Below are 45,700 nucleotides of genomic sequence, written 5' to 3'. Positions count from 1 at the left end.
CATGTTCTCCTTATTGTTTATATTATTTGAAATTTTGAATGAATTATATAAATTTTAGAAGAGCTTGTCTATTGTACCATGTGAAATATTTGTGTGACTATCTTTTATCGTAGCTCTAAAATTTAGCCTTTGCTTTTAAAATTCTTAGCATTAGTTTTAGTAGAGATTGATTTTATTTAAAAATTTAAAGACCTACTAAAATAGAAAGTAAGTCTTTAAATATGATCTTATAAAGCCTTTATATCTCCACCAATAACTCTTAACCCTCTACTATCAAATATCGCCTTTACGCCAGCTACTTCTATCACGACACTTGATCCCTCTATCGTTACTTTTGTGCTACCTACTTGATGGATTATCTTATCTTTGGCATTTACCTCATAAGTCGTCTCTATATTGCTAAATTTTGAATCAGCAATCTCTGTGTGCTGGGCAGCTGTTTTTGTTGTGAAATTTGACTTAGCATTTACATCAATGTAACTATTTGCCTGAAGCACAATATGCTCGTTACTAAATTCATTTATGCCTTTTTGTGAATTTAGCTTATAGCCACCATCTATATTTTGCTCTTTTGTGCCTTTTACCTCTCTCATCTCATCATTATGTATGGTCGTATTAAGATTTGATTTTACTTCTACAAATTTATCATGTCCTACAAATTCATGACTATCTTGACCTACTCTTGTATTGTTATCAACAGCTACGTTTAGCGTATTTGAGACGCCCACTACTGTATCTTTTGAAAGCCCGACTGTTGTTAGATATTCAGCTCCCACATTTACATTTTTTGCTAGATCTATCGTCTGAATGTGAGCTTTTTTTACTCGTTCGGTGTAACTTCCATGCACTTGTGAGCTTTTGTCATTTAGTATTGTTTGAGAAAAGTCGTTATTTACAAGCTCGTCATAGTCCTTTTCTGCTTTTACATAAATTTGCTCTTTATTTTTTAAATTTGATAAAGTGATCTCGTTTATACCGGTCTCATTTGCACCAATTGTTTTTGAGCTAAGAGATGTTTGGTGATAGTTACTATCCACATTTACAAGTGGCGTATTTGAAGCATTATATAGGCTACCACTTACTACTGGGTTGTCTATATCATTTTGTAAAAACGAGATGATAACCTCATCGCCGATCCTTGGTATGGCAAAAAAGCCTGAGCTATTGCTAGCAATAGGCGTTATCACTCTTAGATAAGCACTCTTGTGATAGCTTGCGTTGATGGCATCGTCTTTATCGATTATCTCTTGCGTACTAAAAGCATTTAACCTCACCTTTACTCTACCATAGCTATCAGTATGGATCGTATTATTTTGGCTGTTTAGTCCATCTTGACCAACTACAAGACCTAGCGTGATATCTGGTGCTTTTGGCTTTTGCTTGTAGCTTGGGACAAATTTCACACTACTTGGAATGATGCTTATCTCGTTTGTGTATGAGCTTATAAATTTTTTATCTTTAAATGGGACATTATCGCCCAAATTTAAGGTATTTTCTAAAACGCTCTCATCAATATAAGTATGCTTTAAAGCTATTATTTTAAACTCATATTCACCTTTGCTAGCATCAATAGCTACCGAGATATTGTCATTTAAATTTAGCGCAAATACATTTGAGCTAGCGGTAAATTCTTTTAAAAGCATATCGCTTCTTAGTTTCTTAAGGTAGGTGCTAACTTCAAGCAAGCTAGTATCACTAAATGAATACTCATCTAAATTTATATGCTTGTCATAGATATTTACCTGCTCGTCAAATATCTTTTCATTTTTACTCTCTAACACATTTGGATAAGCTGTATTTTGAAAAGAGTGCGTAAAGCTATTTGCTTTTAGCGTCTCGCTCTTTGTTATTTTATTTATATGCTCGGTTGCTAGATTATTATTCAAATTTACATTAAAGCTTACTTTTCTAGCTTCCTTGCCACTGCTTGTATCACTTGAAGTAAAATTTTCATTTTGATTGCTATAAGCTAGTATAAATGTATCATGAAAATAAATTTTTTCATTGTCTTCATAAAAATATATACCGCTATCATGGCAAAGTCTTGTTATAAAGGCTAGGTCGCTCTCATTGTACTGGGCTATAAATTCTCTTTTGTTGTAGTTATTTTTGATATTTGAGAAGTCCAGCTCTTTGGTTAGCCTTTGCTTATTAAAAGCTAAAATATCTTTTACTATTTCTAAAATGCTCTGGTCTGTATAAATTCTATTTGCTCTATTTATGCTTAGCCTATATAGTGGTGAAGTTAGTTTGAATTTAAAGAAGTATTTTTTATCTATATTTGTACTAGTCTCATCATCTACGCCAAGATACTCTACATCGCTTACTATTCCACTAAAGTGCATATCGTTTGAGCTACCATCTGGAACGATATTTTTATTTGTTGAAGACGGTCTTTTTATGCTTAGCTTTATACTTTTATCAAGATATTTATATATGCTTGAGTAACTTTTATCGTTATTGTAGATGGTGTCTAAATTTTCATAAAGCGGGTTTTTCACCAAATTTATATAAGCAAAGCACTCTATGCTAAATATACTTTCTAAATTTTCATAAATATCTGCACGTGTAACGATAAATTTATCGTTTGACTCGTTTGCTATCTGAAGAGTCGAGAAAGTATCGTTAGATACGCCGTAGTCCACAAAGCCGTCTGTTGCCACTGAATTGCTAGATGCTAGCATGACAGGCTTAGTCAGTGATGATGTTGGTGATGTTAAATTTTTGTCCATTTGTTGCTCTTTCAATCTTTTTTCGTTTTCTTCTTCTTGCAATCTTTTTTCAAATTCTCTAATATCAGCATCAGTAATTTTGTATACCGATTTTGTTTCCTCTAATATTCCTTTATCTTTAATTTCCTTGTAAATTCTAAATTTTCTTTCTTCATCAGTATCAACCCCAGTTTTGGCTACTTCTGTTACTGTATCAAAAATCTTCCCTACTATTGGAGGTTTAGGATAAAAACTATTAAAATCATCCATGGCTTTTTTAGCCTTTTTTGCCGTAGTTTCATCGCCTATTTCTATCGGCTCAGAAATTTTATCTTTTATATCTAGTTTCTTCTTGCTTATATTAAATAAATCCATTATTTATTCTCTTTTTTTAACAATTTCAATAAGTCTTTTTCATCATTTATAAGCGTTAGTACTTTCTGTAAAAGAATATAGCCTCTTGGGTCTTGTCCATGTTCTAAGAGTTTTTTAATTAGCTTAAATTTCTCTTCTTTAAATTCTTTATATTTTTGAGTTTTAATAAATTCAAACAACTGAGGACTTGGAGACTGTCCTTCTAGCTTAACACCATTTTCTTCGAAAAAAAGCAAAAAGTCTAATCCTATTGAACCAGCCAACCATACATTAGGTACTGCACCTTTTTCTAAAATCTCGTCAATACTTTTAGGCTTATTTGCGCTATATGCAAATTCTAATAAACTGGCCTTCATTGTGAAATTCGGTAAATTTATACTAGCATTAGCATTACATCCAAGATCATCTATATAGTATTTTATATACTTAGTAGTTTCAGCATCACTTAAATTTTTATTAAAAATGAGCCCAAACATATCCGTACAATTTGTTTCGTGTGAATATAAAGATGTTATGAGAAATATGATTATTGCCAATTGCTTCATTGCGCTAATTCCTTTTGAGTTCTATTCTTTAATAAATTATCTAAATCTTTTTCATCATTTATAATTTTCAAAATAACCTTTAAAACCTCATAGTCTTTTGGGTTTTGTCCGTGCAATAAAAGCTTTTTAATTAGTCTAAATTTATCGTCTTTAAATTCTTTATATTTTTGAGTTTTTATAAATTTAAGTAGCTCAGGGCTAGCTTTTTTATTGTCTATACCGACACCATTTTCCCTAAAGAAAAATGCAAAGCTCATGCCTATGGACGTTGCTAAACTAGCATTAGCTGATGTTCCTTTTAACAAAAGAGTATCAAAAGTTTTTGTTTTCAATAAATTCGATCTAATCGTTAAATTATTTAATTTTACGCTAGCATTAGCATCGCATCCGAGATCATCTATGTAGTATTTTATATACTTAGCCGTTTCAATGTCACTTAAATTTTTATTAAAAATGAGCCCAAACATATCCGTACAATTTGCTTCGTGTGAATATAAAGATGTTATGAGAAATATGATTATAACTAGGTGTTTCATATCGCATTTCACATATCATATTAATTTAAAAGATAAAGATAAAAAGGGCTCATCTGTGTCCTTCTAGCTAGAAGATGATTTTATTAACCCTAGGGGTAAACCCTAGGTTGGTTTTAAGCTTTTTTAGTAGCTTCTCTCCAGTCGTCGCTTCCGCTTGTGCCTGCAGCTACGTGTTCCCAAACTATCTTTCTATAATTCATTGAAACTTTGAAAAGCTCTGTTTTGTCGCTGTTTAGCTTATCTTGAGCATTTGGACTTACTAGAGTAATATCTGTTATAGTTGCATCTTCTAGTTTTGTAGTAAAGAAATGCTCCGCACCACCACTAGTTGATGTTCTATACCAATAGATCTCAACCTCTGGAAGCCTTTCACCTTGTGTTAAAGCATTGTAAAGAAGTGGAACAGCTTTATTTAGTGATGTAGTAAAACTAAATGGCTTATGGACTCTTTGGCCTGATGGTTGGCCACTTTGTGGATCAGTTGGAACTGTTACTATATGAGAAACCTCTTGAGCCATGATCTCATCTTCGTGACCTGACTGATAGCGATTACCTATACTAGCTTCTGTTGAAGCACCACTTGAAATAAGTCCTTGTGTAGAACCTTTCACTTTAATATACACTGGTTGTGACATATTTACTCCTATTAAAAAGTTTGGATTATTCTATCTTTTATTTACTTTCTGTTTTATTAAAAACATTACTTTTTTAACATATAGCTTTGAAGAGCTTTATGCAATAGATAATTAAACGCTTCCTTATCTTCCTTAGTGCTTTTTAGTACGGCTCCTGAAAGATATTTAAAAAATGAGTTATTCTCGACTATATCATACATTTGGCTATATAGCTCTTTGCATATAAGCTTAACCAAAACAGTATTTATTAGTTCTGTTGAGTCACTAAGAGGAAGAGTTTTCATGATTGTTTCCATATCTTTTGTGTTTAAAGTCCTAGTCTGCTCACTTATAGGACTCATATTTGGCTGTAACTTTATACTCTCAACTATCTTTGCTAAAAGCTCATCCATGCTTTTAGCAGTCAGCATATTTTGCTTATTTGCATTTTCTTCTTCGTCAAAATTTTGAGCCATTTCATTTAAATTTAAAACTGCATCGTGTGCATTTTCATTTAAAGTGATATCTTTTTTATCATTTATCAATGAGTTTATCTTTGGCTCTTCTTTAAAATCAACATTTGAAATTTTACCAACTGGTTCAAAACGTTTATCATCGAGTTTGTCAAAATTTTTTGTATTTTCTATTATCTTATGAGCTTTCCCTATATATTCATCAATTCTAGAAGGGTCTATAAATATAAATTTTAACTCCCCTATCCTAAAGACATCGCCCAAATTTATGACACTCTCATAGTCATCTGGAAGCTTTGAATATGAATCACTATAAAAAATTTCACAATCTTTATAGCCACAAATTGTGAAAACCCCCTCTTCAAATCCAACATGAGCGTGTTTGGGTGCGATTGAATCGCTCATATCATTACAAGAAAATTTTGTAGTGTCTAATGAGCCTATATCACCGCCATTTTCATCAAAAATGATAAATTGAGCTGAAAAGCTTGACGCTTTATCGTAATTTTGTATAACTGCTGCTATTTGTTGCATATTTTATCCTTAATAAAGCATCTTCTTTGGTAAATTTATCGTTGGTATGATATCCATAAGCTCTAAAAGCTCTCCTCCATTTGGTGTTACTTCAAAGCCAAAATACGAATCTCTTCTACCATCAAAATTAAGCGTACTAACGCCAACGCTACTAAAATTTGAAGCCTTTAATATCTTATACCAGCCCCATTCTCCATCAAAACTTAGCTCTTTTCTCTCACTTCCAGTGCTTGAAACTGCATTGAATTTAAACTGTGTTGATATATCAAAATTTTTACTTGAAACTATCAAATTTGAGGCAATTGTATGATCATAAGTCAAAGAGTTATTAGAATAGCTAATATTTATATGGCTAAAATTTGCCGATAAATCGACAGCTTTTAAATTATAATTTAATTTTAGCTCATCATTTGAATCAAGCATTAAATTTGAAATTCTGTCTATATAGGCGATATTTTTAAGGAAATCCCTACTAAACCTTAGCTCTTTTGCATATTTTGGTCTTATTTTATAACCATCAGCGGTTTTACTTAAGATTTGTTTTAGATATCTATCATAAAAGCTATTCCAAGTTCCGTTTTTGCCAAAGAATCTTTTAAATTCTTCTGTGCTAACAGCCTTTGGAGATTGTTCATTAAATGGATAAAATGGCTTGATAAGACTTTCAAAATCATCAAAAACATCATCTCTATATGCTGTTGATAAAAGCACCGAAGCACCATTTTCTACTTGTTTCCATGCAAGTGTCGATAACTTTTGATAATATTCATTTAACTCATCTGGAAGCTTCTTGGCATCATTATTTAAGACAACAAATGGATCGTTTTCGTTTTTTATGCCATTTATTGCATAAACTATTTTATCATCGTTGCTTTGAAGCATTTCAAAGTTATAGTCACTAACTTTTTTATAAACGCTTGTTACATCGTTGCTTATAATATCCAGCAAGTCATTAGAATTTAACGTATGATAATTAGTAAATTTAGCACTAAAATCACTGAAAACACGCTTTATCTCACTTGAAGCAAATCCTAGAGAGTAGATATATTTTAGTAAATTCTCATCATTTAAATTTGTATTTTGATTAGTTAATTTTATTAAAGAATTTAAAGGATTTTCTCTCTTTGACAAGATATCAAGCTCTTCTATGACCTCTTTTTTTGTGCTAAATTCATTTGGCTCTATTTCTCTTAAAATTTGGCTCCACTTATCAGCATAATTTTGCAAATAAAGCTCTATTACAGCAATACTTAACTCTTTCTTATCATTTGAGCTAATATCTTTTAAAGAAGAATTTGTCTCCATTAGCCAAGACTCTATTCCAGCTGTTTGATCTATGTTTGAGCTAAGCTTTGATAAGAAATCTCTTAAATTTTCTTTTGTATAAATTTTATTAAATGGCCTAAATGCTTCTTTTTCTTGGACTACTGCATATAAATTTTCAACATCTTTTTTAATATCATAAAAAGATTTATCGTCCTTAAACGAAATGAACTCAAGTATGTAGTAGAGCCTTTGTGCTCTTTGAACAGGTGATAGTCTCGTATTTGCTATACTTTGAGCAACTGTATCTGCAGTTATGTTTAAATTTTCTGCTTTTAAAATAGCCTCAATATGGGCTAAGAATTCATCTTTTGCAACGCCATATTTTTCAAATTTATCCCAGTTCGTGCTAATCCAAATTTTAAATAAATCCACATTTGTGTAATCTTTATCAAAGAGCGAATCATACATATAAAATGCTTTTATTAGCTTATCTGGATCAATTTCATTTTTTAGTATATTTTCCATTTCAGTTAAAACTGTATTTTTAAAAAAATCAGCATTTAAATCATAGTAAAGCGCTTTAACTGGAGTAAAGCCTTTATACGAAGTATCTAGTGTTATATACTCAAATTTAGTATCGCCGCTAAAGATTCTTGGATAGTCATTTAGACTTTGTTTTAGTAAATTTAGAAGCTCAATCTTTTGTGTCGGAGAGAGATCCTTGTATTTTTTGCCATCAAGGTATGAAGAAATTTTATTTGCATTATTTATAGCATTTTGCTCTTTTATATTTTTGGTATCTAGAATAAAACTAGAACCCAAATATACTCCAGCGCAAAGTATGGCTGCTAAAACAAAATTTGCAAATTTTGTAAATCTATTTTGAGCACCAAATTTATTTAAGTTAGCTTTAAAAGCTATCTCTTTTAAAAATGATTTTACAAAATAGCTTTGTTTACTATAGTTATTTACCGCTCTTAAAAGTGGTTTTTTGATGTTATATCTATCGCAAATAGTGTTTGTAAGGTAGTTTATAGGTATATTTTCTTGATAAGCACTGACGAAATAAATTCCATTTATGGTTGAGCTATTTTTAAGTGCATTTTGAGAGCTTAGCTTTGTTACAAAATCTTTCACTAAAGCAAAAAAATTATCAAGTTGTTTTAAAAATAGATATGAACGTTTTTTATCTTCCAATAAATGCGAAATCGAGTTCTTACTCATGAGATGTTTAAATAGTGACTCGATTAGGTTTTTTAGTTCAGTTTCTAGTGATTGTTTTGAGAAATTTGGATCTAAGTTTATTCCTAGAGCCTTATTTGCCACATCTTCATTGAAAAGTCTAAAATAATCCCCCATGCCATCTATTAAGTCAAGTTTGCTAAAAACAATATAAATAGGGAATTTAATATTTAGATGTTTCTCACAGTCATTAACCCTTTTTATCATATATCTAATTAATTCATCAAAATATTCTTGCGTGCCTTCAAGGAATTTTTTAGTATCTATGATTAAAACCGCACCACTTAATCTAGCGTTAAAATCATTTCGTTTTAAAAAGTGTAAAAATTCACTCCAGATACTTTTTTTAAGCAAGTAATCCCTATTTTTATCCACATCATCTTCAGGAAGCTCTTCAGTAGCTGTTGGCTGGTACAAGCTCTCTTGTGCAAAATGTATACCCTCAGTATCTAAAAGTGCACCAAATTTTGATATGTAAAGATTAAAGTTTGTTGTACTTTTGTGTATTTTTTTATAAGTATCTAAACTATCAGATAGTGGAAATTCAATATTTGAGTAGTTTATAAACGCGCTCTTTCCAGCACCTTCGTTACCCATTATCATTATTAAAGGTAATTTTTTAAAATTTATATCTTTTTTCCATGTTGTTTTGGCATCTTTCAAAGAAAGCATAAAATTTCTTTTTGCCTTACCAAAACTATCCATAGACTCTTTTTTGATCTCTTTTAGCTTGTTATTTTTTTCATCTTTTTGAGATGCTAAATAGTGCATTAATGGTTTGATTAAAACAAAAAATAAAATAACTGCCCAAAATGCAATTAATATAGTGACTCTTGAACTTATACTAGCAAAGCTATATACATCGTTAAAAGCTATAAGTGGAGCGTAAAGCCAAAATAAGATGCTTAATGCAATAGAAACTACCAAAATGGTACTGTGTTTAAATCTAAAAAAGACAAAAAATCTTCTTAGGTAATCGATAAATGCCATTGATGCACATCCTTTTACAAATAAATATATTTCTTTAATGTAATAATAACAAATATTTTAGATTTTATATCTGAAAATTTAAGAGCAAAGCCTAAATTTTATAAAATTTGACATATTTTTATTACTTTTAAGCCTTGCACCAAGGCCTATTTTACTATAACTTTCATCCATTCCAAGCTTTAATTGCATCTTTGGAGAATAGTTTATTTTTATGTATAAATCGGCAACAAATTCATTGTTTGTAAAAAAAATAAGAGTATCTTGAAGCTCTTTAAATTTTCTTCTTTTTGGGAAAAAATCAATAGCTTCTTCATAATCTATGCCATTTATATAAACTGCTATTTTAGTTTGTTTCTCAAAAAGCTTTTTACCAAGTATAAAATTTCTGCCCAAAGTCCTATTTTTGATACCAAGCGAATTTAAATTTGAAGGCGCTATGAAAATTTGATTTGGTAGATTTTCTAGCAAAAATAGTTTATTTTTTAAATTAAAATGACGCTGCAAAGCGAACTCGATCTCTCTTTTAGGCCTTCTTTGACTAATAATAAGCGGAGAAAATGGTAAGATTTTTTTTGCTAATTTTTTATTGCTTATGTTTAATATATCCAATAAAATCTTTGAAATTTTATCATCAAGCTCTTTTTCAAAGGATCTTGCATAATTTTTTAGACTAATGCTATCAAAGAAAAGCCAAAGCAAGTAATTGTCAAAAAAGTCAAAAAATTTCTCGAAATTATTATCGTTACTCTTTGAGATCTTTTCTAAAATATAGCTTGTAAGATGCGATCCACTTCCCAAAAGACCCATAAAATTTACAACGATTTTTACTACGTCCTCTTTATTTAAGCTTTCAAGTTCATTAATCGGATAGGCAAAACTTGGGCTATTTTTTAAAAAAATATCTCTTCTATCGTGGTGCTTTAGGCGGTTTTTTACTAACTTAAAAAAAGAAGCTTGATTTAGTTCTTTGTTCATATTAATTTTTTTGTACCACCTAAAAAGTCATAATTAAGCAAAATTTTGCTCTTTATACACTTTATTTTAAGCTCGCAAAATGAATTAATTGAAGCAAATTTTGATAAAAATTTAGCCAAATTTATACCTAAAGCATAGACATTTCCAATACTCTCAAATTCACTTTCATCTATATAAAATATGCAGAGCAACCCTCTTTTTGCAAAGCCTTGATCAACTCTATAAATTTGCTTTGTTTTTATATCATAAAGCGAGTTTGCAAATTTTTTAAAAAACTCATCATCTGGTGCGCTAAAGGTATTAAGAAGTGCTAAAAAAGAGCCCTTCTCTAGTATACTTTGATAGCTAAAAGATAAGATACTGACTAGTTTCCAAAGAAGATTTCCATCTATTTTTACTCGCTTTACACTAGTTGGAATGGTTAAATTTTTAGTTGTTACACCTTGATGAGATAACACTCTATCTATTTCACCAAGTCTTAATTTACAAGGCAAATCACCATTGCAGCAAAGTGTATCTATGCTAATGGTTTGATCTTTAGAGTCACTTTTAAAAAAGGAAATTTCTTTATAAGAGTTTAGTTTTATATCTGTTTTATTGCTGACAAAATAATAATCTTTTGCTCGCTCATCATTTAAAAATTCAAATCTCTCAAAACTTTTATAGTTTTTTAATATCCTTTTTTCATTATTACTACTATGAGCGACCACCTTATTTATTGAAACGATTTCATAAGCATCGATATTTGAGCGATCTAGAAAAATTCTATATTCGCTTCGTCTATTGTTATTCAAAATAGGCTCGGCACTCATTGCAAATAAATTTATTGCAGGCGTAACAAAAAGAGAAAAATATTCTAGCCTTGGCACATATCCACTTGGCATATCTTTTGAAAATATGAATTTAATATTAAAGCTTTTTGTAGAAAAATTTTTAAGAAAGCTAAGGCCGTTTAATCGCACAAAATTTAACTTTGAAGGAAAAAATGATAGCTCTTTTAAAAGCTCAAATGCTTCAAATCCAAACTCATCACTCTTTATCAAACGCTCATCAAACTCATCTAAACTAAGTTTATCAGGGCTTAACTTTATCTCTTGATCGCTATCTTCAAAACTTATTGTAATAAATTTCAAGTAATTTTTTAGCCACATTAAGAGCGTAGAAGAGAAGTAAACATTATCTCCAAGATATAAATTTAAAAAATCTATATCAAGTTCTTTAGTACTAAGCTCGTCCTTTGTAACGCTTATATTTAAATTTAGAAGATAATCACTCTTATTGTTTGACATAAAAGCTTTTGTTATCTTTAAGGGAAGCAAATTTATGTCAAAAATCGTTTGGAATTTGCACGTTATGCCATTGATCTGCTTTGACTCAACTATACTTCCTTTTGGTATAAATTCTTTTATCCCAGAAAAGTCATCTCTTAAGGTAAATTCTTGCATACAAACTGATGGAAAAGGATTTGTATAGCTTGGCATTAAGATATTTACTAAAGACTCAGCGATTAGTGGGATATTTTCATCTAGTTCTTGCCTAATCCTCGATGTTAAAATAGCCATATTTTCTATTATGCTCTCAACATCAGGATCTTTGCTTTTAGTATCTAAAAAGGGTGCTACTTTTGGAAAATTTTTAATAAAAAGGGCTCTTGTTTCATCAAGATATGCCATCTCTTTTTGAAAATAAGCTAGATTATTTTCATTATAATCCATTATAAAATCTCACAATATCTATTGTTTTTAAAAATAACTTTTAGCAAATACTCTTTGAAATTATCGTTTTTATGCTTGTAATTTATATTAAAGATGATACGCCAAGGCTTTAGTGAGTCATCATATCCGATAGATGTTACTTCTATTCTATTCTCATTTGAGCTAATTAGTTCATATATTGCCATGCCAAGTTTATGACCAAGCTCATTTATTTCAACGCCCATCGACCAAAGATCAATAATACTATCATTTAATCGGCCGTAGCTACCAAGTCTAGAGTTTAAAATGGTATCAATGTGATCTTTTATGTCGCTGTCTAGATCTTTAAAATATGGATGTAGCTTTGATTCATCACTAAATTCATATAAAATTTTATCTATCAGCGACATAGTAAGCTTACTCTTTGTCTAGTTTTCCGACCAAAGAAAGCTCGAAATTTGCTCCCATAAATTTAAAGTGAGGTCTAGCTAAAAGCTCTATTTTGTACCAACCAGGCTCGCCAGCTATATCGCTAACGATAACCTTTGCACTTCTAAATGGCCTTCTACTTCTAACATCTGCTGGTGGGTTTTCCTGATCTGAGATGTATTGTCTTAGCCATTCATTTAAGCCGCGCTCAACATCACTACGCTCTTTCCATGTGCCTATCTCTTCTCTTTGAAGCACTTTTAGATAATGAGCCAAACGAGAGATTAAGAATACATAAGGTAGTTGAGTTCCGAGCCTGAAATTTGTCTCAGCAGCTTTACCTTCTGGGGTATTTGGGAAAATTTTAGGCTTTAGTGCAGAGTTGGCAGAGAAAAATGCAGCGTTATTGCTATCTCTTCTTAAAGTAAGAGCGATAAATCCATTTTCTGAAAGTTCAAATTCTCTTCTATCTGTGATCAAAACTTCGGTTGGAATTTTTGTTTGAACGCTTCCATAATTTTCATAAGTATAAGTTGGAAGATCCTTTACAGCACCGCCACCTTTTGGCCCAATTATATTGCCGCACCATCTATAATCAGCAAAACTATCTGTAAGCCTTGTAGCAAACGCATAAGCCCCATTGCCCCAAAGCATATCATCGTGATTATTTACAGTTTCCCTATAATTAAAGCTCTTTATAGGGTTATCTTCTGGCACATAAGGAGATCTTGTAAGAAATCTATTTACCATACAACCTGTGTATTTTGCATCTTCATTTTCTCTAAAAGTTCTCCATCTTGTATATTGTGGGCCTTCTAGCATGCTTTTTAGATCTTTTATGTTTTCAAGCTCACCAAAATTATCAAGTCCGAAAAATTTAGCAGAAAGAGATGTGAGAAGCGGTGAATGGCTCATTGCAGCAATTGATGACATTTTATTTAAAAAAGTCATATCTTGATTTGATTTATCTAGCTCATAATCAGCCACTATCGCACCAACTGGTTCACCACCAAATTGTCCATATTCGGCTGAATAAATTTGTTTATAAAGTGTACTTTGAGTTATATCTAGGTTGTTTTCAAAATCATCTAAAATTTCTTCTTTTGTAGCATCTAAAAGATCAATTTTTACATTTTCATTAAAATTTGTTCTCTCAACCAAAAATCTAATTCCACGCCAAGTTGATTCTAGCTCTTGAAAAGATTTATTGTGCAAAATTTCATCCATTTGAGCAGATAAAAGGGTATCGATGTGAGCTATCATCTCATCAAGTGCGAGCTTGTTTATTTTATCTTCAGCATTATTTGTTGTTATTATGTTTGAAATAAACTCAGCAACTCCTTGCTTTACAACACTATAGCTCTCGTCATCTTTTGAATATTTGCTCCTTTGCATTATGCTTTCAATGATAGGAGTTTTAACTTTAGTTTCAGACATTTTTATTCCTTATCTTGTTCGTCTTTAATCTCTAAAAGAAGTTGTTTTCTACTATCTTCATCTTTTATAGCTTCTAAAACCGCTTTTCTAAAATCAGGCATATTGCCCATAGGACCTTTTAGTGCAACTAAAGCTTTTCTAAGCTGTAAAAGTTTTTTTAGCTCAGGGATTTGATTTATAATATTGTCTGGATTAAAATCATGGATGCTCTCAAAATCAAGGTCAATATTTAAATCTTCATTGTTAGAATTTAGCTTATTTTTTACAGAGAAATTTGTATGAATATCTAAGCTTTTCATAACCTGATCAAAATTTATTTTATTGATAGAAATCACTTCACGATCTTCAAGTGGAGTTTGGTTTTCACCAGTTAAATTTGCAACTACCATAAGTTTTAATGGAAGCTCTACATCAGCCTCTTGGTCATTTGTCTTAGTTTTATAAACTATATTTATGCGTTCTTTTGGTGGGATTAGATTATCTGCCATAGTAACATCCTTTTTTCGTAAATGATTTAAGAATTATATTTAAATAAAATTAAAGGTGATTTAAAAGAACATATTTTATCACACAAATGTTTTTGCCTTTATATATATGTCTGATAAATAATCTTTAAGCTCGGTGTTTTCTATAAAATTAACTATTTGTGCATAGGTAGCTTTTGCATTATTATTCATGCCTTGTGCAGTAAAAATTTTTGATAATTCAAGCATAAAATTAAGCTCACTTTGAGCACTTGAAGCATGCTTACTTTTATCTAGTTCTTTTATTAGATCTTCAAAACTCATATCTTTTTTACTATCACTGCTGGAAGTAAATTCCAAAGAGTTGCTTTTAATAAAAAATTTATTTACATCTTCACTAAAAAAAGCTTCTCCGCTTTGAAATTTGAGCTTTTTTATATCTGGAAATTTATCAATAAAATTTAAAACCATATCACAAACAAGATCGCTTTGCCTTGCAAGTCCAGTGCTATTTAAAAATTCGCAAAATATTTTAATGCCTTCTATCCAAAATGGATTAAGTGCTAAATTTCTTATAAATTTTTCTAAATTATCAAGATTTAGTTCGTTACTTTTTTTAAAAAGCATAATCAGATTTTCATCAGGATAACGTATCTGCGTTATTTGATCGCTACTTGATGGAAGTGCCTTTATTCTGCCCCACATTGCTTCAAAAATTAAAGCATAAGCGTTAAAATTTTTAATATCACTCTTTAAAAGCATTAGTGATAAATTTATAAAATATTCTCTAAATTCTCTATCATTAAATGTACTAATGTCATTGCCGCTAAATGAAACGCTTTGATGGTAAGTTGGCTCAGTTTTAGTAATTACTTTTGGCTCTTTAGCTTTTAAAATTTCTTCTTTTTTTTCTTCTATATAAAGCGTATCAAAATGTGTACCAAGCTCTTGCGAAAGCTCAGGCACAAGATCATTAAAGGCTTTTGCGTCAGCTTGATCCAAAGCTTTATCATTAGCTTGCGTAAAAAGCTCTATTGTTTGAGCTATTATCTTTTTTTTAGCAGGTAGTTGTTTTTCATTTTTTGCAAGTAAATTTGGCTCTTTTTTCAAAATAGATAGAAAAAAGGCAAAGGCTTTTATAAGTGTCTTAAAAGCCTCTTTGTCGTTTAAATTTATAGCAGAAATCGCTAAAAAATTTAAAAGCTTGGTGTCAAGACTAAATTCACTTAATGCCTTTAAAGATGAGCTAAATACGTAATCCCACTTTATGCTATCATGCATCAAAGTTTTATACTTTGACATTTCATCAGTTAAACTAATATAAAGCTCATTCTCTAAAAAATCTTCATTAAATTTATTACAAAAATTATCTTGCACTTACTTATTATCCATAAAATTCTCTATCTTATTATTTAGAACACTATCATTTCTGATATTGTTTTGATCCATAGAATATGTACTATATAAAAATGCAGCTGCGACCATAGCAATGGCTAGCAAAATGAAATAAAATTTTAAACGCTTTAGCGAAAATACCTCAAGAAAGCTTTTCTTTGTCTGTTTTAAGTAGCTCTTTTCAAATACATTTTCATCAGCCTTTATAAGCGGAGAAACAGCTGCAGCTATATTTTCACAAAGATAAGAAATTTTTTCATTGCAATCTTCTTGGGTTTCATATTTTCCTTTATAGCCAAGCACCAAACAAGCATATATAAATTCCAAGAAATCTTTATTTTTGCCAACATTTTCAAACCACTTATCCATAATGCCAAAGAATTTATTTCCGCCTAGATTTTCATTAAAAAATCTTGTTGTCAGTGTATTATTAGCCCAAAAGCTGTTCATAAAAATTTCATTTTTTAGCAAGCTCTCATCTATAAAAACACAAAGGCAATATCTAAGTCTAATAATATCGTCTTCCTCGTAAATGCCTAGATTTGATATCTTTGAAGTAGTGCTTAAGATATCGTTTATCAATTTTTCACGTAAATTTGCCATTTCACTTTGTGAAAAATTTTGTAATTTTGAAACCCTATTTGCCAAAAGAAGTAGTGGCAACACGTGATCTAGTGCAAGATTTGTGCCAAGACCCAAAAGATTTGTTTGACTTAAAACTGAGGTTTCATTTTGATTTTCGTTCATTTTTATCCTTATAATAAAGCCCACATTTTAATGTCAGCATTCGGTAAATTTGCCGTTATATAAACGCTAATCACATTTTGATTTGCAAAGCTTTTAAAAATTTCATCTTTTTTGTCTATCTTATAGTAGATATAATCATTTAACTTCGGTAAAGTACTAGGAACAACAGAAATTTGCTCTACGTTTATACCCCTTAGCTGTGAAGAAACTATGCCTTTTATATTTGATTGAGTATGGATTTTGCATTGCTCTTTGAAATTTTTAAGAAGATACTCATTTTTCGTATCACTGTGAATAGCAAAATAAATTTCTGAGTTTTCAATAATGCTTGGATTATCAAAAATACAGTCATAAAAGCCATGATTGTTTTTAACAATTTGTGCCATTATATATTTTGGAGATAAGATATGTGAGAATAAAAGTCTTAGATTATTTATCAAAGGCACAAAAGTTTGAGTTAGATTATTGTGATCGTAGGCTATAAATTCGCTAAAACTATTATCGTGGCTAAGTGCCAACAAATCAGCCTGAAAATCAACTAATTTTTCATACAAATACTCTGGGTGAAATTTATCTTTCTTTAACAAATAAGAGAATATTAAATGCCATTTTTTTAGCATATTTAGTGTTAAATACGTTGAAAAATCAAGTCTATTTTTAGATTGATCAATACCTCCTAGCAACCCAAAATAACTCTCTTGATGTTGCTTTGTAGCAAAGCTAAGTTCCTCTATAAAATTTGTTATAAAGGTGTTTTTACTGATGTCAATACAAGTTGGAATAAATTTTTCGTCAAGTGTTATTTGCTTATTTAGGTCTATATTTTTTATTTTACAAATTGGTATGCTAAGCTCGTAAGGCATCTTTGAGCCAAATACTCCAAGAGATGATCTTTGGCTCGCTAGGATTATATTTTCTTTATCTTGTGTAAAGGCAGAAGATAGTTCAAAATCATCTTTATCGTCTAGCTCGTTTAATATATCATTGCTAGCTTCATCATGCACTCTTGAGCTGATAAGTGATTGCTTAGCTGTAAATTTTAGGTTTGGTAAATTATTTTGCAAGCTAATATCGACCAAACCTGAGCTAATAGGTAGTTTTAACACTATAATGGCTGAGTTTAGCTCACTTGGACTTATCTCAAGTGGCTCTGGTAATTCATCTTGATCTGGCGCGTTAAAAATCGTGCCATCTTGAGAGATACAAGAAATTTTAGTTAGCCCTATTTTACCTTGAAGCAAAAGATCGCTTGAAATTTCTAAATCTAAAACACCATATAAATTTGAAAAAGAAGAGATGGTTTTTAGGTTTAAATTTCTCTCAAAATATCTTTCTTGTTGCTCGAAATGAACCTTATCGACGTTCATTCCGTTATACCAAACGACTTTTAGCTTTTCAGACATTTTATTTGCTTGCTTGTATTTTAGAGCTACTAGCGTCTAAAACATTTACGCCATTTTTTGTTATTTCAAAAACTATATTTTTTTCTTTTATCTCTTTTGTTGCTTTGTAAGCCTTGATATTTGTCTTGCTCTGATCAGCATAAAGTACCAAAATACCGACATACGGAACCTCGTCAGGATATACATTTGTAAAAGCATATCTATTTGTATTTGGCTGAATTTGTGTTTTTATAGAGTCAATCTTGTCATAACCTAGTATTTCACCATTTCTCTCGGCTAGATCGATAATGCTAGCTTCTTTAAATTTAGCCACATCTCTTAATTTATAAGCTATGATAGTTATAGGAACATTATCGCCATGATAGTTCAAATTTGAATTTGGCATATTGCTTATAATAAGATCTTTTGCGCATCCTGTAAGAAATAGCATAAATACTAAAAAAGATAGAAATTTAAATATTTTTTTCATGAGTTCCTTTACCTGATTTTAATAATATTATTTTTGCGTAATTATATCTAAAAATTTAGATGATGCTCATTTTAAAATTAATGTTCTTAAACAAAACTTTTATATCAGTTCTCATTCTTTTTTATCGTCTTTGTTATTTTTATTATCTTTACTACTCATACTATCTACAGCTACCTGCGTTATTCCAGTAAATATACTTCCTCAGCTTCAGCCTTAGTCTGTAAATCTCCATCACCAACTTTTATGTTTATCCCATTGTGGCATTGTAAAGAAGCCAAAATACAAAAACTAAAAAAGAGTGGATTAAAGCGACACCACCTCTTTTTATTTCCATTTTTTGTATATATTCTTTTTTAAAGTCACTCTTTTTTATACCGTTTTTTATCATAAAACATACATTGGCAAATATTAGCAACACAGCCATGGCATCAATATAGTGTTCTCCAAAGAGAAATTTTAGGATTATTATGCAAATAGCACCTACTATAAAAAATGCTATTGATCCAAAAAATACAATCCAATTCTTTTTCATTGCTTCTCTGCTTTTTTGCTTTATCTTTTTTTGTTTTCTACACTATCTGCAATAGCTTGTCCTGTTGTAGTAAGAAAATTTGTTCCTACTTCTGCTGCAGTCTGTAAATCTCCATCGCCAACTTTTATGGTTTTACCGCCTGCTCCCGCAAGGCTACCAAACAGTCCATAAAATCCACCAGCAAAACCTTTTCCGATCACTCTCTCTGCATCTACATCTTTTGATCTGTCTTTAAGCTGAGAGTATAGCTCGGTAGATGAGTTGACAAAAGCACCTCTAACTATTGCTGAGAATAAACTGCTAGCAGCTCCGCCATATGCACCTTAAAACTATAGCCGTTATTTATATACTGCGATCCAATATCTATGCCTATGCCTATAGTGCCACCCGCTATTATACCCGGGGTTTTTGAGCTATCATAAAATTTAATATCTTTTGTTACGTCTTTTATTAAAGTACTAGGACTGCTTTGCGAAGCAGAGAGCTTTGGTTTAGAAGCTGTCACTAAATAACCTTTATCGTTAGTAATTTTATAAACCTCTACCGGTTTATTATTTTACCTAATTGTTGATATATCACTTTATTTCCCGTTATATCCATACTATGAGCTACATACTCTTTGCCGTTATGTCTTAATATACCGTCGCTACCTAATTTTCCTCCTTTTGGAGTATTGGCTAATAGTTTTTCGTTTATTCTTTCAGTCATTCCTATTTTAAAGATATTTTTAAAATTTCTATTTATCACCGCTGTTTTGTTTATTTTTTAATTTTACATTTGTAAAATTTAACGAATTCTTGCTTTTTTCAAATTTAACTTTTTGATTCTTTTGTTTTTTAGGGTTTCTATTCTGTGATTTATCTGGTATAAATTTTTCAGGTCGCAAAGCCCAAAAAATCACGCCAATAGTAGAAATCCACGAAAAGATGCAAAAATAAACTAAATACCCATTTGATTTGTAAATTGTGAATTTAACGAGAAAGTAAAAAACAATAACAATAGGAATAAACAATAATATACCTATTTTTAAAATTTTTATATTTTTAGATTTATTATAGATTATATAACAATGGCGAATAAACTTAAAACAAAAATATAGTACAAGCAAACCCAAAAAATATAAGATAATCCAAGCAACTAATGGGTGATGATTGGCTAAATATACGATTAAATCTACGATTTTATATTGAAATTCTCGCCAGAAAGCATTAAAAAAATCATTCATTACCACTACCGCCGATAGTATTGTCTTTTATTGTATTGCGAAGTTCATAATTTGCTCCTTGAAAAATTGTATACCTAAAAATATTTCCACCATTTTCTATCATATTATTTAATAATTTATCTTCCCTATTTATTGATTTTGTATTTAAAAAATCTCTCCATTGTTTTGATATTGCCCCAATTGAATGCTTTACTTCTCGCAAAGTCTGAGAAATTTGATGAGTATTTGGTATCATCGTCTCTATTTTTATTTATATCTCTATGATCTTGTATATCCATCAATCTTTGGTTTTCATGAGTTATGGTTTTTACTAGATCTTTCATATCGGTTATGTTTTTTGAAATTTATATAACTAGAACCGGTTCGCAAACTCGTATAACCTTTTATTTCTTCGTCATTATATCCTCTTTCATTTTTTGTATGTAAGACTGCGCAGTATAGTCTTTCTCAAAGCTTTCTTGAAAGCCTTTAAGAAAATTCTTTACAAAGGCTCTACTATGAAGCTCTTCATCTTTACTGTTAAGCTTACTGAAGCTTAACTGTTGGCAGTAGCTGGATATTCCTTGGGGTATTTTAAAGGTGACCTAAAATAAAAACTAGAAGCAAGAATTTAAAACAAATTTATTTTTATGGCATTACAAGGGTGATGACTTTATAATTGTTGGAATTTTTAAGAGGCTGTCCCACTTTAGCAACTAAGTGTTCCACTCTTAAAGGAAATTTTAAAGAAAGGGAAAGAACAAAAGCATCACTGCTAGTGCCTAAAATAGTGCGTTTTGGTGTCACGGGGGAGACTTGAACTCCCGACCTCCGGCTTATGAGGGTTTAAAAATAAACCTTGTGTAAGCACCAAAAAGACGGCACATAGTCAGTTTCACACTAAGTATCTGCTACATTTTGCTACAAAGTTATATTGCATAGGTAACAAAGATGCAATATCTAGTCAAACGAAATGGTATATACTACTTTAGAGTAGCTATCCCACTATATCTGAGACCTTATTTTGGTAATAAAACCGAATATATAACCTCCTTCCTCACAAAACGCTTTGATACAGCAAAAAATCGTGCTAAGATCTACTCTATAATTTTTAACGCGATCAAAAAGGCATGGAAGATGAATTTGAGCAGCGAACTTATAGAGCACTTGGTGCTTATGCTTTTAAAAGCCAAAGAGGCCAAAAGTATCAAAGAGCATGATATGCTTGGCAGATATATAAATTTAGATGGACTACTATCACTAAATTTGTTTTTAAAACAGAGTTTAAAAGAAGATAGCTTGCCCAGCGTCATATCAAAAGAAGTTGATGATATCTGCAAAAAGCTATCTTGCACTGACTCTCACACCAAAAAGCTTCTTGGCAAAAGAGTGCTTGAGGCAACGATAGATAACATAAATCACATATCATATAAGATGTGCAAAAACCAAAAACTACTAAATAATAAGCAACAGACATTTGTACCACTTGGTAAAAAGCACAAGAGTGCAAATTTAGATAATAATACTAAAGACGAGATAGCAAAAGGCGTTAAAGAGGCTAACATAGATAGCTATCAAGATGACATAGAGACTTTAAAAAAGCAGAATTTGGTGCTGCCTTTTACTAAAAAGTCCTTAAAGCACTCTATTTGTGAGCTAAGAAATTCTATAAATGAGCTAGCCAAGCAAAAAGGCGCACTCACACAAAACGATATCCTAAGAATATTTGGTTGTGAGTTATCACCAGATGGAGACAATGAGCTAAGTGATGATCTAAAATTTGGGTATGGAAATTTAGATGATCCTACCTTTGGTGGTCAGGTAAAGCTATACAAGGCAGATAAATATGAAGATAAGGGCATAGTTTTAAGTGACATTGAGGCTAAAGACCTTGCGATAGATGATACAAGTGATACTAGTGGCATGACTTTCAATGAAGCTATAAATTTCTTTCAAAAGCTCTTCTCAAATAGAGCTAGAAGCTTTAAATCCAATCTAGCATTAACTACCAAAAGCGAGAGCAAAGCTGACATGGTCACACTAAAGAGTGCATTTGAAAACTATGTATCAAACACGAGTATTTCAAACAACTGGAGTGATAGCACATTTGGTCTTGTTAGACATGTAGGACGGCTAATATCTATGAAATTTGGCGATGAGCTAGATATCAAAAAGATAAAAAGAGATGACTTGCTAAATTTTAGAAATGTCTTACTACAACTACCAACCAAACTCTCTCAAAATAGTCTCTATAAAGATAAAAGCCTAGATGAGATCATGGCTTTAGCAAAAGATAGACCAAAAATTTCTAAATCAACCATCAAGAAGTATATTGTTAGAGTTAGTGAGTTTTTTAAATACTGCTACGATAGTGACTGCTACGATAGTGACTATATGGATAAGAATCCAGCTATAGATCTGCAAATAAGTATAAACCAAGATGACGTTACAAACAAAAACCCTTATGAAGATAGTGACGTAAACGCACTTTTGGATATTGTTAGTAAGATTAGATCAAGTGGTGATACTAAAAGTCAAAGGATTAGCAAAGATGAGCTATTTTTCGTTACTCATATAGCAGCTTATTCTGGCATGAGACTAAATGAGATAATCCAGCTAAACACAGATGACATAGTCGAAAAATATAACATAGTATGCTTTAGTTTAAATACAAAAATAGATGTAAAAACTGGTAAGAGCAAGACTTTAAAGACTAGAAACTCCATAAGGATAGTTCCTATCCACTCTAAGCTAAATAGCATTGGGCTATTTGAATTTATAGAGAGTAAAAAGAAGCTAGCTAGGAAATGCGGCAAAGCAGTTAGGCTATTTAGTTGTGATAATAAAGACTTCTCTGAGTATTTTAGAAAGAAAATCAATACTAAAGTTATAAAAGATAGTGATAAAACAAGGACGTTTCACTCATTTAGACACACTTTCATAAACAAGCTCATTCAAAGTGGCCAAAGGGTTGAGTATATAGCTGCTCTTGTAGGACACGAGCAACAATACAAGATCACCATGAATACTTATGGGGAGCCAGTAACTCCAAAAATTCTAAAGGATCTAGTTGAGGAGGTAAATTTTTATCAAGGAGAGGAAGGGTGAGTGTAGTAAACTATTTAAAATGATAGTGCTGTAGTATAAAGAGTAAAGATTGATTTATAAATTTAAGACCATTTAAGATTATAAAATTATGCTTAATTTTATGGCTTTTTAATATTTTGCTATATGTTCTTTGATTTATCTTAAATGGATCAATAAACAACGAAAAACACAATCCATAACCAGCTTACTATTCGCATACATATGATATCATTTATCAAAAAGCCATCTTTTATTTCATCTGGGCGAGGATACTTTTTGTCTGACAGATCAGACAAAAAACACCTCGTTAGGGATGATCCCTAAAACCCTATCTTAACACTCTTTTCTTCATTTTTTAGTGCGACTTCAAGCTCAAGTCTATGGCAAAAGTCATCGCCATTTTTTATAGGTCTAAATTTAGCTTGTCTTCTCACACTAGCAAAGTCTCCAGGCGCTAGCAAGCCAAGGCTTGAGACCTTTTTGCTTGCATTTTCGTCAAATTTTACTTTTAACAGCGCGCACTCTTTTTTAAATAAATTTTGCGCTTGATCTGGCAATAAATATCCAAACTCAAGCTTTAGATCAAATCTTCTAAGACAAGCTTTATCAAGATTATCTATCAAATTTGTCGTGGCGATAAAGATACCATCAAAGCTCTCCATCTGCACTAACATCTCATTCACTTGAGTTACTTCCCAGCTTCTTGCAGCCATGCTTCTATCTTGCAAAAAGCTATCCACTTCGTCAAAGACTAGCACCGCTTTTTTATCTTTGGCTTCTTTGAAGGCTAGAGCTATATTTTTCTCAGTTCCTCCTACAAACATAGACAAAAGATCGCTTCCTTTTTTGATGATGATCGGCTTTTTAAGGCTTTTAGCGATAAATTTAGTGTAAGCGCTTTTGCCAGTTCCAGGCACGCCATAAAGGCATATCCTTGCACTTTTGCTTTCTTTTATGCCTTGTATTAGCTCGTTTAGATCGCAGTCCGAGTTTACGAAATTTGGATCATAGCTACTTGGCAGATCAGCGCTTGGCTTTTCATCTTTTTCTATCTCATCGTAGCCTTGTGCTTTTAGAGTGTTGCTTATCACTCGCTCAAAAGCTTTATTTTTATCTTTTGTGTTTAAATTTGAAACGACTAAGCTAGCGTTACTAACGACTGCTGGGGCTACAAACTGATTTTTAGCTAGCTTTTTTACGAGCTTATTGTCTATCAAATTTTCACTATATTTTTTTATGATCTTTGCTCTTACATCTTCAGTTGGTATGCCTATCTCTATGGCTAGGTTAAACCTTCTAACTACAGCTTCATCCATACAGTAGATATTGTTGGTTATCCAGATAGTAGGCAGCTCGTTAGTCTCAAGAGATCTGTTGATAAAAGCTTTACCATACTGTCGTTTTTCGTCATTATTTGTGTTAAATATATCCTCTGCTTCGTCATACATGAGCAAATTTGATCCAGCAGACAATACGTTTTGTGCAAGGCAATATGACCTTAGCCTTCGATCCTCAGTCGCATATCCGTACTCGTCATCATAAGCTACTTCATAAAGCTTTAAATTTAGCTCACTGGCTATCACTTTACTAAGCTCAGTTTTACCAGTCCCTGCTGAGCCGTATAGAAGCACATTTACTCCTTTTTGCTTTTTTCTAACGGCATTTTTTAGAAACGAGAGCAAAATTTTCACATCTTCTTTTATATGAGGATAGTTTTTTGTTGTCAAATTTGTCTTACTACACGGCTTTATCGAGCTTTCAAATATCTCATCCATGCTTTCACATTTAACAAACAAATCGCACATAAAGTTATTATTTATGACATCGATTTTATATTTTAGGTTATGCACATTATTTTCTAGTTTTACAATCGAAGTCTTGGCAAAGATTCCATCTTTTTTAAAGGCTTTTTGAACATCGCCGAAACGTAAATTTAGTATCTTTGAGATGGCTTTTGTGGCTTGTATGTTGTTTAGATCTCCTAGTAAACTGCAAGCATTAGATATCACTTCGTAGTTGTACATGATCGCAACAAATCTCAAAATATCTCTCTCGGTACTATTTAGACCTAAATTTTCTTGAAGTAAATTTAGATTGTGTTCAAGATCTTTTAGTCCGCATGAAATTTGACTTTTTTCAAGAATTTCAAATCTGTTTTTAAGATTTTGAATCTCTTCTTCTTTGGGCTCTTTTGACTCGATACCCAAAAAATCTAAAACATCGTCACATCCGCTTCTTAGTAACTCTCTTTCTCCTCCAAGATTAAAAATAGCACGAAGTGTCCAAAGTGTCGTAAGCTCATATATCTCGCTATCTACGTAAAAAATCTCTTTTTCCACGACAAACTCCTTTTGCTTTTGTTTGAAGCTATTTTACTCGGTATAAAAGACATTTTTATGTCCATAATTATAAAAATTTGAGAAATTTTTGTGAGAAAAAATTTAAAAAGAGCGCCTTAACGCTCCTTATCTCACTCCTGCGTATCACCACTATATGGTAGCTCAAGGGCTTTTATGTTTGCTACCGCATTTCCAGCGATACCCTTTATAGAGCCATACATACTTATGGTGTTATCTAGTACCTTTTCGATTTGCTTCTCTCTTTGCTTCCATATCTTTTGCATCGCGCGCTTTTCGCTATCTAGGTCACTTTGCATGGTCGAAAATGCCTCTGCTATCGCTTCTATTTGCATTTTAAATTCATTGCTGGTTAAAAAGTGATAGAGCAAGCTCATCTTGTCGCTTTTGTTCTCTTGCGCGATCAAGACGTGGTGTATCCTTATGAGTTGCTCTCTTAAAACAGCGCTTAAGCCTTTAAATTCCTCAAACGTACAGATCCAAACACCTTCATATAGCCCCATCCTTTGCATATCACTTGGCATAGCATCAGTAACTATGACACCGATATCAGCGCCTTTTTCTCTCATGTCAGCCTTAAATTTCTCTATCCAAGACCTTTGGAATTCTTTTGTTCTCTTGCTTTCATAATATATCGTTCCACAGTTTTGAGACTCCCTTGTATGCACGATCTGCACGCAGTCAGCACCTCTTGCACCTTTTTTGATCTCATCAATAGTATCAAATGGAAATTTCTCCCTCAGCCACTCTTCTATCGCGAGCTCCTGCACCTCACCTTGAAGCTGCATGCTGCCTTGCTCGGCCTTTCTTTGGGCTATTTGAAGTTGCTCTTGAAGCTGTTTTAGTTGTTCCTCTTTTTGTCTAAATTTAAGCTCATTTTGCTCATCTGCAGCCTTTTGTATCTTCTCTTTTTCTTCTTTTAGCTTTTCATTTAATGCCAGCTCAGCCTTTGCGGTTATGGCAGACTCCATCTCCTCTTTTTCCCTTTGAAGCTGCAAAATTTGAGCCTTTGTAATATTTAGCTCCTTTACTTGATTTGACTTCTCTTCAAGCTGTTTTTGCAAGAGTGCCACCGACTCATTTTGCTCGTCAAGTATCTCTTTTCGCAGCTCCTCTTGAAGTCTTGCTCTTTCCATTTTTAGCTGCAACTGCGTAGCTTTTTTGATTTCTTCCTCAAATTTCTCTTTTTGATCTTGCAGTTGCTGCTCTTTTGTTCTTAAACTCTCAAAATAAGCCTCCTGCTCCTTTCTTTTAGCCTCAAGTTCAGCTTCAAGCTGCTTCTTTTGGGCTAGGTATTCAACTTTATATTTACCTTCTAACTGATGATATAAGGCGTCATTTATATCTATTTCACACCCACAGTTTGGACACTTTATCGTTGTTTGGCTTGCCATAATTCACCTCCTTTTATAATCTTTATCTTATGGTATCTTGCTTTAAATTTCATAGTATTCATCCCAGCAAAGCGCCATATCAACAGAACCTATGCGCAGTATATCTTTGATCTTATTGATATGTGTGTTATTATTAAAAGCTGCAAATAAATAGCAAAAATATGCCTTCTTGTCAAAATAGACAGAGCTACCAAAATATTCATTGCAGTTTTGCGTCCATCGGCTCTTTTGCTTGCTCATTTCGCCAGGGATGATAGGCTCATTGATGATAGCTAAGAAATTATCGTCATTTTCATCATAATCTGGATCATCTTCGCGCAAGCGAAAGACCAAACGAAATTCCATAGCATAATCCTCGATAAATCCACCCTCAAACCTTGCTTTTAGCCTATTTTCAAGCATTTTTGCATCTCTTATTAGGATATCTTGATAGCTAGCTAGCGCTTTATTTATCTTTTCTATCTGCTCCCACTGATCTTTGTTGGCATCAGAGATATACTCTTCTCTCTCGCTGCACTCTAGCTTTTTTAGGCAAAGATCTATAGGCGTATAGTCGTACCATGAGCGAAGCTTACCATCCATCCTGTCGATAGTTAAAATTTCATCCCAGCTAAGATCCGTATGGTCATATAAGCAGTGGTAAAACCAGCAGTGCCACTCGCCAGACATCTCATGTGTGGGCCAGTTTCTAAATTCGTTTTGATTTTCCGTATAAAAGTAGTCATCTATGTGATTCATGAACTGCCCATATCGCATGAGAAGTTCATCCTTTGAGTAAAAATAGAGCAGCAGGCTACATTCATGATCCCATGCCTCTTTTTTATCTTTTACAGAGATGTTTATCTGTTTTGCACGTGGTACAACTCGGCGTTCAAGGTCATAAAGCCTTTCGTTTATACTATTTAGTTTTTGCCTTTGTTCGTTTGTAAATTTTCCCATTTTTGCCCTTTAAAATTTAATCACCGCCACCTGTTCAGCGATCTCTTTATCCGTAAAATTTCCGTTTGTATCAAGTGAATAATTTTTGCCTAGAAAATAGAGCTTAAAGCCAGTTATGACACCAAAAATAGGCAGAGTTTGTGTTTTTTGATAGTAGCTTTTTGTGATCTTTGAGATGACTTTTAGCTGCTCGTGCAAAGCTTTAAAACAAAGCTCGTCTAAAAACGGCGTTAGGCTGATATATCTTAAATGCTGCGCCATAGCAAGGGCAAATATAGGCTCGCTCTTGCGCCTAAAATCCGTATCTATATAAATATACGAGCCTCTAAATTTTATTCGCTCATTGTAGAGTTTTTGCACCTCGTTAAGCTCAGCGTCTATATTAAGACCAAAGTACTTGCTAAGGGCTAGGATCAGTGTTTCTGAGCTGTGTGCCCAATCAAAGTGCCCCTTTGTGATAAACTCATCAAGGCTGTTTGCCGCCTCTAAATTTGCAAGTGCTCTTGTGAAATTTTGCTCTCTTACGTAGCCAAGCGCTTTTGAGAGCGCCTTTTTGTCGCTGTTTTGCATGAGGATTTTAAGTTGCTCGTAGATCATTGATTATCCTTTTTTTGATTTTTATCGCCGATACATTTTTTGCGATATTTGAAATTATAGCAATTAGAATGGACAAAAAATGTCCAGAAATTTACTAGTAAAATTTCACAAAAACTATCAAATTTAGGAGCAAATATGCAGCCAACTATCCTACTTTCCGCGCTTTTGGCAAAGCACCACACCAAAACAGCCAAAAGCTTGTGTCAGATATTTGACAAACACGGGGTTAAATACGAGCTTTTAGAGACTAAAGACATTTGGATGAGGGACTTTATGCCGATTTTGCTTGATGATGGGCGCCTCATCTCTTACGACTACGATCCAGACTACCTAAAAGATGAAAAGTATAGCCATCTAAGAACAAATATCCAGCCATTAAAAGAGCATATAAATTTAGTCTTAGACGGCGGAAATTTCGTAAGGTTTGGAGGCAAAGCCATCATGACCGATAAAATTTTTAGAGAAAATCCACTAAAAACAAAAGCCGAGATCGTAGAGATTATAAAGCAAAAATGTGCATTAAATGAGCTCATCATCATACCAAGACAGCCTTACGATATGTTAGGGCACAGCGACGCCATGGTGAGATGGATAGATGAAAATAGCGTGCTAGTAAATGACTTTTCAAATGAGAATAAAAGCTTTAATGATAGGCTCGTAAAGACGCTTAAAAAGAGCGGTTTGGATGTGAAATTTATGAAGTATCGTGAGGGATTTTTCACTAAAAAGAGAGATTGGGGTGCTTACTTAAATTTTATTAAAATTAAGGATATTTTAATAGTTCCTATATATGGGATAGATGATGACGATGTTGCGCTGCAGCAGATCAAGAAATTTTATAGTAGCTGCGATGTAGAGACGATAAATTTAAGCGAGATCATAGAGCTTGGCGGTGCGCTACACTGCATAACGGCGGAGAAATTTGGGCGGTAGAGTTACCGCCTTAATTATTTCTCTATATCTGGCTCCATGCTTGCATCAAATTTAGTGTTCCAAATTTCTGGGTCTGGCACGTCTTTTATTTCTTCTTCGCTATACCCAATAGCCTTCAGTCTTTCATTCCAAGTCTTTCTAATACCTTCAGCAATAGGCTTAAATTCTTCTGGTGAAAATTCATCGGTTTTTGCATTATTACACCAGTAGCAAGCCATGCAACAATTCTCTTTGCTATACTCCAAATTTGGTAGCATTCTATCTATCTCTAGCGTATATCCGCGTGTATCGCTTCTTTTGTTGTTTAGCTTGCCATTTTTGCCAAGCTCTTCGATCTGAGCTAGGCTTATACCGCAATATGAGCAAGTTGTTTTTTTAAGCATCTTGTTAAAATCTGTTTCAGAAAACTTTTCTTCAAAATCATTTTCATATTCTTTTTCCAGTGCATCTAAAATTTCTGTAAATTCTTTAGATTTTTGAACAAAATATTGTCTTTGTTCTATAATCATAATGCTTAACTCTTTGCCCTTGTGTTTTATTTTACTTTTATCACTATTTAGTTCAAGTTGGTAGTATTTACTACTATATAAATTTGCTATTTCATTAGTAACCTCAAAATTTTTAAAATCCTTTTTTATAGTTTCAATATTACTCATAATGTAGTAATCATTGCATCCATTTTCATCCAAGTTGTCCCAAGAAAAAGCCTTGTCAAACAAAAATAGCTGAACTTTTGTTTTAAAACTATCTTCCATTTTAGTTTTATATTTCTTTGTCATCTTCCTCTCCTATAAAATTTTCGTTATTGTACCAAATTAGATATGCATTAAATAAAACTAAAAATATATACATTAAAATGTAATACAATTTATGTTTTATGGATTTTTTATGATCTATAATATATAATTCCAAAATAACAAAGGATAAAAAGTGAAATTAGCACAAATTATTCATAAAATCCACAAATTAGTCGAAGCAAATGAGCTTAAAAATATCACCAAGAAAGAGATGGCAAATAGGCTTAATATTTCTGAGCGAACATATATAGAGTGGCTTAGAGAAACAAATAAACCTATTGCTATGAAAGCTGTGCTTGATATGTTGTCGCAACTAAAAAATGATGATATATTGCAAGTTGTTAGAGAATGGAAAAATAGCGAGCAAGCAAAATGAAAAAACACACATTTATAGATTTGTTTGCTGGCGCTGGTGGTATGGCAGAGGGTTTTTACCAGGAAGGATATATGGCCCTTACTCATATAGAGCTTGATAAATATGCTTGTTTAACACTACAAGAAAGAATGAGGCATTATGGGTATCACGAAAATGAGATTAATAAAATAAAGCCAACTGATATAACAGATAAAAATATTATAAGCATTATAGAGAGCAATATTGGCAAAACAAGTGATATAGATGTTATTATAGGAGGGCCACCTTGTCAATCTTTTTCATCACACGGTAAGGCAAGAGATCCATTTAGCATGAAGAAAGATCCAAGGAACTATTTATATGAAAATTACCTAAATATACTAAATTACTTTAAACCAAAATTCTTTGTGTTTGAGAATGTTAGTGGCATATTATCTACGAAAATAAAAGGCAAATCTATAATTAAAGATATATTTGATGGCATGAAAAAAAACTACAATATTATTGAAAACAAAGATATGATTTTATTGAATGCTGTTGATTTTGGGGTTCCGCAAGACAGAAAAAGAATTATTATTATAGGCACAAGAAAAGATTTAAGTATAAATCCTAAAAGTATTTATGATGAGCTTAAAAATATTACAAAAAAACTTAAAAAAACGACAGTAAGAGATGCTATATCTGATTTGCCAAAATTAAAGCCATCTGAGGGAATGCAAACAGTTAATTTTAATCCAACCAATAAATCAAGTTATTTAAAGTTAATTAGGCAAAATAATTATAATCTCTTGCATGGACATATTGCTAGAAATCATAATGAACTAGATAGAAAAAGATACCGCCTTATGGCAAAAAACAAATGGGATTTATCAGATTTATATAAGAATGAGCCTAGCTTAATACATATAAAAAAAAGGTTATTTAATAATAGCTATTGTGTTCAAAATTATGATGCCCCATCAAAAACAATTATTGCTCATTTGTATAAAGATGGTAATCAATTCATCCACCCAGATTATACACAAGAGAGAAGCATTACTCCAAGAGAAGCAGCAAGATTGCAAAGTTTTCCTGATGATTTTGTTTTTCCGTGTTCAATAACACAACAATATAAACAAATAGGTAATGCTGTTCCGCCACTAATGTCAAAATATATAGCTATGGTTTTAAAAAAATATTTATGAGGCTTAACAATGTTTTTTAAAAATGCATCAAATATAAAGACACCTCTTGAAAAAAAGTATTTTTTGGAAAATATTGATTTAATTAATCGTATAATAGAAAAAACCAAAGAATTATATAATTTAAAAACTATAGAATTAAATAGCAATAAGTTACACAATGAATTAAAGCATATAGGAATTATAAAAAGCGAACAAGAAATTGACATCTTAAAAGAAATTTTAAAAAAAGACTATGATAGATTGATTCTAAATTTATCAATTTATGCAAACAATAAAAAGCTCTTCATAACTACTGTTAATAAATTTTCAAATGAATATAGAAAATCTATACAAGCGAAAAAAACAAGCAAATCGCCTACAATTATTGATTTGTTTTGCGGTGCAGGTGGTTTTAGTTATGGTTTTAGTAAAATGGGCTACAATATATTGTTAGCAAACGATATTGATAAAGATGCTTTAAGAACTTATAGTTTTAATCACCCTGAAATAAATTCATCTCGTATAATTAACGATGATGTAAAATTAATATCTCAAAATATACATAAATATGTAAATTTACAAGTTGATATGATTATAGGTGGTCCGCCTTGCCAATCTTTTAGCAGTGCTAATCAGCAACGAGTTATAGATGACCCTAGAAATGTTTTGTATAAATATTTTGTAAAATTTGTAAATGATTTAAAGCCTAAATTTATAATAATGGAAAATGTAAGAGGTATGCTAAAAGTAGCAAATCAAGTAGTAGAGGATTTTGATAAAATAGGCTACACAGCTAAATATAGGTTATATGATGCGACTAATTTTTCCGTTCCACAAAAAAGAATTAGGCTAATTTATATTGGTATAAATAAGGAATATTCAAAAAAACATAATTTAGATGTAGATAAAATTATGAGCGATATTGAAAATGAAACAAAAAAAAATAAAAAATTTATTCTAAAAGATGCACTAGATAATATTGAAAATTTAGTTTGCCCAAGCAAACAAAACCAAACGGAAAGCGATGACGAATCGGGTTCAAAAATTTCTATAAATAAATATAAAAATAATGAGTATTTGAATTTGATAAATAATAATAATATCTATTCGCTTACATACAACCATAAGGCACGATTTCAAAATGAGACAAACTTAAAGATATATTCATTATTAAAGCAGGGGGAGGATTCCACAACCGAAACAATAAAAGATATTATGCCTTATTCCCATAGAAATCACATATTTAAGGATAAATATTTTAAGCTAGTAGAAAATGAACCTAGCAGAACGATTACAGCACATTTAAAAATGGACTGTCACTCGCATATTCACCCAACTCAAATTAGAGCCATTACCCCAAGAGAGGCCGCAAGAATTCAAAGTTTTCCTGATAACTATCTATTTTTTGGACCTTACCTAAAAACCTATATGCAAATAGGTAATGCTGTTCCGCCACTAATGTCAAAAGTATTTGCAAAGGTATTTAAAAAATATTTATAGCAAAATAAGTGTCTTTTTACTACAATACACAAAAAATATACTTATTGGTTAGCTTATGAATACGCACTTTATTATGGCAACAAGGCAATTAACTGGATATTCAGGTAGAGATTTATATATAAATCTTACATCTATAAATGAAATTACCGAACTATTTAATAAAATAAGCAACTCCAGTTCCTTTAATGTTAATAACAAAAAGACAACATATGATGGTGAAACAAAAAGTGCATATTTTCAAATATTTGACCCGATTTTAAATAAGTATTTCGAGGTTCACATAAAAGACAATAGACATAGAGATGGACTATGGTTTAGACTAACCAAATATATTCAGTATCAAAAAATAATTCCAGGACAATTCTTGGTATTAAACATGACTATTAATGAACATAATGCAAAAATATCAATATATGGTTTAGAGTTTTACAGATATGTTATGCAAAAACATAACGATTATTATACTTTGATGCTGGATATAGATTCTGGCGAAAGCTATGACACAATAGCCGAAAGCTATCTAAGAAATTTTAATATACTAAGGACAGACACGATTGTAAAAAGGGGATACGGTAGTTTTTTTGTATATAAAACTGACCACTATTCAAAAAAATACATTGGTGTTCCATATAACACCAATTTAGAATGTGACGAATTTAACGGGATTGGAGATATAATATGAATACTTGGATTTGCTCATTAAAAGATGACTTAGAAATTAAAGATATAAAAAACTACGAAACCGTTTTGACAGATGATATTATTTTTGGCTATGTACAAACTATCGAAAGCGGAGAGTTTTTTATTATAAAAAAACTTATAAAGAAAGAAAATGGACAATTAGAAAATATTGACATAGAACCGATAAAAATAGATTTGCCATACAGTATTATGTATCGTTGCAAAAGCGGTAAATTTTTATACAAACTACAAGAAAAAGAGATTGATTTTTTACTAGATGAAAGTAGTCACGAAAAAGACAGCAATGATGAAATAGAAATTGATGAAAATTCAAGAGAAAAAGGCGGAGAAAATATAATTTACTATGGTGTGCCAGGTAGTGGTAAAAGTCATACAATAGAAACCGAGCATCCAAAGCATGATTATATTTTTGAAAAATTAGTTTTCCACCCTGACTACTCATATAGTGATTTTGTTGGACAGATAATGCCTGCTTTAAAAGATGATGGTGCTGTAAGTTATGATTTTAAACCCGGACCTTTTACTAAAATTTTAGAAAAAGCTTATAAAAATCCAACCCAGAAGTATCTTTTAGTCATTGATGAAATAAATCGAGGTAACGCACCTGCGATATTTGGCGAAATTTTTCAGTTGCTTGATAGAGACAAGGACGGCAACAGTGTTTATGTTGTCAATAATGAAAATATTGCAAAAATAGTTTATGGTAAAAACAATACAGATAAACCTATAAAAATTCCTTCAAATTTATGGATAATCGCCACAATGAATACAAGTGACCAAAATGTCTTTACGCTTGACACCGCATTTCAGCGTAGATTTACTATGAGACTGATTGAAAATTCTTTTAAAAATGCAGCAAAAGAATTTAAAGAGTTGCCTATCCTAGACACAACCATAACTTGGGAAAAATTTTGCACCACTATAAATAGTGTAATTACTGAAAGTGGCGATAATACAAGCTCAATGGAAGATAAGAGGCTAGGTGTGTATTTCCTAACTGAAAATGAGCTAAAAAATAAAGAACTATTTGCATACAAGGTTTTAAAATACCTTTGGGATGATGTTTTTAAATTTGACAAGGGTGCATTCAATAGCAATTTTAAAACGCTAGAAGCTATTATTGTTCATTTTATAAATGATGAAAATAGCGGGGATTTACAATTTGATATTTTTAATGACGAAATTAGAGAAGAACTAGCTAAAAATACGAAATAAAACGAAAAAGACGAAGCAGAGACACAAAATAACATAGATGAAGCAAATAACTAATTTAAAAGAGCATTGCTTTTTGAATAATGCCATAAACGATGACTTTGTTGGCATTAGAAGCAAAAATAATAAGTTGCAAATTTGCTTTCCACTAGGTTTTGATTTAGATGATGAAAATATAAGAGCTGACATTAGAAAGCTCTTATCCGTGCTTTTAAAATTTAATAAATCCCATACCAAAATACACTTTACTGATACTAATAACGATCAAATAGAACAAACCTTTCCAATCATCGCTTATAAAAATGTCATAGAGTATTTTTTGGCCCACAGCTACTACATAGAACGAGAAGCCATTTATCAAACCGCCACAAAAGGTAAGATAAATTTTGCTAGAACAATTAAGAAAAATTGCCCTTTGGTTCAAAAAAATGGTTCTTTCGTTTATACAGAGTTTCAAACCAAGAAAAATCAAACAAATGAAAACGAACTAATTACAGCCATAAATAGATATTGTGTTTATGAAGCTTTTCATAAATTTGGCTTTGTTTATAACTCATTTATGCCACCAAAATTTAATCTACCAACAAGCAAAAATCACTGCCTTTATATTTTACAAAACAAACTAAACAACACTTTTGATGATAAAAAGCGACTGCTTTTTAGCTCTATGAAAGATATGCTTTTACAAAACGACAATGAACTAAAAGAAAATGAGTTTAAATTTGGTACTACCAAATTTTATGCGATTTGGGAAAAAATGATAGATAGCGCATTTGGAATTGCTGATAAGAATATATACTTTCCAAAAACGCAGTGGGAACTAAGATATACAAAAGATAAAGATAATAGCTCATTACAGCCAGATACCATTATGATTTATGACGATAAAATTTATATTTTAGATGCAAAATACTATAAATATGGTGTTAATTTAAAAGGGCTACCACAAAGCAGTGATATAACAAAGCAAGTAGCTTATGGTGAATATACAGCCTATATTATAAAGAGCAAAAACAGTTATGATACAAGCAATATTTACAATGCTTTTTTGATGCCTTACAATAAAAATAATAACAAATTTAGCACCGCAATAAATGGTAAATTTAAGAATATCGGCAAAGCTATAATGGAATGGAAAAATGGCACAAATTATTTAATAGTGCAAGGAATTTTAGTAGATACTAGATTTTTGATTTTTAACTATGACAAGATGAACAACGAGAATAAAAAATTGCTAGTTGAGGCTATACAAAATACAATTTAGGTGCGTTTGCTACATAATATCTGTATATTTCTTTTGCTTTTTCATCACCCATATTTCCAGATTTTATAAGTCTATCAAATATTGCGTTTTTGATGATATCCATTGACGATAAAACCAGACCTGCAGAGTTTATAGAGTCAAATATTTTTGTTCGTCTTCATTTTCATCTAAATTTATAACGACCCATAACTTCATCTCTAATATATAGTCCAAGAAACGAACAATATCGCTGCTTTCTAAATTACTATTTTTTAATCTTTCAGAAAAATATTTATAGCAAGCAAGTAATTTACCATCATCTTTTGACTCACATACTTCAGAATAATCTTTAGCATTTATAATGGCCTCAAAAGAAGATCTATTTATATGAGAATGTTTTATTTTTGGATTTTTATATTTTGTGGGCTCTGCGTACAAAAAACCTACATAATCAACAAGTCTATCTTCATCCAATAAATCATAAATAGACTTAACTAAAATAGAAAAAGTCTTTAATCTTTGTTGTCCATCTATTAGGCTTCTACGACTTCCTTCTACCATTGAGCTCGGTAATTGTTTTAATATAATTGAACCAAGAAAATGCAATCTTTGCTCCTTAAAGCCATTAAGAAGATCATTAAAAAGCTGTTTCCATTGAGCCCTATTCCAAACATACAGACGCTGAAACAATAGAATTTCTATATTATTTTCATCTCACATAAAACCAAAACTAACCTCCTCTGCATTCACAAGCTCTCTTTTTTAAAAAATTAATTAGCTATATCACTTTTTACAAAGTAAATATATTAAAGATAACAGACAAAAAATTGTCTTATAAACTCATTACAATTACTAAAATTTCTTACGAAAGGATCAAAATGCAAGAAAAGATAAATAAGATCAAAAAGATTATCTCGGAGGCTGATGCAGTCATCATCACAGCAGGTGCTGGCATGGGTGTAGATAGTGGATTGCCTGATTTTAGAGGAAATCTAGGTTTTTGGAAAGCCTATCCACTTTTAAGGGATAAAAATTTAAGCTTTGAAGATATGGCAAATCCGCAGTGGTTTTTTGACGATCCAAAGCTAGCTTGGGCATTTTATGGCCACAGGCTAAATTTATATAAAAACACAGAGCCTCATGAGGGCTTTGGACTGCTTTTAGATCTTGTAAAAAGTAAAAACGAAAACTACTTCGTCTATACCTCAAACGTCGATGGGCACTTTGCTAAGGCTGGTTTTAGCGAGGAGAAAATTTATGAGTGCCACGGCTCTATTCACTACTCTCAGTGCATCCACAACGACGATGGGATGATATGGAGCATGTGTGAGAGTAGCGTAGAGGTCGATGAGGCTAAATTTATAGTTACAAAGATGCCAGTTTGCCCTGAGTGTGGCTGCGTGAGCCGCCCAAATATCATGATGTTTTACGATCATGAGTTTAACTCAAAAAGAACCTTGGCACAGCACAAAAGATATGAAGAGTGGCTGGAGCAAAACAAAGATAGCCGCTTTGTCATCATAGAGCTGGGCGCTGGGCTTGCGGTGCCAACAATTAGAAATTTTGGCGAGAAATTCGTTAAACGATCAAAAAAAGCAACTCTTATCCGCATAAATCCAAGAGATAACTACATCTCAGAGTATATCGGCATAAGTCTAAAATGTAGCGCACTAGATGGCCTTAGGCAGATATTATGCTAGAAAAGACATCCTCTAGTCCTAATTTGGATATAATCCCTAAACCAGGAGGTCAAATGAAACCCATCATAACAAAACAAGAAAACAGCAAATTTGAACGCATAAATTTAATAGCCTTAAAGCTAAGAGAGAGGCCGCACACGATAAAAGAGCTAACAGCCATGCTTGGAGTGACCTCAAAGACTATCCAGCGCGACCTTTATGACACATTAAGAGAGTATGGCGCCGTCAAAAAGGGGCACTACTGGAGCCTAAATGACGAGGACGCTAGCGACGGACTAGACGGCGATGATAGAGTGGTGCTAAATATCCTTGATAACGTGGCAAAAAACATGGGATCAAATTTTTACAGCAAGGCCCACGTGCTTTTAGAGCAAATTTCTCAGCAGTTAAACCACCCGATACTTACAAACATAAACAACGAAAAGCTAAGCGAGGAGGATCTTGTAAATTTTCAAGCGCTTGAGGATGCTATAAGAGAAAAAGCGGAGATAACATGCACGTATAACGGCTTTGAGTTTCTTGTAAAACCTCTAAAGCTGGCACTTTTTGAGGGATTTTGGTATCTTCTCTTGCTTGATAGCAAAAAGGGTAATAAATTTAAAAAATTTCACCTAAAAAGCATAAAAGATATAAAGCATAGCGGGGATAAATTTGAACTAAGTAGTGAGCTAGATGAGCGTATAAAAGCGATGAACTCGGCATGGGCAAATTTAGAAGCACCAAAAACGGCAAGGCTACTGCTAGCGCCAGAAGTGGCAAAATACTTCGAGCGAAAGCCGCACGCAAAGCAACGCATAACCGGTCAAGATAGCGACGGCTCAGTCGAGATAGAGATAGAATTTACGCACATAATGGAGATAAAACCGCTCATATACTACTACCTGCCATTTATCAAGGTGCTTGAGCCAAAAGAGCTAGCTAATAAAATAAGAGATGAAGTAGGAAGTTATTTTAAGGAAATAGATATTTAACAAGACAAGATACGTCCAAATTCTAGGCTAAAATATCTAAAATTTTTAAAGGAGCAACGATGGGCGTTATTATAGACTTGCACGATATAATGAAAATAATGTCTTATGATGGTAAGATAGATGGCTTTGTCGGGACTTTTAAAATATCTAAACTTAGCAACACAATAAATCAAAGATTAAAAAGCGTGATTTCAAAAGCTAACGCAATATTTATGCATGTTGAGATGAATGAGAATTTATCATTTGCCAGCATTGAAGAAATTACTAGTAAACTTTTTGAGCTTGAGCTAGATTTTATATTTATGACTAGCACAGATAACAATCTAGATATGGATACAGTTAGATTTAGAATATTGGCAACCGGTATAAATGAATAATCTAAAACTTTTTCACGCTAGCGATCTGCACTTTAATACTAGCTATTTTGACTATATTTTGGCACATCAAGATGAATTTGATATTTTTTGTTTTAGTGGAGATTTTCTAAACAAAGATAATACGCAAGAAAAAGAACAAACTACCTTGTGGCTAAAAAGCTTTAAAAAATTAGTGTTTGTTTGCTCTGGCAACCACGATGCACCAGCATCTTGGCTAAATTCTATAAATGACATATACCCTGATGGCACCATAAAAACTATCAATGGTGTTAAATTTGGCTGCGTGCCTTACTTATGTGATGATCTGCTTGAATTTGCGGAGTGTGATATCTTACTGACCTACGTTCCCCCAGCAAAGACAAGTACGAGCATCAGTAAAAATGATAAGGATCACGGAGATATAGAGCTTGCAAGGCTTATTAAAAATAATCTTTTAAAAGCAAAGATCATCCTTTGTGGGCATATCCATGAGCCAAAATCTCACATAGAAATTTTAAACGGAGTTAAAATTTACAACTCAGCAAGTAGCGGTGCAAAAGAGCCATTTTATCAAGTGATAGAGCTATAAGTTTTCTATAATTTTAGCCACCTCTTGATACTCGTATGGCGTCATTTCTGTATTTAAGATTTGAGAGCATATCTCTTTTATAAATTCGGCGTCACAGCCAAAATCGTTTTTTAGATTTTGCAGTATAAATTTAGCTTCAATAACGACATCATAAGGGCTACTTAATGCCTTAACGGCTTGCCTGTAAAAATCTTTTGACGTCTCTGTGTTGCTATATTTAGTAAAATTTGCGTTATTTACGTAATCATAGCTTGATTTAGCCTGCGCCAAAAAAGAAAATTCATCATACTCTTGCCAAAGTTCTTGTTCGCTCATTTTTGCTCCTATATTTTTATTATAAATAAAAATATGGACAAAATTTGTCTATAAATATCTATATAACAGCTTTTGTCATAGTTTAGAAATAGATAAAGTTAAGATCGGTCAATCAATCGCCAACTCTTTAAATTGGCATTAGCGATTGAGGCGACCTATCTATCCAAAAATAACTGTTTGACCTATACCACAGCTAACTTAATGATTTCATCAGCTAATGGCTCTAGCTCATCTTTCATTTTTATTAGTTCATCCACTAGTTCGGCTTCGCTATATTTATAAAAAATTATCTCTCTCAAAAACTGATCTTTTTTTAGCCACTTCCATCTAGCAAATCTTGTACCTATATTCCATTCGCTAGAAATTTTAATTTGTATACTATCAACGTATGCCTTATTTATTCTATCTGTATCATAAGCAAGTCCGATATATGGATATAAAAAATTTTTACTATCAAATTCTAAAACTAATGCCAATAAATAGCCATTATCCCAACTTCTTTTAAAAATATATATAGGCGTAAAATATCTACTAGGATCAGCCTCTTCTATTTCTACGCACCATTCTTGTGATAATCTTTTTTCAAGCTCAGTTTTTACATTTGACATAAATTCGTTAAGTCTATTTGCATTGGCCATATCAAAGTATTTATTTCTTATTTCATCAACTACGTCATAGTTTTTAAGTATTATTTCGATTATTTTTCTTTCGTCCATCTGTACTCCTTTATATTTTCCATAAATTTTTTCGATTACGTTTTTGTATTGCGATATCACGGCAGCTAAGTTTGCCAAATTTCCAGCCTCATCAAGACATAAGCCAAGCCACGCCATTATCTCTTTGTCGTATGAAACCACCTTAAATTTAGCCACTTCATTACCGTTTTTTTCTAAAATTTTGCCGCCTTCGATTTTTAGCCCGCTTAAACTATAGTCGCTAGGCTCGTGTCCCTGCAGCGATAAAAATAGTACATAAATTTCAGCTTCGCCGTCGTTTTCTTTTTGTACGGTTTTTATATATCTTTTGATCTGAGCCTCTTGATCGCCGGCATTTATTTTATTTTCTAAAATAATATGCTTCGCGCCGTTAGTTATATAGATATCTATGTTTTCGTATTCTTTATAGACTTTTGCGCTTTGCGGATCTAGTCCAAAATTCTCTAGCCCGCACGCCTTTATAAAAAGCTCTAAAAATAACTCTTTTTGATAATGTGACGAATTTGGATCAAGTAGCGAGTAAATAAAGCGTGAGTGTAGTCGCACCTCGTCGGTTTATATCAAGAAGTGCTAAAAACAAATTTAATCGTTATTACCGCGTAGTTTCTTGATCTCTAGCTTATCATTTAGGATTTTGATTTGCTTTAGCATAGATTCAAATTTTTCTATATCCATACTTCCTCCTTTAAATTTTTAAAGCATTATAACCGGCAAAACAGACACTTTTTTGTCTATTTTGCCACTTCACACAATTTTTCTAAAACTTTAACCATAGCTAGGGTATCTAGCTTGCAGTATTCCAAAAGCGCCTTTTTATAGGCATCGCACTGCGTTTCGTTCATACTGGCCATAGCAGCATATGCCTGCATAGCTTCGCCTCCGTGATGGATCAAATTTAGATCCTTGTATGCCGATTCAAATTCAGGCACGAGCGCCGGCAAGACGTACTTTATCGAGTAGCTACCTTGCATTTTTGGGTGGTAGTAGCTTTTGCTAGCAAACGGCGCCATGAGGTCTTTTATATTGTCATGAATAGCCATAAGCTCGTTTGAGATTTGCGGATAAATTTCGGCCAGGCGTCTTATCACTCCTTTTTCAAAACTCATATTATAAGCCAGCACACAGGTATCCTGCGGGATAAATTTGATCAAATTTAGCGCCAGCTCGTATCTGGGATCGGCTCCGACCTCGGCCAAAAACTCAAAATGCTCTAAATTTCCATTGCCGTCATCTTTATGGATAGAAAACTGAAAAGGTATCTGTTCGTATGGTCTAAGCCCTATAAACTTGGGTACCGCCTGCTGAAATGTCTCAAAGTCAAGGTGATATAGCGGATAGCTAAGCGTATCTAGAAATTCTTTAATGGCGCCTTTGTCTATGACTTGCTCCTTGGATAGCTCGGAGCGAATTTGTATCTGCTGAGAGGCGTTAAATTTATCTAGCTCTTTTATGTCTTCAAATTTAACTATGCCACTTTTATAAAGCTCAAATTTCTTATCGCTTCTTAGACGAGATATGTCAAAGACGCTATACTCCGGTATGCTTCGCTGCTCGTGCCAACAGTACTCCCAGGCGTCGCAAGCGTAAGGGTTTGAGCAATGAGGGCCGATGTCAATGTCCGGTTCAATATTTTTGCTGAGAATTTCATCAAATTTACTTAAAATTTGAGGGATGTCCGCTTGTTTTTGCTTTACTTGCTCGGTTACATCTTCGATATGGAAAAACTTCTCAAGCTCGAGCTTCTCGCCTCTTACGTAGCTGTTATCTATGTGGATGATATTTACAGCGCTCACCTTGTAGCCAAGCGAGCTAATGACGTAGTACTGGATGGCTGAGTCGTCGATGTAGACTTCTTTGACGGAGGTACTGCTTTTTACTTCGTTGATGACGAGCCCATAATCGCCAACGCAAAGGATATCAACCATCACAAGGATGCCATCAAAGCAAAAGGTGGCCTCGTATATGACTTTTACGCCGCTCTCGATAAGCTCTTTTGTTTTTGCTATTTGCGAGCTAAAATCGCCGGTATACTCTATCCTCTCGCCGCCGCTAAATAGCTCGCAGGCCAGCTCGCCTACCGATGTACCGGTGTCAAATACCGCTTGCGCGCCGTCATCCGGAGCTTGCAAGACTTCGGGTTTTTTCTTTTTTAGCCACAAGCTCTTTTCACACTGAAGACCACGAATGTAGAGGGATTTAGATATTGCCATTGTCTATACTTTTTGCGATTTCGCATGCTTTATCTGTTATGGTTTGCAGTGGATCCTGCTCTGGTAAATTTGGATCAAATGCCTCTCCTATTCGTTCCTCGTTTATCATCCAGAAATATTTTCCATCGTCATTTTTGATAAAGCTAATATTTGTACCACCTATAGAAATATGTGGATTTTCACCATAAGACTTTGCCCATTCGTAACCTAATTTTTCATCGGGTAAATTTGGGAATCGCCTTTGTAGAGTTATAAATAAAGCGAAAGTGTAATACTCTACGTGATAACTATTTGTAAATACTCCTGTTAAAACTCTAATCATGTAATAATCTACTAATATCCAAAAATTACTGCACTCTTTTAAAATTTCAGGATATTTTATAAAATAATATCTCCAATTTTTTTTATCGTCAAACTCCTCTATAATATCTTGCAAACTTCTATCATCATCCAGTAAATTTTTCAGAAATTTACTTTTTTCTTTATCATAAAATACATCTCGCCAGTTGTCGTCTTTATTACGAGAGTTATTGTTAAAATTACAAAATGTAAAGTAGCTGCTATTACCGCGCTCAGGCAAATAATCACCCTTCGTTAATAGCGCCCTTTGAAACAAGAAGTTTTCCCTATCCTCTTTAAAAATCTCATCAAATTTCTTATAATACTCTTTAAATTTTTCTACATCATTTTCTGCAAAATCAATAAGGAACGTTAAATTTGAGCCAAGATACCAGTGCTTTTCGCCTTTATTGATAGCATCAATCCATCTTGGATCACTTTGCATAAGCTCTAATTTCTTTTTCTCTTGCCACCTGTAAAAATTGATTACTTTAAAGCTTCCTGGCTGCTCGTTCTGAAAATCAACCAATAGATCAAAAATATTCTCACTCTTGCATTTTTCACAAATTTCATTTATAAACTCAAAAGTCTGTTTTAGATTTGAAATGCTATCTATATTAAAATCTCTTGCTACATTTGAAGTTATCCTTTCATACTCTTTATAAAAATCTCCGCTAAGCTTTTGGGCTCCAAAATTTATCAAAAACATAGATAGTGCAAAAAACTTAACCCTTGTTTCATAGGTAACATCTTTGCTAGTATCAGTAAAATTTTTAATAAGCTCATAATTTGAAACTTCACGCAACTCATCTAAAATTTTTATTACATTGTTTACACTATTTTTATTACTGCTAAAAAACTCTAATGCATCTAGTGTATCAAACTCATCTAAATCAAAATCTTTTGCCTCTTTTGTATCTTTTATATTAAGAATAGTAAAATTTGAAGCTACTCCTTTAAAAAATGCCATATATCGTTTATCAACGCCACTCAAATCTATATCTTCTTTATCACTATCCTTTAATCCCCAAAACAAATCAAGCCAATCATTATCTAGCTTTGATTTTATCTCTTGAGATAGCTCTTTCTCAAATTCCGCTTTAAAATTTTCAAATTCACTTAGCGGCTTTCCTCTAGCATTCATTTTTATATACAGATCATCTGTTAATCCAAACTCTTTAAGCTCAAGAAAACTAAATTTTATATTTTCTAGTCTGTCGTAAAATATGGAATTTTTAAATTTATCATGTATCGCGTCTAGCATTACAAGCATAGATTTTACGGTCGGATCATTCTCCCAAAACGGCATAAACCAACTACTATTTTTTATATCCGGAGATATTTCCTCTTTGTTAAAATCGATATTCGAATCTACCAATCTTTCACAAAATTCTCTAGAGCTACTTCTGGTTTCGTATGTAAAACCCCTTAAATACTCACAATCTTTTTTTTCTTTTTTTGCAAAGTATAAGTGCAGCAAAAAAAGAGTAGTGAGACGCTGCTGTCCATCGATTGGTATAAATTTATCGTCATCTATGTTGCCATAAACAAAATCCAAAAATAAATTTTCGTCATTATCTAATCTATTAAAAATTTCATCTAAAAATTTATTTCTTATACTGACCGCATCTTTTCTACCTTGCGCGTAATCTCTTTGAATTATGGGTATTGAAATTTTTAACTTCCTGTCAATTAGGATATTTTTTAAATTACTTATATTATTTTCCATTTTTCTCTCCTAAAAATTTTTCTAATGTTTTTATTATCGAGTCTTTATAATCCTCTTGGTCTTGCTTACTCCAAAAATATACATCAGATATCTTCTTGGTGTAATACTTTAAAAATACATTTTTAGTACATATTGGTATAAATTCGCCGTTTTTATCCATCTCAATTATCTTTTCGCGTTTTTCGATAAACGGCCCGTTACATAAAGAGCTGTTATTCTCCGCTGCCAGTAAGGCTAAATTTTCTATTCCGTGCATATCCAACAACTCTTTGTCGCCAAATCTGTTTAGAATTTCTGTTTGAAGTATATAAAAATCATTCCTTTTATTATCTTCTTTAAAGGATCCAATCATTTCTGTAAGTTGTTTGTCACCAGTCTTGCTATCATCAAGATATTTTTCTACACTACTAAGCCATGCATCCTGCGCCTTTTTATCTTTTAGTCCTTTGTCGTTTTGTGCA

43 protein-coding genes and 1 pseudogene (1 of these 44 only partly in view) are annotated in these 45,700 nt (G+C 32.3%); 12 read left to right on the top strand and 32 right to left on the bottom strand.

Annotated elements, in window-relative coordinates:
* Nucleotides 1–227: 227 nt before the first annotated feature.
* The 21 genes from CVT05_RS04950 to CVT05_RS09270 all read right to left on the bottom strand — a co-directional run bounded on the left by CVT05_RS04950 (nt 228) and on the right by CVT05_RS09270 (nt 20,291).
* Nucleotides 228–3,086 carry a type VI secretion system Vgr family protein gene (locus CVT05_RS04950; protein WP_199906735.1) on the bottom strand — a complete coding sequence of 953 codons (2,859 nt, stop codon included), beginning with the start codon at nt 3,084–3,086 and terminating at the stop codon, nt 228–230.
* Nucleotides 3,086–3,631, bottom strand: a complete 546-nt coding sequence (locus CVT05_RS04945; protein ID WP_234400549.1) for a hypothetical protein — start codon at nt 3,629–3,631, stop codon at nt 3,086–3,088. The genes CVT05_RS04950 and CVT05_RS04945 overlap by 1 nt, the downstream gene beginning before the upstream one ends.
* On the bottom strand, nt 3,628–4,098 hold the full coding sequence (locus CVT05_RS04940; RefSeq protein ID WP_234400548.1) for a hypothetical protein: 471 nt from the start codon (nt 4,096–4,098) through the stop codon (nt 3,628–3,630). Before CVT05_RS04940 ends, CVT05_RS04945 begins: the two co-directional genes overlap by 4 nt.
* Before the next feature lie 182 nt (nt 4,099–4,280).
* A complete protein-coding gene (locus CVT05_RS04935) occupies nt 4,281–4,802 on the bottom strand; it encodes an Hcp family type VI secretion system effector (RefSeq protein WP_054195925.1) in 522 nt (173 codons plus the stop codon).
* Nucleotides 4,803–4,867: 65 nt separating this feature from the next.
* On the bottom strand, nt 4,868–5,788 hold the full coding sequence (locus tag CVT05_RS04930) for a hypothetical protein (protein ID WP_107698013.1): 921 nt from the start codon (nt 5,786–5,788) through the stop codon (nt 4,868–4,870).
* Nucleotides 5,789–5,797: 9 nt separating this feature from the next.
* Nucleotides 5,798–9,286 (bottom strand): type VI secretion system membrane subunit TssM, encoded by a 3,489-nt coding sequence (gene tssM / locus CVT05_RS04925; protein WP_107698012.1) that lies wholly within the window; start codon nt 9,284–9,286, stop codon nt 5,798–5,800.
* Between the two features lie 78 nt (nt 9,287–9,364).
* A complete protein-coding gene (locus CVT05_RS04920; RefSeq protein WP_107698011.1) occupies nt 9,365–10,261 on the bottom strand; it encodes a type VI secretion system baseplate subunit TssG in 897 nt (298 codons plus the stop codon).
* A complete protein-coding gene (gene tssF, locus CVT05_RS04915; protein WP_107698010.1) occupies nt 10,258–11,976 on the bottom strand; it encodes a type VI secretion system baseplate subunit TssF in 1,719 nt (572 codons plus the stop codon). The genes CVT05_RS04920 and tssF overlap by 4 nt, the downstream gene beginning before the upstream one ends.
* Nucleotides 11,976–12,365 (bottom strand): type VI secretion system baseplate subunit TssE, encoded by a 390-nt coding sequence (locus CVT05_RS04910; RefSeq protein WP_107698009.1) that lies wholly within the window; start codon nt 12,363–12,365, stop codon nt 11,976–11,978. The genes tssF and CVT05_RS04910 overlap by 1 nt, the downstream gene beginning before the upstream one ends.
* A gap of 7 nt (nt 12,366–12,372) precedes the next feature.
* Nucleotides 12,373–13,821 carry a type VI secretion system contractile sheath large subunit gene (tssC, locus tag CVT05_RS04905; protein ID WP_054195919.1) on the bottom strand — a complete coding sequence of 483 codons (1,449 nt, stop codon included), beginning with the start codon at nt 13,819–13,821 and terminating at the stop codon, nt 12,373–12,375.
* A 2-nt stretch (nt 13,822–13,823) separates the two neighbouring features.
* Nucleotides 13,824–14,309 (bottom strand): type VI secretion system contractile sheath small subunit, encoded by a 486-nt coding sequence (gene tssB, locus CVT05_RS04900; protein ID WP_054195918.1) that lies wholly within the window; start codon nt 14,307–14,309, stop codon nt 13,824–13,826.
* A 78-nt stretch (nt 14,310–14,387) separates the two neighbouring features.
* Entirely contained in the window at nt 14,388–15,662 is a 1,275-nt protein-coding gene (locus CVT05_RS04895; protein WP_107698008.1) for a type VI secretion system domain-containing protein, read from the bottom strand.
* Nucleotides 15,663–16,427 carry a type IVB secretion system protein IcmH/DotU gene (gene icmH, locus CVT05_RS04890; RefSeq protein ID WP_107698007.1) on the bottom strand — a complete coding sequence of 255 codons (765 nt, stop codon included), beginning with the start codon at nt 16,425–16,427 and terminating at the stop codon, nt 15,663–15,665.
* Nucleotides 16,428–16,435: 8 nt separating this feature from the next.
* Nucleotides 16,436–17,830, bottom strand: coding sequence for a type VI secretion system baseplate subunit TssK (tssK, locus tag CVT05_RS04885; protein ID WP_107698006.1), 1,395 nt, complete (start codon nt 17,828–17,830; stop codon nt 16,436–16,438).
* A 1-nt stretch (nt 17,831) separates the two neighbouring features.
* A complete protein-coding gene (tssJ, locus tag CVT05_RS04880; protein ID WP_054195914.1) occupies nt 17,832–18,299 on the bottom strand; it encodes a type VI secretion system lipoprotein TssJ in 468 nt (155 codons plus the stop codon).
* 247 nt (nt 18,300–18,546) lie between these two features.
* Nucleotides 18,547–18,831: a hypothetical protein gene (locus CVT05_RS04875; protein ID WP_107698005.1), complete on the bottom strand. Its 285-nt coding sequence runs from the start codon at nt 18,829–18,831 to the stop codon at nt 18,547–18,549.
* 20 nt (nt 18,832–18,851) lie between these two features.
* The gene (locus CVT05_RS04870; protein WP_107698004.1) at nt 18,852–19,031 is read right to left on the bottom strand and encodes a hypothetical protein; all 180 of its coding nucleotides are present in this window, start codon (nt 19,029–19,031) and stop codon (nt 18,852–18,854) included.
* A gap of 80 nt (nt 19,032–19,111) precedes the next feature.
* Nucleotides 19,112–19,336 carry a hypothetical protein gene (locus tag CVT05_RS04865; RefSeq protein WP_107698003.1) on the bottom strand — a complete coding sequence of 75 codons (225 nt, stop codon included), beginning with the start codon at nt 19,334–19,336 and terminating at the stop codon, nt 19,112–19,114.
* Nucleotides 19,337–19,371: 35 nt separating this feature from the next.
* Complete coding sequence (locus tag CVT05_RS04860; protein ID WP_107698002.1) at nt 19,372–19,578, bottom strand: hypothetical protein; 207 nt, start codon at nt 19,576–19,578, stop codon at nt 19,372–19,374.
* Nucleotides 19,568–20,056, bottom strand: coding sequence for a hypothetical protein (locus tag CVT05_RS04855; RefSeq protein WP_107698001.1), 489 nt, complete (start codon nt 20,054–20,056; stop codon nt 19,568–19,570). Before CVT05_RS04855 ends, CVT05_RS04860 begins: the two co-directional genes overlap by 11 nt.
* The gene (locus CVT05_RS09270; RefSeq protein WP_141089847.1) at nt 20,049–20,291 is read right to left on the bottom strand and encodes a hypothetical protein; all 243 of its coding nucleotides are present in this window, start codon (nt 20,289–20,291) and stop codon (nt 20,049–20,051) included. The genes CVT05_RS04855 and CVT05_RS09270 overlap by 8 nt, the downstream gene beginning before the upstream one ends.
* A 695-nt stretch (nt 20,292–20,986) precedes the next feature.
* Between CVT05_RS09270 and CVT05_RS04850 the strand changes: the two genes are divergently transcribed.
* The gene (locus CVT05_RS04850) at nt 20,987–23,143 is read left to right on the top strand and encodes a tyrosine-type recombinase/integrase (RefSeq protein ID WP_107698000.1); all 2,157 of its coding nucleotides are present in this window, start codon (nt 20,987–20,989) and stop codon (nt 23,141–23,143) included.
* 299 nt (nt 23,144–23,442) lie between these two features.
* Here the strand turns inward: CVT05_RS04850 and CVT05_RS04845 are convergent, their stop codons facing one another.
* From CVT05_RS04845 to CVT05_RS04830, 4 genes are all read right to left on the bottom strand, one after another.
* Nucleotides 23,443–25,461: an ATP-binding protein gene (locus CVT05_RS04845; protein WP_107697999.1), complete on the bottom strand. Its 2,019-nt coding sequence runs from the start codon at nt 25,459–25,461 to the stop codon at nt 23,443–23,445.
* Between the two features lie 131 nt (nt 25,462–25,592).
* On the bottom strand, nt 25,593–26,876 hold the full coding sequence (locus CVT05_RS04840; protein WP_199906736.1) for a DUF2130 domain-containing protein: 1,284 nt from the start codon (nt 26,874–26,876) through the stop codon (nt 25,593–25,595).
* Nucleotides 26,877–26,915: 39 nt separating this feature from the next.
* Complete coding sequence (locus CVT05_RS04835) at nt 26,916–27,812, bottom strand: hypothetical protein (protein ID WP_107697997.1); 897 nt, start codon at nt 27,810–27,812, stop codon at nt 26,916–26,918.
* Between the two features lie 9 nt (nt 27,813–27,821).
* Nucleotides 27,822–28,409 carry a hypothetical protein gene (locus CVT05_RS04830; RefSeq protein WP_107697996.1) on the bottom strand — a complete coding sequence of 196 codons (588 nt, stop codon included), beginning with the start codon at nt 28,407–28,409 and terminating at the stop codon, nt 27,822–27,824.
* An 81-nt stretch (nt 28,410–28,490) separates the two neighbouring features.
* Here CVT05_RS04830 and CVT05_RS04825 point away from each other — a divergent pair.
* A pseudogene (locus tag CVT05_RS04825) lies at nt 28,491–29,342 on the top strand (agmatine deiminase family protein); the annotation flags it as partial.
* Between the two features lie 14 nt (nt 29,343–29,356).
* Here the strand turns inward: CVT05_RS04825 and CVT05_RS04820 are convergent.
* Nucleotides 29,357–30,121, bottom strand: coding sequence for a hypothetical protein (locus CVT05_RS04820; RefSeq protein WP_107697994.1), 765 nt, complete (start codon nt 30,119–30,121; stop codon nt 29,357–29,359).
* A gap of 151 nt (nt 30,122–30,272) precedes the next feature.
* On the opposite strand from CVT05_RS04820, the gene CVT05_RS04815 reads away from it, so the two are divergent.
* The 6 genes from CVT05_RS04815 to CVT05_RS04790 all read left to right on the top strand — a co-directional run bounded on the left by CVT05_RS04815 (nt 30,273) and on the right by CVT05_RS04790 (nt 36,335).
* The gene (locus CVT05_RS04815) at nt 30,273–30,515 is read left to right on the top strand and encodes a hypothetical protein (protein WP_012001260.1); all 243 of its coding nucleotides are present in this window, start codon (nt 30,273–30,275) and stop codon (nt 30,513–30,515) included.
* Entirely contained in the window at nt 30,512–31,678 is a 1,167-nt protein-coding gene (locus CVT05_RS04810; RefSeq protein ID WP_012001261.1) for a DNA cytosine methyltransferase, read from the top strand. The genes CVT05_RS04815 and CVT05_RS04810 overlap by 4 nt, the downstream gene beginning before the upstream one ends.
* A gap of 9 nt (nt 31,679–31,687) precedes the next feature.
* Complete coding sequence (locus CVT05_RS04805) at nt 31,688–33,157, top strand: DNA cytosine methyltransferase (RefSeq protein ID WP_107697993.1); 1,470 nt, start codon at nt 31,688–31,690, stop codon at nt 33,155–33,157.
* A gap of 73 nt (nt 33,158–33,230) precedes the next feature.
* Complete coding sequence (locus CVT05_RS04800; protein ID WP_159071217.1) at nt 33,231–33,839, top strand: hypothetical protein; 609 nt, start codon at nt 33,231–33,233, stop codon at nt 33,837–33,839.
* Nucleotides 33,836–35,074 (top strand): McrB family protein, encoded by a 1,239-nt coding sequence (locus CVT05_RS04795; RefSeq protein WP_107697991.1) that lies wholly within the window; start codon nt 33,836–33,838, stop codon nt 35,072–35,074. The genes CVT05_RS04800 and CVT05_RS04795 overlap by 4 nt, the downstream gene beginning before the upstream one ends.
* A 46-nt stretch (nt 35,075–35,120) precedes the next feature.
* The gene (locus CVT05_RS04790; RefSeq protein WP_107698023.1) at nt 35,121–36,335 is read left to right on the top strand and encodes an LlaJI family restriction endonuclease; all 1,215 of its coding nucleotides are present in this window, start codon (nt 35,121–35,123) and stop codon (nt 36,333–36,335) included.
* A 129-nt stretch (nt 36,336–36,464) separates the two neighbouring features.
* Here the strand turns inward: CVT05_RS04790 and CVT05_RS04785 are convergent, their stop codons facing one another.
* Nucleotides 36,465–37,004, bottom strand: a complete 540-nt coding sequence (locus CVT05_RS04785) for a DUF262 domain-containing protein (RefSeq protein ID WP_159071216.1) — start codon at nt 37,002–37,004, stop codon at nt 36,465–36,467.
* Between the two features lie 188 nt (nt 37,005–37,192).
* Here CVT05_RS04785 and CVT05_RS04780 point away from each other — a divergent pair, with 188 nt between their 5' ends.
* From CVT05_RS04780 to CVT05_RS04765, 4 genes are read left to right on the top strand one after another with little or no spacing between them, the layout of a single operon-like run.
* Nucleotides 37,193–38,014: an SIR2 family NAD-dependent protein deacylase gene (locus CVT05_RS04780; RefSeq protein WP_107697989.1), complete on the top strand. Its 822-nt coding sequence runs from the start codon at nt 37,193–37,195 to the stop codon at nt 38,012–38,014.
* A 53-nt stretch (nt 38,015–38,067) separates the two neighbouring features.
* Complete coding sequence (locus CVT05_RS04775) at nt 38,068–38,985, top strand: helix-turn-helix transcriptional regulator (protein ID WP_107697988.1); 918 nt, start codon at nt 38,068–38,070, stop codon at nt 38,983–38,985.
* 59 nt (nt 38,986–39,044) lie between these two features.
* A complete protein-coding gene (locus CVT05_RS04770; RefSeq protein WP_107697987.1) occupies nt 39,045–39,362 on the top strand; it encodes a hypothetical protein in 318 nt (105 codons plus the stop codon).
* Nucleotides 39,355–39,930, top strand: coding sequence for a metallophosphoesterase family protein (locus tag CVT05_RS04765; RefSeq protein WP_107697986.1), 576 nt, complete (start codon nt 39,355–39,357; stop codon nt 39,928–39,930). Before CVT05_RS04770 ends, CVT05_RS04765 begins: the two co-directional genes overlap by 8 nt.
* Here CVT05_RS04765 and CVT05_RS04760 read toward each other — a convergent pair.
* The 5 genes from CVT05_RS04760 to CVT05_RS04740 form a co-directional block, all read right to left on the bottom strand.
* The gene (locus CVT05_RS04760; RefSeq protein WP_107697985.1) at nt 39,925–40,245 is read right to left on the bottom strand and encodes a hypothetical protein; all 321 of its coding nucleotides are present in this window, start codon (nt 40,243–40,245) and stop codon (nt 39,925–39,927) included. The two genes, CVT05_RS04765 and CVT05_RS04760, sit on opposite strands and share 6 nt — an antisense overlap.
* 182 nt (nt 40,246–40,427) lie before the next feature.
* Nucleotides 40,428–41,507 (bottom strand): PD-(D/E)XK nuclease family protein, encoded by a 1,080-nt coding sequence (locus CVT05_RS04755; protein WP_107697984.1) that lies wholly within the window; start codon nt 41,505–41,507, stop codon nt 40,428–40,430.
* Nucleotides 41,508–41,692: 185 nt separating this feature from the next.
* Nucleotides 41,693–43,171, bottom strand: a complete 1,479-nt coding sequence (locus CVT05_RS04750; protein ID WP_107697983.1) for a DUF2779 domain-containing protein — start codon at nt 43,169–43,171, stop codon at nt 41,693–41,695.
* Nucleotides 43,158–45,239 carry a DUF262 domain-containing protein gene (locus tag CVT05_RS04745; RefSeq protein WP_107697982.1) on the bottom strand — a complete coding sequence of 694 codons (2,082 nt, stop codon included), beginning with the start codon at nt 45,237–45,239 and terminating at the stop codon, nt 43,158–43,160. Before CVT05_RS04745 ends, CVT05_RS04750 begins: the two co-directional genes overlap by 14 nt.
* Nucleotides 45,229–45,700, bottom strand: the 3' portion of a protein-coding gene (locus CVT05_RS04740) for a DUF262 domain-containing protein (protein ID WP_107697981.1). 1,241 nt of this gene lie beyond the right edge of the window; only the last 472 of its 1,713 coding nucleotides appear in the window; its start codon lies beyond the right edge, outside the window; its stop codon occupies nt 45,229–45,231. The genes CVT05_RS04745 and CVT05_RS04740 overlap by 11 nt, the downstream gene beginning before the upstream one ends.

Source organism: Campylobacter concisus, assembly GCF_003049705.1.
Lineage (GTDB): Bacteria > Campylobacterota > Campylobacteria > Campylobacterales > Campylobacteraceae > Campylobacter_A > Campylobacter_A concisus_AR.
Note: the sequence above shows the minus strand (reverse complement) of the source record. Positions and strands in the feature narration are given on the sequence as shown.

Coding starts and splice junctions, on each gene's coding strand:
- CVT05_RS04950 (WP_199906735.1), bottom strand. CDS start 3,086: ATGGATTTATTTAATATAAGCAAGAAGAAACTAGATATAAAAGATAAA.
- CVT05_RS04945 (WP_234400549.1), bottom strand. CDS start 3,631: ATGAAGCAATTGGCAATAATCATATTTCTCATAACATCTTTATATTCA.
- CVT05_RS04940 (WP_234400548.1), bottom strand. CDS start 4,098: ATGTTTGGGCTCATTTTTAATAAAAATTTAAGTGACATTGAAACGGCT.
- CVT05_RS04935 (WP_054195925.1), bottom strand. CDS start 4,802: ATGTCACAACCAGTGTATATTAAAGTGAAAGGTTCTACACAAGGACTT.
- CVT05_RS04930 (WP_107698013.1), bottom strand. CDS start 5,788: ATGCAACAAATAGCAGCAGTTATACAAAATTACGATAAAGCGTCAAGC.
- tssM (WP_107698012.1), bottom strand. CDS start 9,286: ATGGCATTTATCGATTACCTAAGAAGATTTTTTGTCTTTTTTAGATTT.
- CVT05_RS04920 (WP_107698011.1), bottom strand. CDS start 10,261: ATGAACAAAGAACTAAATCAAGCTTCTTTTTTTAAGTTAGTAAAAAAC.
- tssF (WP_107698010.1), bottom strand. CDS start 11,976: ATGGATTATAATGAAAATAATCTAGCTTATTTTCAAAAAGAGATGGCA.
- CVT05_RS04910 (WP_107698009.1), bottom strand. CDS start 12,365: ATGTCGCTGATAGATAAAATTTTATATGAATTTAGTGATGAATCAAAG.
- tssC (WP_054195919.1), bottom strand. CDS start 13,821: ATGTCTGAAACTAAAGTTAAAACTCCTATCATTGAAAGCATAATGCAA.
- tssB (WP_054195918.1), bottom strand. CDS start 14,309: ATGGCAGATAATCTAATCCCACCAAAAGAACGCATAAATATAGTTTAT.
- icmH (WP_107698007.1), bottom strand. CDS start 16,427: ATGAACGAAAATCAAAATGAAACCTCAGTTTTAAGTCAAACAAATCTT.
- tssK (WP_107698006.1), bottom strand. CDS start 17,830: ATGTCTGAAAAGCTAAAAGTCGTTTGGTATAACGGAATGAACGTCGAT.
- tssJ (WP_054195914.1), bottom strand. CDS start 18,299: ATGAAAAAAATATTTAAATTTCTATCTTTTTTAGTATTTATGCTATTT.
- CVT05_RS04875 (WP_107698005.1), bottom strand. CDS start 18,831: ATGAAAAAGAATTGGATTGTATTTTTTGGATCAATAGCATTTTTTATA.
- CVT05_RS04855 (WP_107698001.1), bottom strand. CDS start 20,056: ATGAATGATTTTTTTAATGCTTTCTGGCGAGAATTTCAATATAAAATC.
- CVT05_RS09270 (WP_141089847.1), bottom strand. CDS start 20,291: ATGATACCAAATACTCATCAAATTTCTCAGACTTTGCGAGAAGTAAAG.
- CVT05_RS04850 (WP_107698000.1), top strand. CDS start 20,987: ATGCAATATCTAGTCAAACGAAATGGTATATACTACTTTAGAGTAGCT.
- CVT05_RS04835 (WP_107697997.1), bottom strand. CDS start 27,812: ATGGGAAAATTTACAAACGAACAAAGGCAAAAACTAAATAGTATAAAC.
- CVT05_RS04830 (WP_107697996.1), bottom strand. CDS start 28,409: ATGATCTACGAGCAACTTAAAATCCTCATGCAAAACAGCGACAAAAAG.
- CVT05_RS04820 (WP_107697994.1), bottom strand. CDS start 30,121: ATGACAAAGAAATATAAAACTAAAATGGAAGATAGTTTTAAAACAAAA.
- CVT05_RS04810 (WP_012001261.1), top strand. CDS start 30,512: ATGAAAAAACACACATTTATAGATTTGTTTGCTGGCGCTGGTGGTATG.
- CVT05_RS04805 (WP_107697993.1), top strand. CDS start 31,688: ATGTTTTTTAAAAATGCATCAAATATAAAGACACCTCTTGAAAAAAAG.
- CVT05_RS04800 (WP_159071217.1), top strand. CDS start 33,231: ATGGCAACAAGGCAATTAACTGGATATTCAGGTAGAGATTTATATATA.
- CVT05_RS04795 (WP_107697991.1), top strand. CDS start 33,836: ATGAATACTTGGATTTGCTCATTAAAAGATGACTTAGAAATTAAAGAT.
- CVT05_RS04780 (WP_107697989.1), top strand. CDS start 37,193: ATGCAAGAAAAGATAAATAAGATCAAAAAGATTATCTCGGAGGCTGAT.
- CVT05_RS04775 (WP_107697988.1), top strand. CDS start 38,068: ATGAAACCCATCATAACAAAACAAGAAAACAGCAAATTTGAACGCATA.
- CVT05_RS04770 (WP_107697987.1), top strand. CDS start 39,045: ATGGGCGTTATTATAGACTTGCACGATATAATGAAAATAATGTCTTAT.
- CVT05_RS04765 (WP_107697986.1), top strand. CDS start 39,355: ATGAATAATCTAAAACTTTTTCACGCTAGCGATCTGCACTTTAATACT.
- CVT05_RS04760 (WP_107697985.1), bottom strand. CDS start 40,245: ATGAGCGAACAAGAACTTTGGCAAGAGTATGATGAATTTTCTTTTTTG.
- CVT05_RS04750 (WP_107697983.1), bottom strand. CDS start 43,171: ATGGCAATATCTAAATCCCTCTACATTCGTGGTCTTCAGTGTGAAAAG.
- CVT05_RS04745 (WP_107697982.1), bottom strand. CDS start 45,239: ATGGAAAATAATATAAGTAATTTAAAAAATATCCTAATTGACAGGAAG.